55 protein-coding genes and 1 tRNA gene (1 of these 56 running past the window's edge) are annotated in these 57,671 nt (G+C 53.5%); 23 read left to right on the top strand and 33 right to left on the bottom strand.

The annotated features are described in order from the left end of the window. Positions 1–162 precede the first annotated feature (162 nt). The 3 genes from P9L94_05915 to P9L94_05925 all read right to left on the bottom strand — a co-directional run bounded on the left by P9L94_05915 (position 163) and on the right by P9L94_05925 (position 6,880). Entirely contained in the window at positions 163–2,700 is a 2,538-nt protein-coding gene (locus P9L94_05915) for a flagellin (GenBank protein MDP8243597.1), read from the bottom strand. 76 nt (positions 2,701–2,776) lie between these two features. Continuing rightward, positions 2,777–2,953: a hypothetical protein gene (locus tag P9L94_05920; GenBank protein ID MDP8243598.1), complete on the bottom strand. Its 177-nt coding sequence runs from the start codon at positions 2,951–2,953 to the stop codon at positions 2,777–2,779. A gap of 1,368 nt (positions 2,954–4,321) precedes the next feature. Further along, positions 4,322–6,880 (bottom strand): flagellin, encoded by a 2,559-nt coding sequence (locus tag P9L94_05925; GenBank protein ID MDP8243599.1) that lies wholly within the window; start codon positions 6,878–6,880, stop codon positions 4,322–4,324. Positions 6,881–7,289: 409 nt separating this feature from the next. Here P9L94_05925 and P9L94_05930 point away from each other — a divergent pair, with 409 nt between their 5' ends. Then, positions 7,290–8,555, top strand: coding sequence for a polysaccharide pyruvyl transferase family protein (locus P9L94_05930; protein ID MDP8243600.1), 1,266 nt, complete (start codon positions 7,290–7,292; stop codon positions 8,553–8,555). Here P9L94_05930 and P9L94_05935 read toward each other — a convergent pair. From P9L94_05935 to rplI, 5 genes are all read right to left on the bottom strand, one after another. Further along, positions 8,550–9,194 carry a hemolysin III family protein gene (locus P9L94_05935; protein ID MDP8243601.1) on the bottom strand — a complete coding sequence of 215 codons (645 nt, stop codon included), beginning with the start codon at positions 9,192–9,194 and terminating at the stop codon, positions 8,550–8,552. The two genes, P9L94_05930 and P9L94_05935, sit on opposite strands and share 6 nt — an antisense overlap. Positions 9,195–9,432: 238 nt before the next feature. Continuing rightward, a complete protein-coding gene (locus P9L94_05940; protein ID MDP8243602.1) occupies positions 9,433–9,639 on the bottom strand; it encodes a hypothetical protein in 207 nt (68 codons plus the stop codon). A 221-nt stretch (positions 9,640–9,860) separates the two neighbouring features. Continuing rightward, positions 9,861–10,556 carry a helix-hairpin-helix domain-containing protein gene (locus tag P9L94_05945; protein ID MDP8243603.1) on the bottom strand — a complete coding sequence of 232 codons (696 nt, stop codon included), beginning with the start codon at positions 10,554–10,556 and terminating at the stop codon, positions 9,861–9,863. Between the two features lie 68 nt (positions 10,557–10,624). Continuing rightward, on the bottom strand, positions 10,625–11,377 hold the full coding sequence (locus tag P9L94_05950) for a hypothetical protein (protein MDP8243604.1): 753 nt from the start codon (positions 11,375–11,377) through the stop codon (positions 10,625–10,627). Between the two features lie 69 nt (positions 11,378–11,446). Next, entirely contained in the window at positions 11,447–11,893 is a 447-nt protein-coding gene (gene rplI, locus P9L94_05955) for a 50S ribosomal protein L9 (protein ID MDP8243605.1), read from the bottom strand. A gap of 202 nt (positions 11,894–12,095) precedes the next feature. On the opposite strand from rplI, the gene P9L94_05960 reads away from it, so the two are divergent. Further along, on the top strand, positions 12,096–13,538 hold the full coding sequence (locus P9L94_05960; protein MDP8243606.1) for a GDSL-type esterase/lipase family protein: 1,443 nt from the start codon (positions 12,096–12,098) through the stop codon (positions 13,536–13,538). 48 nt (positions 13,539–13,586) lie between these two features. Here P9L94_05960 and P9L94_05965 read toward each other — a convergent pair whose 3' ends face one another. Genes P9L94_05965 through P9L94_05995 form a run of 7 tightly spaced genes read right to left on the bottom strand, consistent with a single transcriptional unit; the run spans position 13,587 to position 18,405 of the window. Next, positions 13,587–14,084: a hypothetical protein gene (locus P9L94_05965; protein ID MDP8243607.1), complete on the bottom strand. Its 498-nt coding sequence runs from the start codon at positions 14,082–14,084 to the stop codon at positions 13,587–13,589. Continuing rightward, positions 14,081–14,557 carry a type II secretion system protein gene (locus P9L94_05970; GenBank protein MDP8243608.1) on the bottom strand — a complete coding sequence of 159 codons (477 nt, stop codon included), beginning with the start codon at positions 14,555–14,557 and terminating at the stop codon, positions 14,081–14,083. Before P9L94_05970 ends, P9L94_05965 begins: the two co-directional genes overlap by 4 nt. Next, entirely contained in the window at positions 14,554–15,627 is a 1,074-nt protein-coding gene (locus P9L94_05975; protein MDP8243609.1) for a prepilin-type N-terminal cleavage/methylation domain-containing protein, read from the bottom strand. The genes P9L94_05970 and P9L94_05975 overlap by 4 nt, the downstream gene beginning before the upstream one ends. Positions 15,628–15,640: 13 nt before the next feature. Continuing rightward, complete coding sequence (locus P9L94_05980; GenBank protein MDP8243610.1) at positions 15,641–16,708, bottom strand: type II secretion system F family protein; 1,068 nt, start codon at positions 16,706–16,708, stop codon at positions 15,641–15,643. Between the two features lie 10 nt (positions 16,709–16,718). Next, entirely contained in the window at positions 16,719–17,282 is a 564-nt protein-coding gene (locus P9L94_05985) for a prepilin-type N-terminal cleavage/methylation domain-containing protein (protein ID MDP8243611.1), read from the bottom strand. Between the two features lie 19 nt (positions 17,283–17,301). Then, positions 17,302–17,814, bottom strand: coding sequence for a zf-HC2 domain-containing protein (locus P9L94_05990; GenBank protein ID MDP8243612.1), 513 nt, complete (start codon positions 17,812–17,814; stop codon positions 17,302–17,304). A 12-nt stretch (positions 17,815–17,826) separates the two neighbouring features. After that, on the bottom strand, positions 17,827–18,405 hold the full coding sequence (locus P9L94_05995; protein MDP8243613.1) for a sigma-70 family RNA polymerase sigma factor: 579 nt from the start codon (positions 18,403–18,405) through the stop codon (positions 17,827–17,829). 260 nt (positions 18,406–18,665) lie between these two features. On the opposite strand from P9L94_05995, the gene P9L94_06000 reads away from it, so the two are divergent. Next, positions 18,666–19,409 (top strand): class I SAM-dependent methyltransferase, encoded by a 744-nt coding sequence (locus tag P9L94_06000; GenBank protein ID MDP8243614.1) that lies wholly within the window; start codon positions 18,666–18,668, stop codon positions 19,407–19,409. Positions 19,410–19,482: 73 nt separating this feature from the next. After that, positions 19,483–19,571: transfer RNA gene (locus P9L94_06005), tRNA-Ser, on the top strand. 77 nt (positions 19,572–19,648) lie between these two features. On the opposite strand, the gene arsM is transcribed toward P9L94_06005, so the two are convergent. From arsM to P9L94_06030, 5 genes are all read right to left on the bottom strand, one after another. Beyond that, positions 19,649–20,530: an arsenite methyltransferase gene (gene arsM, locus P9L94_06010; protein ID MDP8243615.1), complete on the bottom strand. Its 882-nt coding sequence runs from the start codon at positions 20,528–20,530 to the stop codon at positions 19,649–19,651. 44 nt (positions 20,531–20,574) lie between these two features. Further along, positions 20,575–21,015: an arsenate reductase ArsC gene (locus P9L94_06015; protein MDP8243616.1), complete on the bottom strand. Its 441-nt coding sequence runs from the start codon at positions 21,013–21,015 to the stop codon at positions 20,575–20,577. A gap of 99 nt (positions 21,016–21,114) precedes the next feature. Next, positions 21,115–21,480, bottom strand: a complete 366-nt coding sequence (locus P9L94_06020) for a putative zinc-binding protein (protein ID MDP8243617.1) — start codon at positions 21,478–21,480, stop codon at positions 21,115–21,117. A 233-nt stretch (positions 21,481–21,713) separates the two neighbouring features. Further along, positions 21,714–22,139 (bottom strand): metalloregulator ArsR/SmtB family transcription factor, encoded by a 426-nt coding sequence (locus P9L94_06025; GenBank protein MDP8243618.1) that lies wholly within the window; start codon positions 22,137–22,139, stop codon positions 21,714–21,716. Positions 22,140–22,456: 317 nt separating this feature from the next. Further along, positions 22,457–23,404 carry a hypothetical protein gene (locus P9L94_06030; protein MDP8243619.1) on the bottom strand — a complete coding sequence of 316 codons (948 nt, stop codon included), beginning with the start codon at positions 23,402–23,404 and terminating at the stop codon, positions 22,457–22,459. A 179-nt stretch (positions 23,405–23,583) separates the two neighbouring features. On the opposite strand from P9L94_06030, the gene uvrA reads away from it, so the two are divergent. The 3 genes from uvrA (at position 23,584) to P9L94_06045 (ending at position 28,048) form a co-directional block, all read left to right on the top strand. Continuing rightward, entirely contained in the window at positions 23,584–26,415 is a 2,832-nt protein-coding gene (gene uvrA, locus P9L94_06035) for an excinuclease ABC subunit UvrA (GenBank protein ID MDP8243620.1), read from the top strand. Between the two features lie 330 nt (positions 26,416–26,745). After that, a complete protein-coding gene (gene rph / locus P9L94_06040) occupies positions 26,746–27,474 on the top strand; it encodes a ribonuclease PH (GenBank protein ID MDP8243621.1) in 729 nt (242 codons plus the stop codon). Between the two features lie 85 nt (positions 27,475–27,559). After that, positions 27,560–28,048, top strand: a complete 489-nt coding sequence (locus P9L94_06045) for a hypothetical protein (protein ID MDP8243622.1) — start codon at positions 27,560–27,562, stop codon at positions 28,046–28,048. Position 28,049: 1 nt separating this feature from the next. Here P9L94_06045 and P9L94_06050 read toward each other — a convergent pair whose 3' ends face one another. The 3 genes from P9L94_06050 to P9L94_06060 form a co-directional block, all read right to left on the bottom strand. Beyond that, positions 28,050–29,024: a GNAT family N-acetyltransferase gene (locus tag P9L94_06050; protein ID MDP8243623.1), complete on the bottom strand. Its 975-nt coding sequence runs from the start codon at positions 29,022–29,024 to the stop codon at positions 28,050–28,052. A gap of 8 nt (positions 29,025–29,032) precedes the next feature. Next, on the bottom strand, positions 29,033–30,682 hold the full coding sequence (locus tag P9L94_06055) for a WecB/TagA/CpsF family glycosyltransferase (protein MDP8243624.1): 1,650 nt from the start codon (positions 30,680–30,682) through the stop codon (positions 29,033–29,035). Between the two features lie 126 nt (positions 30,683–30,808). Then, entirely contained in the window at positions 30,809–31,552 is a 744-nt protein-coding gene (locus P9L94_06060) for a hypothetical protein (protein ID MDP8243625.1), read from the bottom strand. Between the two features lie 188 nt (positions 31,553–31,740). Here P9L94_06060 and P9L94_06065 point away from each other — a divergent pair, with 188 nt between their 5' ends. From P9L94_06065 to P9L94_06120, 12 genes are all read left to right on the top strand, one after another. Next, positions 31,741–32,865: an enolase C-terminal domain-like protein gene (locus P9L94_06065; GenBank protein ID MDP8243626.1), complete on the top strand. Its 1,125-nt coding sequence runs from the start codon at positions 31,741–31,743 to the stop codon at positions 32,863–32,865. Positions 32,866–32,971: 106 nt separating this feature from the next. Beyond that, positions 32,972–34,225, top strand: a complete 1,254-nt coding sequence (locus P9L94_06070; GenBank protein ID MDP8243627.1) for a DNA methyltransferase — start codon at positions 32,972–32,974, stop codon at positions 34,223–34,225. 22 nt (positions 34,226–34,247) lie between these two features. Then, positions 34,248–34,922: a uracil-DNA glycosylase gene (locus P9L94_06075; GenBank protein MDP8243628.1), complete on the top strand. Its 675-nt coding sequence runs from the start codon at positions 34,248–34,250 to the stop codon at positions 34,920–34,922. A 349-nt stretch (positions 34,923–35,271) separates the two neighbouring features. Beyond that, entirely contained in the window at positions 35,272–35,592 is a 321-nt protein-coding gene (locus P9L94_06080) for a HigA family addiction module antitoxin (protein MDP8243629.1), read from the top strand. An 18-nt stretch (positions 35,593–35,610) separates the two neighbouring features. Further along, the gene (locus tag P9L94_06085; GenBank protein ID MDP8243630.1) at positions 35,611–36,018 is read left to right on the top strand and encodes a very short patch repair endonuclease; all 408 of its coding nucleotides are present in this window, start codon (positions 35,611–35,613) and stop codon (positions 36,016–36,018) included. A 244-nt stretch (positions 36,019–36,262) separates the two neighbouring features. Further along, complete coding sequence (locus tag P9L94_06090; protein MDP8243631.1) at positions 36,263–37,420, top strand: DNA cytosine methyltransferase; 1,158 nt, start codon at positions 36,263–36,265, stop codon at positions 37,418–37,420. Beyond that, the gene (locus P9L94_06095; protein ID MDP8243632.1) at positions 37,417–38,292 is read left to right on the top strand and encodes a hypothetical protein; all 876 of its coding nucleotides are present in this window, start codon (positions 37,417–37,419) and stop codon (positions 38,290–38,292) included. The genes P9L94_06090 and P9L94_06095 overlap by 4 nt, the downstream gene beginning before the upstream one ends. After that, a complete protein-coding gene (locus P9L94_06100; GenBank protein MDP8243633.1) occupies positions 38,292–39,152 on the top strand; it encodes a glycosyltransferase family 2 protein in 861 nt (286 codons plus the stop codon). Before P9L94_06095 ends, P9L94_06100 begins: the two co-directional genes overlap by 1 nt. Before the next feature lie 128 nt (positions 39,153–39,280). Next, the gene (htpG, locus tag P9L94_06105; GenBank protein MDP8243634.1) at positions 39,281–41,164 is read left to right on the top strand and encodes a molecular chaperone HtpG; all 1,884 of its coding nucleotides are present in this window, start codon (positions 39,281–39,283) and stop codon (positions 41,162–41,164) included. A gap of 161 nt (positions 41,165–41,325) precedes the next feature. Further along, positions 41,326–42,324, top strand: a complete 999-nt coding sequence (locus P9L94_06110) for a DUF1573 domain-containing protein (protein ID MDP8243635.1) — start codon at positions 41,326–41,328, stop codon at positions 42,322–42,324. Between the two features lie 24 nt (positions 42,325–42,348). Then, positions 42,349–42,816: a rhodanese-like domain-containing protein gene (locus P9L94_06115; protein ID MDP8243636.1), complete on the top strand. Its 468-nt coding sequence runs from the start codon at positions 42,349–42,351 to the stop codon at positions 42,814–42,816. Then, a complete protein-coding gene (locus tag P9L94_06120) occupies positions 42,813–43,331 on the top strand; it encodes a MauE/DoxX family redox-associated membrane protein (GenBank protein MDP8243637.1) in 519 nt (172 codons plus the stop codon). Before P9L94_06115 ends, P9L94_06120 begins: the two co-directional genes overlap by 4 nt. On the opposite strand, the gene P9L94_06125 is transcribed toward P9L94_06120, so the two are convergent. From P9L94_06125 to P9L94_06155, 7 genes are all read right to left on the bottom strand, one after another. Next, the gene (locus P9L94_06125; protein MDP8243638.1) at positions 43,314–43,805 is read right to left on the bottom strand and encodes a flagellar protein FlgN; all 492 of its coding nucleotides are present in this window, start codon (positions 43,803–43,805) and stop codon (positions 43,314–43,316) included. The two genes, P9L94_06120 and P9L94_06125, sit on opposite strands and share 18 nt — an antisense overlap. 37 nt (positions 43,806–43,842) lie before the next feature. After that, complete coding sequence (locus P9L94_06130; GenBank protein MDP8243639.1) at positions 43,843–44,403, bottom strand: rod-binding protein; 561 nt, start codon at positions 44,401–44,403, stop codon at positions 43,843–43,845. 10 nt (positions 44,404–44,413) lie between these two features. Beyond that, positions 44,414–45,652: a flagellar basal body P-ring protein FlgI gene (locus P9L94_06135; protein ID MDP8243640.1), complete on the bottom strand. Its 1,239-nt coding sequence runs from the start codon at positions 45,650–45,652 to the stop codon at positions 44,414–44,416. Between the two features lie 29 nt (positions 45,653–45,681). After that, the gene (locus P9L94_06140) at positions 45,682–46,290 is read right to left on the bottom strand and encodes a flagellar basal body L-ring protein FlgH (GenBank protein ID MDP8243641.1); all 609 of its coding nucleotides are present in this window, start codon (positions 46,288–46,290) and stop codon (positions 45,682–45,684) included. A gap of 19 nt (positions 46,291–46,309) precedes the next feature. After that, a complete protein-coding gene (gene flgA, locus P9L94_06145) occupies positions 46,310–47,323 on the bottom strand; it encodes a flagellar basal body P-ring formation chaperone FlgA (protein MDP8243642.1) in 1,014 nt (337 codons plus the stop codon). 30 nt (positions 47,324–47,353) lie between these two features. Beyond that, positions 47,354–48,145 (bottom strand): flagellar basal-body rod protein FlgG, encoded by a 792-nt coding sequence (gene flgG / locus P9L94_06150; GenBank protein MDP8243643.1) that lies wholly within the window; start codon positions 48,143–48,145, stop codon positions 47,354–47,356. 72 nt (positions 48,146–48,217) lie between these two features. Further along, entirely contained in the window at positions 48,218–49,045 is an 828-nt protein-coding gene (locus tag P9L94_06155; protein MDP8243644.1) for a flagellar hook-basal body protein, read from the bottom strand. Between the two features lie 207 nt (positions 49,046–49,252). Between P9L94_06155 and P9L94_06160 the strand changes: the two genes are divergently transcribed. Then, positions 49,253–49,669, top strand: a complete 417-nt coding sequence (locus P9L94_06160) for a hypothetical protein (GenBank protein ID MDP8243645.1) — start codon at positions 49,253–49,255, stop codon at positions 49,667–49,669. A 141-nt stretch (positions 49,670–49,810) separates the two neighbouring features. After that, on the top strand, positions 49,811–51,088 hold the full coding sequence (locus P9L94_06165; protein ID MDP8243646.1) for a hypothetical protein: 1,278 nt from the start codon (positions 49,811–49,813) through the stop codon (positions 51,086–51,088). 75 nt (positions 51,089–51,163) lie between these two features. Here P9L94_06165 and P9L94_06170 read toward each other — a convergent pair whose 3' ends face one another. Continuing rightward, entirely contained in the window at positions 51,164–52,102 is a 939-nt protein-coding gene (locus P9L94_06170) for a hypothetical protein (protein ID MDP8243647.1), read from the bottom strand. A 227-nt stretch (positions 52,103–52,329) separates the two neighbouring features. Between P9L94_06170 and trxA the strand changes: the two genes are divergently transcribed. Then, a complete protein-coding gene (gene trxA, locus P9L94_06175) occupies positions 52,330–52,656 on the top strand; it encodes a thioredoxin (protein ID MDP8243648.1) in 327 nt (108 codons plus the stop codon). Positions 52,657–52,787: 131 nt separating this feature from the next. After that, positions 52,788–54,506 carry an ABC transporter permease subunit gene (locus P9L94_06180; protein MDP8243649.1) on the top strand — a complete coding sequence of 573 codons (1,719 nt, stop codon included), beginning with the start codon at positions 52,788–52,790 and terminating at the stop codon, positions 54,504–54,506. Between the two features lie 97 nt (positions 54,507–54,603). Here P9L94_06180 and P9L94_06185 read toward each other — a convergent pair whose 3' ends face one another. Further along, on the bottom strand, positions 54,604–56,337 hold the full coding sequence (locus P9L94_06185; GenBank protein ID MDP8243650.1) for a M14 family metallopeptidase: 1,734 nt from the start codon (positions 56,335–56,337) through the stop codon (positions 54,604–54,606). 2 nt (positions 56,338–56,339) lie between these two features. Continuing rightward, positions 56,340–57,671 carry the 3' portion of a M14 family metallopeptidase gene (locus tag P9L94_06190; protein MDP8243651.1) on the bottom strand. Its footprint extends 423 nt past the window's final position, so only the last 1,332 of its 1,755 coding nucleotides appear in the window; the start codon falls outside the window, past its right edge; the stop codon is at positions 56,340–56,342.

Consider the following 57,671-nt stretch of genomic DNA (forward strand, 5'->3'; position numbering starts at 1 on the left):
GGGCAGGAAACGGTTTCCATTGTGCGTCCTTTCTAATTCGGAGGGTCGAACATTGAGGCCAGCGGCGGTAAACCAAACGGGGGCCGGGACGACCAAGCGGCCCAGCCCCCATCTATCATAAAGTAATCGGGTGCGTCTGACTATAGTTGATTCGGTCGCGCGCTATCCAAGCAGCGACAAGAACGACTGCGGCAAGAAGTTTGCCTGCGCGAGAATCGAAACGCCTGCCTGTAGCAACACCTGGTTTTGCGCAAATTCGCTTGATTCAAGCGCGATATCTGCATCGCGCAGTCGCGATTCGGCTGCGGTCAGGTTTTCTGATGCGACGCTCAAACTGGCGATGGTACCTTCTAAGCGGTTGGTCGCGGCGCCAAGCAACGAGCGCGTACGATTGACCTGGTCAAGCGCTTCGTCAACGATGCGTAATGCCTCGTCAACGCCTTCGACGGTTCGGATGTCGATATTTTCTATGGTCCGTCCGCTGCCGCGTCCGAAGCCAAGGTTTTGAGAACTTAAATCGCCGATCGCTGTGCGGAAGCGTTGTTCTGCAAATGCGCCGATCTGGAAGTTCACCGCATTGTTCACAACGGAAATCAAGATGGTTGTTCCAGGATCGGGTATCGTTGCGGCCGTTGAGGTGATATCCATGATGCCGTCAAAATCAACTTGCAGCACCTTGGCAACGCCCGTGTTGAAACTGCCGTCGTCTACGAACACCACATCCTGGGCGCCGTTTTGGAACGTGACGGCAGGCCCGCCGTTGAGACGCCCAACGTATTCTTGTCCTTCAACGATGATGGTGTCTGTGCCGACGGTCAGCCCTGTCCCGACGCGGAAGGTCAATTGCGGTTGCACTTTGCCCTCACGGGTCGACTCGGCGCCATACGCAGTCACCATGTCGCCTGCATTTGCACGGAACGCATCGCCGCCGTTGAGCCTGAAGGTTGCGCTTTCGGCGAAGCCTTCATTGATCAATTCGGCGTCATCGGAGATGGTATACGGCGTGGTGGTTGACGTATCGGAATCATTGAACGTCAACGTAAAGTCGAGTTGAGAGTTGTCACGTCCGACATCATCAATGAGTTGCAGCACGCCGCTGGGCGAGAAGGTAAAAATCGCCGATTCAAAGCGCGTCAAATCACCATTTTGGGTATTGCCTGCGCCATAAAAGCGCGTGCGGTAATTCAATTCTGAAATGAGGCCGGAGACCGAAGCAAAAGTAAAATCGGCTAACGCGGCGTCTGTTGTAGCGACATTGCTAAAGGTATAGGTAGACTGGAAGGTCGTACCATCGGCTTCGATCCCGCGCAATGTTACGGTATCGCCGGAACTCACCGAAACGCCGCCCGTGTAAACGCCTGCGACAAATGAACCGTTGAGTTGCAACCCGGCAGTGTTGTGGGTCATCGAAGTGTTGCGGTTGATGATGTTTCCATTGTGATCGCGGAAACTAATTGTGCTTTCGAGTTTGCGGTTTTGGGCGCTTTGCACGTCTTCGACGCTGATTTCAAAGTCGCCGCCGCCAAATGTTGAACCCGTAATGGCCGTAACGGCGTTGCCGATCTGGCCTTGGCCCGACAAGACGGACGCACCACCAATGGCGCCGGAACGCGTAACGCCCACCGCTTGTGTAACCATCTCGCCATTTTTAACCACACGGACCGACAGATCAGACAAATTGACGCTCTCACCAGTGCTGCGAAGCAAGATACGCCCTGCATTGGCGCCTGTCGTTTGTGCGACCGCCGTCGTTTTGAATGTTGTCGGAACATTGGCTGATCCGCCAAAGATGGAAGATTCCGCATTGGCAATGGCTACGCCAATCGCGGAGGTAAAGCCTTGAAAGGTAACGCCAGCAGCCTGGTGAAACGCACTAATCGCGCCGTAGAACTTAGTCGTACCGTCTGAAAGAACACCTTCAAATGAGATGACGTCCGTTCGGGCAACCGAAACGCCGTTGAAAAAACCAGCAGCGATGGTATCGCCGGTTGCGTTTAATCCGGTGCCGTTGGTCAGGCCAGCGTTGCCTTCAGAGAAATAAGCGAGGCTGACGGCGAAGTCAGTGGCATTTTGGATGCCAGCGTTAATCGTGCTGGTGATGCCATTATCATCGAGTCCGCCGACAAATTGTTGGAACCCGTTGCTGGTTTTGACAATATTTAGAAAATGGACGCCGTTTTCAAGCGTGTTGGATGCAGGGCCGCCGTCAATATTGATTCCAAAATTCTGGGGCCCGTCTTGCCCAGGCTTGACCTGGGCGTCCACAGCAAAGTCGCCGTTTAACAACCGGTTTTTGCTGAATTGAGTGGTATCAGCAATGCGGCTGATTTCGTCAATACTTTGAAACACTTCGTCTTGAAGCGCTTGGCGCGCTTGCATATCGTTGACGCCCGTGTTTCCAGCCTGGACGGCCAGAACACGGATGCGGTCGAGGCGGCTGGTCATTTCTTCCATCGCGCCTTCGGCCACGTTAATCATATTGATGCCGTCTTGCGCGTTCATCACGGCGCGGTTTAATCCTCGCACCTGTGAACGGATACGCGTTGCGACGGTCATACCGGCAGCGTCATCGCCGGCGCGGTTGATGCGAAGACCTGAAGACAGGCGTTCGATCGATTTTTCGAGCTGTTGGCTGGTGCGCGACAAATTAAAGTTCGCATTCAGCGCAGCAACATTGTTGTTAATACGCGAGATACTCATGAGCATCCTCCGTGAATGGGGTTCATCCGGCATCCGTGCCGAATGGGTTTTCAGCCGTTTGGGCTGCACCTGCCCGCTATCTGCAGTGGGTGCTGCACTGGTTGACCATTGCCGCCGGGGCGTCGAGTGAGGCGCCTCGGCGATCGTCATCCAGTCGCGGGTCAGGCGTTAGGGCGCTTATTTCCGGCGCAGCGTTGAAGGGCGGTTCCGACGAGTGATCGGACGCGTCTTCGGCTTTGCTGGAATGATTCATGCGCTTGGCGGATGCCCGGCGGCTGTCAAAACGGAGTTTGATCGCTGCCAGGGGGGGCTGTAAACGACGAGCGCATGAAGGGTGCTTTGCGTTTGAGATTGGCCATAGCCAATGTCATGAGAATATTCGCCATTGCCGTCGACGCCAGGAAGTCAACCTGGCCCACTCCGAACTTCACGAAGTGGAGACGGGGCTATGTTGTGTTGCGTGACGTCGCCTACCTCCTTGGGAATCTTTTTTTGGTTTTCTTTAAGCGCAGTTGCGCATAGTTCTATATTTGTTCATCCACTCGCATCCGGTGGGCCAGACTTGGCCCTGGCCGGGGAGGTGGTTTTTTCCTGATAAAAATGTATCGGGTCTTGCGGTGTTTCATTGTTCGTCCCTCTTCGCTTCTTTTGACGGCGCCAGCGCTTGCGTAGAGCTTCGCTGTGATGACCGCCTACACACTGCTTTGAATCTTCGCGTACAGGATTCGAACCCGTCCCGCCTATCTCGAACGCCGCCTCAGGCCGCCCAATCGCGAGTCAGGCGATTGCAGCGCGTTGCGTTCCCTGCCGGGACTTCTGTCGCCCAGGCAAGAAGGAAAGGCCCCTGAAAGCACCGCGACCAAGGCTCCCGCCCCTGCGGGAATGACCAGTTCCTCGGAAACGCAATGGGCGCATTGAGCCGCAGAACCACTGTGTTTCAAGGACCTTCCTTTGCGTTCGTTCTAAGAAACCTGCGCCGTTGGCTGACGCATCACTTCGGGAGCCCTCATTCCCATCCCGTGGATGGAGGAAGAAAAGCTGTATCCGCCGGATGGCATGAGAGGGTAAATTCCGCACCGTCTCGTTCTCCCTACTGGCCCGCCGAATCGCCGTTTGTCGCACCGCACAGCAAAAAGGCGGAGGATGTCGCCGGCAAGCGTCGCCGGTATCCGTTTCTTCGTTATTCGTTCACTGTTTCAACTGCATCCCTGGCGCCGAAGCGCTTTAGGAATACGCCAACCGGCAAGCCGGCGACTGCCGAAATGCTTTGCGTAGTTGTCTACGAAGCCCGTCGGCGAAGTCCATCACTGAGTGAATCAATACCATCGTCGTTCTCCTCGCTGTCAGGTTGCAAGCGTCGTTCAGCAGTAGAAACCATCTCTGTAAGCATCGCTGGACTACACTCCTGAAGAGTCCCCGTCCGGGGGATCGTCTCTTCAACGCCAGGGCCAATGAAACCTTTTCGTTGACACTGGGGTTGAGGCGGCGATCCTTTGTCTGGTTTGTCGTTTTCTCCTTATTTTTAGGCGCAATCCGGGCGGGGTGGAGCTGCGGAGCGTCGTGCTCCACCCCGCTCCGGTTGCAATTACCGAGCGTTTCCAACAACCAAGGGGAAGACCCCTTATCCGAGTAGCGAGAGTAAGTTTTGCGGCAAGAAGTTTGCCTGCGCGAGGACTGACGTCCCCGACTGGAATATGATCTGGTTAGACGTAAAGTTAGAGACTTCTTGAGCGAAGTCCACATCGCTGATGCGTGATTCCGATGCAGACAAGTTTTCTGAAGCCACTGACAGGCTTTGAATGGTCGTTTCTAAGCGATTGGTGAATGCGCCTAGCGCTGCCCGCGTCCGGCTGATTTGGTCAAGAGCCTTGTCGATGATCTCAAGCGACTCATTGGCGCCTTCAACGGTGGTCACGTTGATGTTACTGATGGTGCGTCCACTGTCTAAACCAAAGCCTAAACTTGTTCCATGTAGGCTTGGAATATTGACTTGTAAGTCTTGTCCTTTGAACGGCCCCACCTGAAAATTCAACGCATTGTTGGTGGTGGTCAGCTGTATCGCCATGCCGTTATTGCGCGAGCCATCGGTTGGAGGCCCGGTGATATCGAGGATGGCGTCAAAGTCAAGCATGATGGTTTCGGCTACGCCGTCGCTGAATCCACTTTCAAAGAAGACATTGCTGTCGCCGTTTTGAAAGGTCACTGTGGCGCCGCCGTTGAGGCTGCCGATAAATTCTTTTTCAATAACCGCCGCTGTATCTGTGCCGCGATTGAAGATCGCATCGTCGATAGCCGTGCGGAAACCAGAGCCAAGACGCATCACCAGGCGTTCTTGCGCTTCACCGAATTTTGTCGGCGTCTGCCCCAGCAGTTCAAGCGTATCGCCAATGACGACGCGCTGACGCGGGCCTCCGTCGATGCGAATCGTGGCGGTTTCAGGCGTTCCGTCGAAGATCAATTCGCCGCGGTCGGGTACTGTCCGAGTGGTATTTTGGTCTTTCACTGTGAAGAAGATGCCCGATTTCGAGAAATTGGCCTCATCATCAACCAGACGCAACGTACCGTTGCCCGACACCGTAAGCATGGAGTCTTGGAAGCCGCTTTGCAGGTTCGGGCCGTTGACGCCGCGTGAACGGTCGCGGTAATTCAGTTCATCCACCAAACCGCCTAAGGTCGCGATGGTTCCGTCGCCCAAGTTGGTATCGGTCAATGGGTCTTGGGAAATGGTGAAGATGGTTTCAAAGGTCGTACCATCGACGTTGATTCCCTGCATGGTCAGCGTATCGCCAGTTGCCAGGGCAATACCGGTGTCGTTCGTCGTGAAGGTTCCGTTGACGAAGGTGCCGTTAAGAATGACCTGGTCGTTGGTTCGCGCCAATGAGATACTGCGGTCAATGACCGTGCCGGAGCGCAGACGGAAACCAAGCGTGGTTTCGGTCTCGCGGCGGCGCGGCGGTACGATATCGGTCACTTCGATGCCGAAATCGCCCGAACTAAAGGTCGAGCCAGTGATGGCTTGCGACAAGTTGCCGATTTGAGCGCCCACTTGCTGGCCCTGGACGTAGTCGCGGGTAATGCCCATCGAGTTACGCTGGACGCCAGCCGTAGTAATGACGGTAAAGTTAATATTAAATTGCGACGGCGCATCCGTCGTGCTGGCATTGGTGGTTGTTGTCGTACCCGCCGCTTGTGCGCTCAAGAAGCGCATGCGTCCCAAACCTTGGGCGGTGGTGAAACCGTTTGCCGCCAAAGAAACGTGGGTTTGAACAAACGAACCGGGGATATTCGTCGCAACGCCGCCGAATAATGCGGTTTCGGCGTTATCCACTGCGGTTTGAATTTGCGTTTCGAGGTTGGCCATGGTCTGCGTACCAACGCTGATCGAACCCGCAAACGGGGTCACGCCGTCTGATAACACGCCCTGGAAGGCGATCACGTCGCCGGTAACGGTTGAAACGCCGTCAAACGTGATGGCGTTTAATGCGGTTGTACGCGCGGCGGCTGTCGTCGTGGCGGCTTGTAGGTTGAATTGACCGACGGAAACCGCGACGTCTGTCGCATCGCCGATTCCAGTCGCAAAAAAGGCTTGCCCGTCTTCTTCTTTAAAGGGAAGAAGTTTTTCGGAACCCGCCTCAGTCTGAACGATATTAAGGATTGAAATGCCTGACTTTAGGTTACTGGCATTGGGGTCTTTAGAAACATTAACGCCCAAATCGTCTTGCCCTTTTTTCACTTCCGTCTTGTTGGCGTTGTCGCCAGAGAACAAGAGACGGTTGCTAAAGCGGGCGGTGGACGCAATGCGGTTGACTTCGTCGATTTGTTGGAAGACTTCTTCTTGGATCGCCTGGATGGCTTCGCTGTCGAGTGTGCCTGTGTTTCCGGCTTGAATCGACAGTTCACGAATCCGCTGTAGGCTTTGAACGAGCGCATCAAGCGAGGCTTCAGTGGTATTGACCATACTGATGCCGTTTTGCCCGTTTTGGATGGCTTGGTTAGTGCCGCGGATTTGGGTACGGAGGCGTTCACGAATCGTCAAACCGGCTGCATCGTCGCCAGCGCGATTGATGCGTAAGCCCGAAGACAATCGTTCGATATTTTTGGCGAGCGCGTCGCCATTGGTGTTGAGGTTTCGTGTTGCCCGAATGGCGGCAACATTGTTATTAATGCGGGTAATACTCATGATCGTATCCTCCGTGATACTGAACCCTGACCATCCTGGTCGGGTGTTTGCTTTCCTGGAGTCCGTCTCCAGGGCCGCGAGAGGCTGCCGCCGTTTCCTGAGCGCATCCTGCGCTCTTGGGCTCATCCTTGAGCCGGGCGAATGCCCTTTATTCTAAACTCGCGCCTCAACCAAATTCAATAAAAAGTAAGTATGTTAGTTAGTATCGGCTTTTCACAAAATCCTTTAGACTTTTTTTTATTTTTCTCTGCTGAAGTCTATTCGCCAATACACGTTAAATGATCGACGAATCCCTGCGCGACTTTATACTTTTTTTTGCGTATTTCTTTTTCACTCTTCTCACGCATATATATATTGTCGCCATTATTTGGCAGACTACGGGAGAATTCATTTTCCAGGAGAGACTACAATGGAGTATCATTCATCACGCAGGCAATTTTTGTCCACCGCCGCGCTTGCTGCAATCAGCGCACCCACCGCCCTTTCACAAGCAACGCCTAAAACGATTCTGCTGCGGTCGAGTTGGCAAGACGTCAACATCGGAGACATTGCTCATACGCCTGGCATGATTGAGTTCATCAAACAACGCCTGCCCGGCGTTCGGGTCATTTTGTGGCCCAACCAGATGAACGGCCCGGTTGCGTCGATGCTCTACAAGAAATACCCGAAATTAAAGATCGTGAAAGGCGACCTCAAAAATGGCGAGCCATACGAGCGCGATTTGAAGCAGGCCTTCGAAGACGCCGACTTGTTTCTGCACGGTTCCGGGGCGGGATTTTATACGTTGCCCCACATGCAGGCCTGGAAAAAACGGACGGGCAAACCCTACGGCGTGTTCGGCGTGACATTCTCTTCTGTCAAGGAAACACAAAAAGAGATTCTAAATAGCGCGGCGTTTCTGTTTTGCCGTGAAACCCATTCCATCAAAAATCTGCGCGAGGCGGGAATTCATTCTCCCGTGATTGATTTTGCGCCGGACGCGACCTTCAACTTGAATCTAAGCGATGACGCCAAAGCAACCGCCTACATGAAGAAACGCGGACTGGTTGAGAACGAGTTTATCTGCTGTGTACCGCGTTTGCGCTACACCCCTTACCACCTGATGAGGATGGTCGGATGGAGCGAGGACGAAATCCTACAAAAAACCAGCGTCAATGAACTGCACAAAGAAGCCGATCACGCCAAAATGCGGGCGGCGATTGTCCGTTGGGTGCGCGAAACCGGCAAGAAGGCGCTGCTCTGCCCTGAAATGACCTACCAGATCGCCCTATTAAAACCCATGTTGTTCGACCCGCTGCCGGATGATGTAAAGAAAAACGTGGTCATACGACAGGTCTATTGGCGGCCTGATGAAGCGGCGTCTGTCTATCGGCGGGCTTTTGCCGTCATCAGCATGGAATGCCACTCGCCGATTATCGCCGCCGTGAATGGAACGCCATTCATGTATCTGCGCCAGCCGCAAGACACCATCAAAGGGCAAATGTATTACGACATTGGCGCTGACGATTGGGTCTTTGAGATTGAAGAATCCACGGGCGTACAAATCTCAGACAGGCTGATGGAAATGGCTTCATCGCCGGAGCAGACGAAAAACGATCTGGCGAATGCAATGGAAAAGGTAAATGAACGCTATAAAGCAGCGGCAAAGATCATGCAGGATTTTTTGCCACTATAAAACATAAAAATACACAGCATAAAAATGACAGGCGCTGCCCGCCAAGACGAAGCAATGCCAGATGGCATGATGATACGGAAGATTTTTTTTGATATAAAAAATCACGCCGAAGGTATAAAATAACCCGCCCGCCAGCAGCCACAAGAACCCATCATAAGCAATCGCATCGACCAAAGGCTTGAATGCAATCACTGCCACCCAGCCCATGCCGATATACACCAGCGACGAGATGACCCGCCAACGTCCGGTTGTGAATATTTTGAGGCCGATACCGACCAACGCCAGCCCCCAGATCACGCCGAAGAGCGACCATCCCCACGCGCCGCGTAAGGTCACCAGGGTAAACGGCGTGTAACTGCCAGCTATCAATAAATAAATAGATATATGGTCGAAGATACGAAACGTCCGTTTCAAGTCCGGCGCCTGGACAGCGTGATACAGCGTCGAAGTAGAATAGAGGATGACCAGGGTGGCGCCGTAGATACTGACGCTGACGATGCGCCAGGCGTCGCCGTTGGACGAAGCCTCGACCACCATGCCAATCAGCGCGATGACCCCTAAGATGACGCCCGCGAGATGGGTGAGAATATTCGCCCGTTCTTCAGCAGGCGTGTAGACATGCGGAATGTTGTGCGACACCTTCGCTTCCAATCTAAATCAACAATATATATGAATGATCATTTAAGAGACTTCAAGCAAGTATAGGGTACAACAATCCAGATAAAATTCACGGTTGGAGCGCTGCGGCCTGAATGGTTATTATTGTAAGTTGTAGGGTGGGATGAATGGAATGAATCCCACCATTTGTTATTAGTAAGTTTATATTGGTGGGATTCGCTTCGCTCATCGCCACCCTACTTGAAAAAGTTTAATTCGATTAACCATCAATCAAGGGCTGTCCGCTTCGCGGCCTTGCCCTTGCCACCCATTCATCCTCGGCAATTCTTTTACAATCAGTGAAATGATCAGATATGTTGTCAGGGAGACCAGAATTATAGAAATATCCATTATTGGGGTTTCTAATTAAAAAGGTGTATAGATATTGAGATGATTTGATAATAATATCTAATTCTGGAGATTGCATAAATTCAACCTCATCAAGATGAGCAATAAATTTGTCTCTATATATTTTCGCCTTTTTGATTTCGAGTTCACAGAGCATTGCATTGATAAAATTAGTTTCATTAGCAACTAGTTTTGAATAGTAATGCTTTCCCTTTTTGTCACAAAAAAGTTTACACCACTCTAAAATGCAAATATCTAAATTGTTATTCTTAACTGTTATCCTCAGAGATATTAAATTATTTACGGCAAGACAAAAAAATCTTGCAACGCTTTCAATCGCGAGGGGCCAACATTCGAGACGCCGTCAACTTCGTCCCAGGACTTGAAACCGCCCAGCCGTTGGCGTTCCAGCAAAATCGCCTTGGCCAGCTGCGGGCCGATGCCGGAGACTTGCTGCAATTGCTGCATCGTCACCCGGTTGAGCGACGGCTTGGCGTTTCGCTGGGCGCGATTGAAAAGTGGATATTCATACGGAACGCGGCGAGCGACCGTCGGCGAGAACACCGGGATTGGTCGGGGCGTGGGTTGAAGCGCCTGTTGTCGCAAGAAGGCCTCGATCTCTTCCATCTTGGCGGCGCCGATGCCGGAGACTTCCATTAATTGTTCAAGCCGAACAAACCCGCCATTGGTCGCGCGAAAATCAAGAACCCGTTGCGCGAGCACCTCGCCCACGCCGGGCAGTTGCTCGATTTCTTTTTTGGAAGCACGGTTAAGATAGGCCAGCGCGGCGTCTGGTTGAGGCTGCGCGGCGGGAATGACGGGCGCCGTCTCGCTCAGGGTGGGGACGGGCTGCGCGGCGGCGTCGAAAGGGGTCCCGCCCTGGCGGGCGATAATCACCTCGGCGGTTTTGGGCGCGCCGCGATAGTTCTGCCACGCCACGCCGCACAACAACACGGTAACCAATAACAACGCCAATAGGGTTTCGCTCTTGTTCATAGCGCCTATTGCAACACGAGAAATATGGTTTGTTCAAGGACAAGCCAACGTGTGGATAAAAATTTCTGCTAGAAACGAACGGTTTGGATTTCGCCCCACACCATCGGCCCAAGCGGCATAAACGGAACATAAATACGAACAGAGGCGGATTGATTGGGCAGCAGTTTTCGCGACAACCGCATGTAACCGGTCAGGCTGTCTTGGGTCAACGGTGCATACGCCCTCTGCGGCGGACGCACCCACGCCGAACGCGCCCAACCATCAATGCCTCTCACAAAATACAACACCTGGCTTTCACGCTGGTACGCGTCGCCGTTGAAGAACCACGTCCAGTTGTCTTGCCAGGGCAGCGGCGCGTCGATGGTTTCGCCGAGCGCTCCTTTTTGTGAAAGAAACATGCCGCGCCCGCCGGTTTCTTGCGGGCTGTGCCGCCACGCGCACCAGAACACCGCATCAGACTGCGCCCCCGGCTTCGCGACAGCGGTCGCATCAATCACGCCCACGCGTACGGTCGCGCTGGTGGTTTGCACCACCACTTCAGCGGCGTGAAATTGATAGACGTGATCGCCAAAGTCTACGGAGAAATCCATCCCCCCCTGAGCGTTAGGGCGAAATAGTTTTGGAGCCACGTCAGCGCGGTCGCCGACGAACAATTGCAACTCGCCCTGCGCCGCTTGCAGCGTTCCACTAGCGGTCAGAACAATTCCATTGGGGATAGAACGGACAATTTCTTCTTGGCTATAGACAAAATGAGAAGCAAGAGCGAAAAGGCTCAATGCGCTGAGGCAGGCCGTCATGCAGCGGAAGAATCGCGTCAACATAAGACTATCGTAAAACAAAATTGGGCCGGGAGAACCCCGGCCCAATAGAAATTGTCTACGAAATAGCGCTTAGGCTTCTTTTTCGACCAAGACTTTGAGTTCGGCGATGGTCTCGCTGGAAAAACGCACCGGGACGGTATAAACGCCCAAGGCTTTGATGGGTTCGTCGAGTTGAATCTTGCGGCGATCCACAACAACGCCTTTTTCCGCCAACGCGTCGGCGATGTTCTGGGCGGTGACGCTACCGAACAGGCGATCTTCGTCGCCCGCCTTCACGTGAATTTTGACCATGGTGCTCGCCAAGCGGTTGGCGACGTCTTGTTCGGTTTTCAACACGCGTTTGCGCTTGTCAAGCAACATCTTTTTGGTGTGCTCAAGCGCTGCCGCATTAGCGCTGGTCGCGATGAACGCCAGCCCTTTGGGGATCAAAAAGTTGCGGGCGTATCCGCCTTTGACTTTAACAACGTCGCCTTCGACGCCTAAGTTTTTGATGCTTTCAGCCAAGATTACTTCCATGATTCTGTTCCTTCCTATCAATCAAGACGGACGCTTTGTCCGCAATTCGTCCAAGTTTAAATTTGCAAACGAGAATTATGCTCGCAGAAGTGAGTTTTTCCAAGGGTAACAGCCCGTTGAGGCGATAAATCGCGCAGGCCCGTCATGACAGCCGTTGAAGTCCTATTATAATGTCACATCTTCGTTTCGAGATATGAGGCTTATGTACAGACGACTTCCTTTTGTTTTATTTTTGCTTGCGCTGGTCATTTCTGTTGATTTTTGCTTGCGAATTTTTCTATTCGACGCCGCGCCGCCGGTCCATCCTCCCACGTTGGAGCAATATGTGGACTTCCTGGCTCCACAGCAGGTCGGCGCGTTGAACCCCAACTTGCCCCTTCTAACAACATCAGAATCGACGCTCAACCACTTTGGCATGAGAGCGGGCGAGGTTCAAATCAAAAAGTCCCCAGACATCGTGCGCATTGCTTTGATGGGCGACTCGACCACGTATGGATGGGGCGTTTCGCAAGACAAAACCTTCGCCGCTCAGTTAGGCGCGCTTCTCAACCAAGACGATGGGCCGAAAGTCGAAACGCTCAACTTCGGCGCACCGGGGTTCACGTCTTATCAAACCTTGAAGCAATACGAATGGCTGGTGCATAACTTTGACCCCGACGTTCTGGTGCTCGCCTTCGGCCTCTACGACGGCTTCGAAGCCCGCGTCTCGGACGCCGAATGGTACGCCCCGCTCGAACAAGCCGGGACCGGCAAACAGCCCGGCCTACTCGACCGTTTCAGCGCGTTGGTACACTGGCGAAATACGCGCAAGCAAAACGCCGCGCTCCAACAAGTTCAATCGCTCTACACCACCCGATTGCAATCCGACGAATGGGTGGAGCGCGTTTCCAATGATGAGATGACCGCCAACCTCTCCGCGATCATCCAACACCACAAGCAAGACGGCGGTTCGGTCATTTTGGCGAACCTCAATTTATTGAATTACCGCACGGAAAAACCCTTACAAACATTGGCGCAAGACATGGGCGCCGCCTATATGGACGCCCGCTCTATGTTTGACAACGTGGGAGGCCGCAGCGAACGTGAACGCGCCGCCAACCTAAACGTCGCGCCAGCCAAACGCACCGAAACCGCTTTTAATGAAACGCCTCGCGTCACCTTTCGGCTCTATGCGCCGCCGGGCAAATTTAAGGTTAAGGGATTCTCGATTGTCGGTCCAAACGATTGGCTGGGCGGCGGCGTTCCAGGCCGCGTGCAGTTATATGATGATGGAACTCATGGCGACGAACGCCCTCTCGATTCGGTCTGGACGCTAACCACCGACTCGCCACCCGCCCGACCGATTGATTACGCCTTTACGCCGACGCTCAAAGAAGGAGCATGGAGCGACCAGAAAAACGACGCGCTGAACGATGAGAAGAACCACGCCTTTTACTATCGCCTGCCCGAAATCCACTGGGCGAACGCCGTCAATGAGAGGACGGTGATCCATGAATTCGGCGCCGCGCCGTTTGAGGAATTTCTACTGCCGGATACAGAAGCGCTGCCCAATGCGCAAGGACACGCCGCCATCGCGCGACGACTGGCGAGCGTAATTCAACAACACGCCCTGCCCGCGCAAAACGTGATTACACGAAAAGAATAAATTGACCGGGTAAATTCAACACACACATCATGCACAGGCAGGATGCGATTATTTCACGATGGGCAGGGCCGTCCAGCGGCCATTGTTTTGGACGCAGAGCATTTTTACTTTGCTTTGAATAAATGAGTTGCGATAGGGCGCTTTGACGCGCGCGCTGACTAAAATGGTTTCCCCGGTCGTTTTTAGATTCAACTCATCCAAAGGCGCATCGACTGCTTCAACCGTATACAGACACTGCGCCGTAAATGCGCGCGGGTCAGGGCCTTTGCTGCGGGTGGGGTCGCTGGCGATATACGACGGCGACAACGCAACCTCATATTGGCTGGATACTGGCAGCGCTTCGTCTGGGTTGAACGAAGCCAACGCCTGCTCAACCGTGGACGCCGCCAGCCAGTCGGTTTGCAATTTCACCAAACCACGATGGGCGCCGTTCGCCTTTTGTTGAATGCGCATCGAAAGCCCGATGTGCATTATCAGAAATACGCTGATAATCACCAAGACGGTCGTAAGAAACGCAAAGCCGCGCTGATTGTGTTTTGCCTTCATGGCCGCGCTCCCTTCACCGACGCCAACAGCAACAACCGCTGCCCTTTGCGCTGCCCGGGCCGCTCCACGCCGGGGCGGGCCCATTCAAGGCGCACCATCCCGCCGGTGATGCTGACCGCAAGATGGGCGCCGTTTAGCGACGTCACCGTCTCAGGCAAAGCGTTCGATACGTCGCGGACGAGATCGCCGTCTTCAATAACGTAGCGCACCGTTCGCTGTTGGAAGCCGTCTTCGATCTGCGTCAGCGCCAGCAAGGCGTCGTCCGGCGTTTGCGCCTGGATGGAGGATTCGATATCAGAACGCAGCCGCTCCAACACCAGTTCGCCTTGGTTCGCCTGGTGCAAATTGGTGCTCGCCATGCGGTTGACCTTTTCCATACCGATCCACAAGCGCCCCACCACGCCGCTCATCACCGTCAATATCAGCACCACGATCACAAGCTCTAGCAATGTGAATCCACGAGTCGGTTTCATGGCGTCGCCTCCGCCGCCTGGCGCCGCGCAATCAGGCGAAAATGGGTTTCTGATGGAAGACCGGGGTGTTGCAGCAGATGGACTTGCATCTCAACCAAACCCGCGACGCCGGTTTGCGCCACAGTGTAATAGCCGTTCATGCGCTGTGCGCCGAATTCCTCCAACGCAATCGGCAGCGGCTGCTGCGCATCAGACGGCGGCGGCAATTCGTCCATTCCGTTGAGCGCCGTCATTTCCGATTGGAGGATGGCGTGAATTTGGGTGCGGTCGATCAGTTGTTTATGAACTACGATGTTCTGCGTCCAGACCGAGAAGGTACCCCCGAACAAGATGCCTATAATCGCGATGACAATCAGCAGTTCGATTAAGGTGAATCCTTGTTCGGCGGTTTTGTGTTTGATGGGTTTGCGGATCCGATACGCGGGCCAAATCCAATCGCTCCAAGTCACCATGCGGGGAATATACGCGCAGGCGATGACCAGAGGCGCAATCACTAGCAGCATGACTGGATTCATAGTAAATGTAATAAACCGCAGCATCGTCTGTAAGAAATTATGATGAGACATAAAAGAACTTGAATTAAAAATCCATTGCGCACTTAAACTAGTCAGCAAGTGATAGAGAACACTCAAAACGAACATCCCCATCATTACGATAAAGGCGAATTTCGGTAAGCATTGAAATACCAGAAACACCGTGACCGTAACCGCCAATATCGCTGTCGCCGTGAGTTGAATTTCTTGAAAATCATTCGCCAGGGCGCTGATCAAGATTAACGCGACCAACGAAAGCGAAATGGTCATACGCGCCAGGCGGTCGTTTTTGATGGAATACGCCATCAATATAATGCTCAAGAGGCTGAATATCTCCGTCGCAATCACTGCGATAAATGCAGATTCTGAAGATTTCACCACTTCTTTGCTCACCGCGAACACACAATAAGCAATGAATAATCCGGCAATCACAAATACAACCGTTTGGAAGATCCACCAGATCGAAAGCAGCAATCGTATCTCGAAGCGGGGCGGTTCCGTGTTTTGCGGTTCCGTTTTTTGTAGAGCGAGATTCATCAGAAGCGCTCCCTTAGCTGGTGATGGTGAACGTCGTCGTGATTAACGGGATAATGAAATTCACCAGCGGCAAATAAAACACCAACAACATCAGCGTCACCATGACGGCGACCGCCAACAACAAGACTGGCTCCATAAATTCCCGGACGAAACTCGCGGTCAGATCCATTTGGCGGTGATGGTGTTGCGCCAGGCGTTCGAGCGTTTCGGCGAGTTCTTCGCCGCCGCCGGTTTGCGCCAACATCCACAAGGTCGCGGGCGGGACTAACGTGTGAGGGTCTTGCGGCTCGAAATCCTGCCCCGACGCAATCGCGGCGTCAACCTCATCCAGCGCCTGATGAAGCGCAGGGTTTTCGACCGCCTGCTTGGTGATCGCAACCGCTTCGCGTCCGCTGCGCCCCGCTCCCGTCAACACGCCGAGCATTTCACAGACTTCGCCCGCTTTGGCGTGGCGCTGAACCGCGCTGAGAAACGGCAAGCGCATCGCCAGCGTCTCACCAAACGAAGAGCCGCCGGAACGATGTTCCGCCAACGACCCCAGGCTGCCGACCACCAGCCACGCCAGATAAAACAACATCCCCATTACCACGGTCGCCATCACGGGACCGTATTGAATTATAGTTTGGCCGACATACGACGCCTGTTGCCCGCTCATTGCGGTGATTTTTTCGTAATTGGGCGCGACCAATAACATCACCACCGCCATATCGACCAACAACACCGTCCAGATCAAAAACGGATAGATCATGCACTTTTGCAGGCGGTGTTGCATCTCGCGGGCGAAGGTCAAATAGCGCCCTGAGTTGCGCAACATAGCGGGCAACGCCTGGCCTTGTTCGGCGGCCTTCACCATGCGCTGCAACGGCGCCGGAAAGAAACGCGGATAATTGCCCAGCGCCTCCGACAACGGCGAACCCAGCCGCACCAACTCCGCGATTTTTTCTTGCGCCGAGCGCCAGTTTTTGTCGGAGGTCTCCTGGCTCATGACCCTGATCGCCTTATCGAGCGGAAGGTTCAAACGCGCAGCGGCGGACAGTTGTTCGACAAATAATATGAGATGTTCCCATTGATAGCGGGCCATTTTGCGCTCCTTAAGGACCAAATGTTACGATGAACCCAGCCGACATCACGCCGTTGCTGGGGCCATAAACCGTGATGGGTTGACCGACCGGCCAAACTTGCGACTCTTCAATCAGCGGGCTTACGCTATACAGCGAATAATTGGCGTTGCCGCCATAACCGTAGGGCGAAAGAGGCATGCGCTGGCCATCATTCATCTGGAGAAAATTGATGTACGAATACCCCAGATATTTCGAGCGTTTTCGGATGAGGTCTTGCGCCTTCACGCTATTGCTCATCAGAAAAGCATCGGACGGGATGTAGGACAAATAGGCGAACGGCGTGGTCAGCAGCGTCAAATCCGGCGGCGACGCGGCGCCTGCCACCCGATTTTGGGGATAGGCGTCGTTGTCTAGGTGATAGGTTTCCAGCGCCCACATAATGAGTTCCTGGTCGCTGATTGCGCGCGCCATTTGCGCCCGTGAGACGGCGTTGAGAAAATTAGGCATGGAGATCGACGCCAGGATGGTCAAAATCACCATCACCGTCATCAATTCAATCAAAGTAAACCCGCTCGACCGAGTTCGATCTTTCATAGCGAAGGTCCTTTCCGGCTTAGGATGCCGATTCTAAATGCGTTTGCGGGGGGTCGGGTTCTTTCGACTCAGCGGCGATTTCCGGCTTGAATTCATGAAGAACGCCCTGTTCGCGAAAGACATCGACCGCTTCTTTGGAGTACATCTTCTCGAAGAACGCGCCGCGTGAATCCCATTCGGACGCGCTGCGGTCAATCTGACTGACCAACCCCCAAGCGCCGCCCAGGGCGAGCGCACACACCGCCGCCGCGCCCACCGCCCAGTTGCGCACCGACTGCCAGTTTTGCCGCGACCAGTCTTCATACAGCCGTACCTGGCGCTTCACGCGCGGGACCAATTCTTGGGGCGCGTCGCTGACCTCCGCCGCCCAACCGTCGAAGCGCCCCAACAGGCCGCGCCATTGCGCTTCTTCGGCGCGGCACGACTCGCATTGGTTGAGGTGCTGCACAAATGCGGTTTGCTCCGGCTCGCTCAACTCGCGGTAGAGGTGTTCGGGCCAGCGCGATTGAATTTCGTCACAGGTAAAGCGCATGGTTCGCCCTTTCTATTGGTCTTCCGAGCCGTTGGCTTGATGGTTGATATTCACGGCGCATAACAGTCCGCGAAGTTTTTTCAGGGTTTGATGCAACGTCGCCTTGACCGTCCCGACTGACAGCCCCATTGCTTCGGCGATTTCGTTCATTTTGAGGTTTTGAAAATGGCGTAAGACAAACACCGCCCGTTGTTTTTCCGTCAGCGATTCCATCGCGAGCTGTAGTTCGTTCCAGTCTTCGCTTTGCGCGGCGCGTTCGGCGGGGCCGGCGCTGCGGTCGATGCGGGCGAGGTCAATGATTTTTTCATCGACTTTGATTTCCGCGCGGGGCAGCGTACGCAGCCGGTCGATGCACGCGTTAATGGCGATGCGATACGTCCAGCGTTCCAAATTAAACTGAACATTGAGTTTCGGCGCGAACCGCCATACTTTGAGAAATACTTCCTGCGAAGCGTCGAGCGCTTCTTCGCGGTCGCCCAACATGCGCAGCGCGGTAAAATACACCCGCCGTTGAAAGCGCCGCACATAAATCTCAAAGGAACCCGGGTCGCGGGCTTTGATTCCCCGGATGAGGTCGTCATCGCTGTGCATTGAGTTCTCCCCAAAATCAATTGGCACGTTCGATCATTAAAGACGGTAATCTATAGGATAAGGTTTAGTCCAGTAGAATAAGAAATTATTCAATGGTTATGTTTGGCGGGTTCCGGCGTCAATGTCATTGCGACCGAAGGGGCTTTCGGCCCTGTTGCACAGGCGCTCATAGAGTTGCACCCACGCCGAAGCCTGTTATGACTGAATTATAATGTTTACATTGGCTTGATTACTCAGAATAAAACGTGAATTGAATCTATATGCAGCCGGAAGCCTATCAACTCAATTTTGAATATGAAGAAAGCCATTGGTGGTTTCTGGCGCGTCGCGAGATCATCCTTTCACGCATTCAGGCGATGATCGACAGAGGCGCGGCCCCGTCGCAGCCGTGGCAAATACTCGATTTTGGCTGCGGCACCGGCGGTCTCACCCAGGCGCTGGGGCAATTCGGCTCCGTCGAAGGCGTCGATTTCTCTGATGGTGCGCTGGATTATTGCCGAAAACGTGGGTTAGAAACCGTCCGGCGCATCAGTTCCGCCAGCGACCTCAACAGCGAATCATATAACCTCATCGCAACCTTCGACGTGTTGGAGCATATCGAAGACGACGCCAGCGTCTTGGGCGAACTACATCGCGCACTCAAACCCGGCGGCCTGCTAATCGCGACCGTCCCCGCGCTCCGTATTCTTTGGGGAGGCGAGGACGAGGTCTCGCTGCACGTCAGGCGCTATACGCGCCGAGAATTGACCCAAAAAGCGCAACAGGCAGGCTTTGAGATCGTCCAAGCGACCTATTTTAATACGTTGTTGTTCCCGCTGATTTTTGGAACCCGCGTATTCAATCGCCTGTTTCGCCCGGGAACCCTGGCCCAATCGGACGTCAAGCCGGTTTCGCCCTTGCTCAATGCCTTGTTATTCCGTATTTTCACTGCTGAGCGGCTTCTTTTGCGTCAAGTTTCGTTGCCTATCGGCGCATCGGTTCTTTTGATTGCAAAACGCAATTGAGAGTAAGCGCTCATTGCCGTTCGGGCAGGGTTCCGCTACAATCCAAGGCTGTTATTGCGATCACAAAAAAACTGGAGAGGTGTCCGAGCTGGCCGAAGGAGCACGACTGGAAATCGTGTAAACCTCTAAAGGGTTTCGTGGGTTCGAATCCCACCCTCTCCGTTCTATTTACAAAGCAAATCCCCCGCGCGGTTTCCGTTCGGGGGATTTTTCATTCTCTCTTAATCCATGAATGAAAACTAACAGCAGCAGCCTTTGGCGTTTGGGTCGGGTTTTGAGGCTGAGAAATTCATGCTGACCACATAATCGCTAATCGACTCGCCTTCACTGAAATGTTGCTTGATGCCCTGGTAGAGCGGGTCTTTCATATCCACCATTTTTTCGATGTAGTCGGCTTTTTCTTCGATGCGAATACACCCCAGCCCGGCGGTCTCAGCCATCTGTTGGGTTTCGTTGACCAACACCGCGCCAGCGATGCAGCCAATCAGCGCTTCGGCCTTTTCGCGCACCGGTTCCGGCAACGCTTTTTTCAATGCTAAGTCCGAAACCGCCACGCGTCCGCCCGGTTTCAAGACGCGGGCAATCTCGCGCCAGACCTGCGCTTTGTCGGGCGAGAGGTTAATCACACAGTTGGAAATCATTACATCGACGCTGTTGTCAGCCAGCGGCAGGTGTTCGATCTCGCCCAAACGAAACTCGACGTTATCGAGTCCAGTGGATTGATGATACTGGGCCGCATTTTTACGCGCTTTGGCTAGCATCTGCGGGGTCATATCGACGCCGATGGCGCGGCCTTGCTCACCGACTTTGCGCCCAGCGATGAAAATATCAAAACCGCCGCCGCTACCGAGATCAACCACGACTTCGCCCGGTTTGAGCGACGCCAGCGCGACCGGGTTTCCGCATGACAGCCCCATGTTGGCGCCGTCTGGCAGCGCTTGCAGATCGTCGAGATCGTACCCCACGGTTTGCGCGAGTTCGGTCGCCGCTTCGCCCGCATCCGAACCGCAGCAGGATGACGGCCCACAGCACGAACCCTCCTGCGCGGCGATTTCGCCATAACCATCGCGCACTTTTTGACGCACTTGATCTTGTTTGATTGTTTGTTCAATCGAGCTCATGTAATTCTCCTTGCTTCTTTTTCATCGACTCAAACTGTTATTTCTTACAGTGCTTTATTGTGGAGGCGCTCCGGCAGGGTGTTCACAAAGTCGCGAATCTCGTCGCGCACCCGGCGATAATGCCCCAGCGCCTCGTCTTCATTCGCCGCGTCTTTGGCGAGTTTGGGCGGGTCGTCAAAACCGACGTGAACCACCTTTGTTTTCGCCTGAAACATCGGGCAATTTTCGTCTGCATGTCCACAGACGGTAATCACATACTCGAACTCAACATCTTGATATTCGCTGACGTTGGTTGACTGTTGGCGGCTGATATCGACGCCCGCCTCGGCCATCACTTTGACCGCGTTTGGGTTCAGTTCGTGCGTTTCAATGCCTGCCGAATACGCTTCGAATGCGTCCGCCTTCAGATGGCGCGCCCAACCCTCCGCCATTTGGCTACGGCATGAGTTGCCCGTGCAAAGAAACAGTATTTTCAATTTATCCATTTTTATATTGCCTGATCCCCCCGGCGCTTGCAGCGCCACCCCCCTTAATAAGGGGGGCAAAAATCAAGCCCTTTTGAGAAGAATGTAAAACCTGATCGTCTAAGCCAATGACCTTCGGGCGAGATCAACCACTTCATTAATGCGCTCTTCGGTGGCGGGCGACTCGCCTTTTTTCATGCCCATGTCTTCGAGTTGAATATGAGTGAATGAATTGAACCCCGCCTGCGCTAAAATATGTTTGGCGCAGTCTTTGGTGCAACCGTCAATCACGATGATCTGGCTGCTTTGCTTGGCCTTCTCTTCGATTTCAGGGATGCCCGCCGCAATGGCGGCCACGCAACACATGGGCGCGTCTTTTTCTTTTGCTAGCCGCCTCGCCGCCTGATCGCTGATCGCCCCCACGTCCGCCGCCCCCGAACACGCGAATACCATCGGCTTGTCCGTATGTTGTACTGTTATGTTCATGGTCTTCCCCCCCGGAAAATGATTTTGTTTGCTCGTGTTCATCTAAAAAAATGCCTGTTACGTCATTGCGATGGAGTAAATAGACCGAAGCCTGGGGAACCTCCCAACGCCATGAATTTACGGAAAAAGCGCTACTGTTATCCCCCCGGCGCTTGCAGCGCCACCCCCCTTATTAAGGGGGGCAGGGGGGATTTCAAAAGTAAGACCTGCCTTCGTTTGCATCAAAGGCTCTCTTAATTTCGAGATTGCAGCGTCGGCCTATCGCTTGAGCAGCACGCCTCGCCCGATTCACGCGACTCCGACTGGCGGCGGCACAGCGTTTCCGGTTCGATATTCAGAATCGCCTTGAGACGCTTCTGGTCGAATTTGACTTGCTCGTCGCGTTCGATGTTGCTCGCAATATATTGAATCGCTCCGGCGGCGGGCGCGTTCTCATCGGACGCTAATTCGAAATACATCCAGCGGCCGTCTTTGCGCGAATCGACCAAGCCCGCGTTCTTCAAAATCGACAGGTGCTTTGACACCGTCGACGGCGCCAGCCCCAGCAGTTCAATGATCTGGCAGGCGCACAGTTCGCCGCCGCGCAGCGCCAAGAGAATGCGCACCCGGTTTTCATCCGCCAGCGCTTTTAAAATAGGCATCAACAGTTTTAAGTTCATCTTTTCTCATTTCTATAATTCGCCATGTAACGAAATAATAACACACAAGAGATTCAACGCAAGGGGAATCTTTCTGGTCGAGAAATACAAAATTTAGTGCGGGTGCATCTCTGTGAGCGCCTGTGCGAAAGGGCTTGAAAGCCCGCACTGAAGCAAAGAGAGATGTACCCGCACTAAATGCAACGCCGCAAGGGATTGGGTGGAGCGGCTTTCGTGGTCAGCGGTAATAAGCCGCGACGGGGGCAAGTGCAACTCCGAGCGATTTTATCATACGGCAATCAAATCCGTCTATCTTTTTCATAGAACCGTTGAAAATATCATTCGCCAATCGGGATATAATAATTGACCGCGAGTTGCACCAATGGAATCGACAAGAAACTGAGCAAAACGCCCAGCGATACGCATAAAATCGTAAAGCGCTTCTCAGCCGCCCGCCCATAAAACGCCGCCAACATCACGGCGTACACGCCCGTCGGCGCCGCCGATGAGAGCACCAGGGCGCGTTTCAGGTAGAGGTCTTCGATGCCCATCAGGCTAACAATCAGCAGGGCAATCAAAGGCGAAATCAATAATTTCAAGACCAGACACAAGCCAATGCCGGGCAGCAAACCAAAGCATTCGTCAATCTGAACAAAATACACCATCCGTCCAAACACGATGCCGCTGATAATCAGCGCAGCGGGAATCGCCATGGTATACAGGTCGTCAATCGCAGCCAGAAGTTCATACTGCAATTCAACATGAGCGATGCTCAACCCCAGCCCGACCACAATCACATACAAAAACGGCGTCTTAAATATATCTAAAAAACGCTCAAGCAGCCGTTCACGCCCGGCGCACAAATAAATGCCCAAGGTCGCCAGGGTGACGAGATGAAAGAAAATCAGCGTATTGACCACCGGGACGCCCTGGTTCGCATCCGGCCATAACAGTTTGAGTTGGTTGAGACCGGAGAAGCCAATCAACATCACATTGACAATATAAAAATGCCTCATCGGCAAGGCGGAGCCGATCCAGGTAAAGAACTGGCTGGTCAGGCCGAACAGCAACGCCGTATGAAACAAGATAAAAAAGAGGATAAAACTAAACTGGTGTTCACCGGGCGACTGCCCCATCGACAGCCGAAACATCACAGCAGGCGTAAAAATAAACAAACAGACAGCCGCCAGCGACCGTTCATCCAAGCGGGGAACGATACGCGCGATGAGAAAACCAATGATGGGAAACGCAATGTCTGTATAAATCGAAAAGCCCAAAGGGCCCATAAAACCGGCTCCATCCCCACGCCCACAGGCTGAGGCCCTGTGATGCGCACCGCCGAATTCAAACAATCCTCGCCGAATCGTCCGTTCGCGCCTTAATTGATTGCTTGAGGATACTATAATACGCAAGCCGTTCGCAAGAGTCCGCCAGCGGCCAACCCTCAGAGAGGCTGATACCCCCAATGGAAAAAATATTAGTACGCGGCGCGAAAGAGCACAATTTAAAGTCGATTGATCTTGATATCCCCCGCGACAAACTGGTGGTATTCACCGGCGTGAGCGGATCGGGCAAGTCATCGCTCGCTTTCGATACGATCTACGCCGAAGGCCAGCGGCGCTACGTCGAGTCGCTGTCGGCTTATGCGCGCCAGTTTCTCGGGCAGATGGAAAAACCCAAGGTCGATTATATCGAAGGCCTGTCGCCGGCGATCTCCATCGAACAAAAAAGCACCAGCAAAAATCCGCGCTCGACCGTCGGCACCGTCACCGAAGTCTATGATTACCTGCGCGTGTTGTTCGCCCGCTGCGCGACGCCCTATTGCCCGGTCAGCAGCAAACCGATCACCTCGCAAACCATCGACCAGATCGTCGACCAGATCATGACGTTCAAACAGGGAACCCGCTTTATGATCCTGGCGCCGAAGGTACGCGAGCGCAAAGGCGAATATAAAGATTTATTTGATCTGGCAAAAAAAGAGGGCTTTGTCCGGGTGCGGGTTGATGGACGCATCATGGAACTCGACGATAAAATCAAACTCGATAAAAAACTGGCGCATAATATTGAAATCGTCATCGACCGCCTGGTGATGAAACCCGATATTGCGTCACGATTGACTGACTCCGTCGAACTCGCATTGGAGCACGGCGACGGCGTGTTGAACGTCAGCATCCCCGATGAAGAAGAGCGCCTCTACAGCATCAAAAACGTCTGCCTGGAAAGCGGCATCTCTTACGATGAATTGACGCCGCAGCATTTTTCGTTCAACCACCCCATTGGTATGTGCCCGGCGTGTAGCGGACTGGGGCGCACCCTCGAACTCGACCCGGATTTAATCGTTCCCGACCATGAACGCTCCGTCGTTGACGGCGCGATTACCCCCTGGAAAAACGTCTTTCAGGATGACAACGACTCCTACTCTGCGAAGGCGGTTCGCAAGCGCATCATCCCCTTTGCGGAAAAGCACAACATCTCTCTTACCAAACCCTGGGGCGATCTTACCAAGCGCCAACAAGAATTGATGCTGCGCGGCGAGGGCAAACGCACCAAAGGCTACAAAGGCATTATCCCTGAACTCGAACGCTGGTATCAACGCACCTCGTCCGAAGGCTTTCGCAGTTATTTGCTGGAGAACTTCATGACGCGAAAACCCTGCGAAGCCTGCGACGGCGGGCGGCTGGCGCCGTATCCATCGGTCGCGCAATTTGAAAACAAAACCATTCAAGCCGTCACGGAAATGGGCATCGCCGAATCGCGCGCCTTTTTTGAAAACGTGAAACTCGTCGGTCAAAAAGAACAAATCGCGGGCGCGGTGCTCAAAGAAATAATCAACCGTCTCAAGTTTTTAGACGACGTCGGCTTGGGGTATCTCACCATGAGCCGCTCGGCGCCAACGCTGTCAGGCGGCGAAGCTCAGCGCATCCGTCTCGCCAGCCAGATCGGCAGCGCCCTGGTGGGCGTGTTGTATGTGTTGGATGAGCCAAGCATCGGCCTGCATCAGCGCGACAACCAGAAGCTAATCGACACCCTGCTGCACCTGCGCGACTTGGGCAACACCGTGTTAGTGGTCGAACACGATCAGGAAATGATGGACTTCGCTGACCGCATCGTTGACTTCGGTCCCGGCGCGGGGTTAGACGGCGGGCACATCGTCGCCGAAGGGACGCCCAAAGAACTACGCAAAAACCCAAAATCATTAACGGGCGCCTATCTCTCCGGCAAAGAAAAAATTGAACTGCCAACGCAACGGCGCAACGGCGCCGGTAAAGCGATCGCGGTCAGAGGCGCGTCTGAGAACAACCTCAAAAGCGTTGACGTTGAGTTTCCTTTAGGCAAATTCGTCTGCGTGACGGGCGTTTCCGGCTCCGGCAAGAGTACGCTGGTTACCGAAATCTTGTTCAAAGCGCTGTGTCGCAAACTGCATAACTCTCACGCGATCCCCGGCGCCCACAAAGACATCCAAGGCGTTGACTTGATCGACAAGGTCATTGAAATTGACCAGAAGCCGATTAGCCGCACTCCGCGCTCAAATCCGGCGACCTACGTCAAAGTGTTTGATCCAATTCGACAGATGTTCACCCAATTGCCCGAATCGAAAATGCGCGGCTACAAAGCGGGGCGCTTTTCATTCAACGTCAAAGGCGGGCGCTGCGAGGCCTGCGACGGCGACGGCTACAAAAAAATCGAGATGCACTTTCTGCCCGACGTGTTCGTCGAGTGTGAAGTCTGCCGGGGCAAGCGCTTCAACCGCGAAACCCTGCAAGTGAAATACAACCATAAATCCATCGCCGACGTGCTCGACATGACCGTGCAGGAAGCATACGAATTGTTCGAGAACATCCCGCGTATTGAGCGCATTTTGAGCACGCTCAAACAAGTCGGCTTAAACTATCTCCACCTGGGCCAGCCCGCGCCAACGCTATCGGGCGGCGAAGCGCAACGCGTAAAACTCGCCAAAGAACTCTCGCGCCGCGACACTGGCTCTACGTTTTATATTCTCGATGAACCCACCACCGGACTGCATTTTCACGACATCAAAAAATTATTGCATGTGCTTGACGAACTGGTCGAACGCGGCAATACCGTGGTCGTGATTGAGCACAACCTCGATGTCATCAAATGCGCGGATTGGATCATCGACCTGGGGCCGGACGGCGGAGGCGGCGGCGGCGAAATCATCGCCGAAGGCACGCCCGAAGACGTGGCGAAGAACAAAAAATCTTACACGGGCATGTTCTTAGACAAAATGCTAAAACCCAAAAAGGCAAGACGCAAGAAAACAACGAAGAAATCATAAATCAAATCCTCACCCCAAGATGGGGCGAGATTTAAGGGCAATATCATTGACTTAAGGCTTGTAGCCCTCCTTTTTAAGGGGGGACGGCGCTAAAAGCGCCAGGGGGGATTTCAAAACAGCACAAATAAAACGATACATTCAAACAATATTTCAAGGGCTGGCTTCATTTTATTCAGCCTTGCCCATGCCACCCCTTAAGTTAATGACATTGAATTAAGGGATGGTGAAGGCCCAACGAACAATATGAGCATCATCCAACAACCCTCACCCCAACCCTCTCCCAGGGGGAGAGGGAGTAAGCCGCGCAAATATAATAAGGAAATAGAACAAATGAATGACATGAAATTTGAACGCGCCAAAGGGCGCCTAGCCAATCAACTACGCGAATTATCGTTTGAGCGCAACTTTTTAGAATACGCCGAAGGCTCTTGTTTGGTCTCATTCGGCAAAACCCGCGTGCTCTGCACCGCCAGCATCGACGACCGCGTCCCGCCGTTTATTCACGGCTCCGGCCAAGGCTGGCTGACCGCCGAGTACGCCATGCTGCCCAAATCGACCCGCGACCGCATCCCCCGCGACCGCAACCGGGGCGGACGCTCGCAAGAAATTCAACGCCTCATCGGGCGCTCGTTGCGCTGCGTGATGGACTTACAAAAACTGGGCGAACGTACCCTCTACATTGATTGCGACGTGCTTCAGGCCGATGGTGGAACCCGAACTGCATCAATCACTGGCGCCGCCGTCGCGCTGCACGACGCGCTCACTTTTCTCAAAGCCAACAACCTCATCAAAGAATGGCCCTTAAAAGAAATGCTTGCCGCTGTAAGCGTGGGCATCGTCGATGGGGTTCCCCTTCTCGACCTCGATTATCGCGAAGATTCAGGCGCCGATGTGGATTTAAATATTGTAAAAACAGCGTCTGGAAAATTTGTAGAACTACAAGGCACCGCAGAACAAGAACCATTTGATTCTGACCAACTTCAGTCATTGTTGCAGTTGGCTGATGACGGCATCCAGACAATCCTTGCCAGCCAAAAACAGGTTTTATGCTTGGAATAACATTAATTTTCCTTGTCGAAACCGATAAAACTTTGTATAATTATTGGTATCCGGTAACAAAATACGTTTAAGACACCCTACAACTATGAATGATTGGGCATTATCTTCTACACTTGACTTAATACAGCGGTTCCCCGTGTTGGCCCAGACTCAAGACGGCAAGTTGCCGTTTAATACATGGACGCCCACCGAAACGGACCCGGTTACCCTTCTCTCAGTCGTAGGCGGCATCGTCACCGTTATCATGTTGATTGTCTTTGGCACCTATCAATTTAAAAAATGGAAGCAATTTAGAACCTTTGAAGATGAAATGCGCAGCCTCGACCTCGACCCGAAACAAGAAGGCACTTTCGCCGACATGGTGAAACGCTATTCGATGGACGAGCCCGTCAATATCCTCTACTCGCCGAGGCTGTTTGATGAGATGGCGGCTTCTGAAATGTTAAGAGTATTGGGAAGCCAGGGGTCAGTGAAAGCCAAACAAGAATTTATCGACACCGTCTACAAAATTCGCATCAAAACCTACAACCCCGATTGGGAACAAGTCGCCGACGCTGACGAAAGCGCGGCTTGATTCACCCCAGCAACCATTTCCGGTGGTAACAAAAATAGTCTTTCTCTTCCGCCCCAAAAAGGCCTTTAAATTGCCCAACGCCTGATTGTCCGGCGCTGCCGCCAAAATTGAAATGCGAAATTTTTCGTTCACACGCGTCTTCTAAAATCGACGCCATCAACGCGCGCGGCGCATTCAATTTTGAGTGTTCCCGGTTTGACGCTCCAACAAAATATTGCGCTTCCTGTTTTCCATAGAGCACTAAATCGGCAGCGATGACTTCGCCGTTATATTCAGCCAGCCAAACCTGAACACGCTCATCAGGATGATGAACTAGCGCGTCAAAAAATTGCGTAGGGACGGTTTCGACGCCGCTCCAATACTCGTTCTGCGCGACCTGATACAAACGCTGCAAGGCGCGAACCGCGCTTTCATCACTCCCCGCGCGGACCGTAACGCCTTCCTCACGCGCCCGCCGGATGGTTGACCGGTTGCGCGATTGAAACTTCGACCAGAGCGCATCCACGTTATCAGGAACCGCTAAGATATGCGTCGTTTGTTTGGTATATTTTGTTACGTCAAATGTAGCGTCGTTATCTGTAGGGTGGGTTCTTAACGCACCGGATACGCCCACATCCAACGGATTGAATCTGCATTCAAAAATCGGCGCACGAAACGAAAGCAACTTTTTCGCAGCGGCTTCGCGGTGATCGTGAGTGATTGGCGACGCGCTTAGCAAATCGCCGTACACGCCCCACGGCAGCGACTCCAATTTATGAAATCCAAAGCGCTTTCGGCTGGAAAACAACGGCAGCACGGCTTCGACGCCATCGCTAAATGTGAACCATGCGGGCTGCATAGTGGATTCAGGCAACGAAGCACTCAGAATTTTCGACCAGTGCGGCGTTTGAAAATATGAATAACACGATTTTGCCTTGAGAACCGACTGCCACGCCGAATGGAGGCTCTCACTGGGGCCGAATTCACATCGATCCACCCGCAGCCTCATTCGACTGGCCCTTCTTTGCGTTCAATCATAGCTTCGAGCGAACCGTCGAGCGATACGGTAATCACCCGCGCGCCGCCGAGCCGCTTCACTTCTGACGAGACGCCCAACAGTTCATGCAGCGAAGGGATGATGCTCAGTTGGACCCGATGTTGGCGGCAGAGTCGGACAACTTCGGCGAGTTCGAGCAGCGGTAAATCCTGGTCGGCGACCAACACCTCATCAATTTTTCGCGCAGGCAGCAAGCGCTTCAAATCGCTAACGCGCCCCAACGTCGGCACAGGCCCGGCTTCATCCATTTCGACCGTTTCATTCACGACGAACCCTAGCGGGCGGTTGCCCCACTCCGGGCGTTGCAGCATGTCCTTCGCGAGTTGTTGCGCGAAAGGGGTGCGCCCCACGATCAGGATACGGTCCAGGCTCAGGCCGCGGCAATGCAGCCCATGTTCTAACCAACGAAACCCAAACCGCCACAGCGCCAGCGACGCGAAATTGAACGCGCCGAAAAATGCAAAGGTCGCGCGTGAATACCCCAAAAATCCATACTCGCTATAGATTTCGCGGTAGATGTCTTTAAACACGAACTGTACGCCAATGAGCAGAAACACGTTCAACATTGCGGCTTTTGCGGTTTGCAACGCCACATCGCGCGGCTCCATATATTTGTCGCGGGCGTAGAGACGACACAACGCAGGCCCGGCGATTCCAATCAGGGCGACGAAGGCAAGCAGATCGCTATAGGCCGGCATCTGCAACAGCGCCGCGTTGGGAAACGGATCAGTATCGCTGAAGAAGCCGCTGCGAAAATACGCCCAGTAGGAAAGCACAAACGAACACGCAGCGAGCAAAGCATCCACAACGCCTAACAGCATAGGACGCACCCATTGGGTGATGCGCTTCTGGATGCGATAGGTTAACAGATCAAAATACAACAAGCAGAACGACGGCGCGTTGCGTAAGATGCGCTTCCAGATTTCGCCGGGGCGCTGTCCGAAGCGGTACACGCTTTCGAGGCCGAGTTTTTGCAGCCATTGTGGAGCGCGCTTTTCGCGGCCAATGATAAAATTAAACGCACCGCCGATGCCAATCATCACTGGAGCGCCAAGTTCGTCCTTAAATTTTGTGATCCATTTCTCTTGTTTGGGGCAGCCCAACGCAACAAATAAAACTGAAGGCTTCGCGGCTTTTACAACGTCAATGGTCTTACGTAATTCTTCGGGGTCCTCTTCAAAACCAAATGGGGGGAAATAGGTCCCGGCGATTTTTAAACCATCAATTTCATTCGACAGTTTTTGCGCAACTGCTTCGGCCACGCCTTCTTCGCCGCCTAACAAAAACACCGAACCGCCTTCTTCGACCGCCAAACGGCATAAGTCAGGAACCAGATCGACTCCGGTGATACGCTCTTTGAGCGGAGCGCGCATCCATCGCGAGGCAAACACCACCGGCATTCCGTCGGGCACAACCAGGTCGGCGTTACGCACCACCTCGCGAAATTCTGCATCGCGGCGGGTGAGAATAATCTGTTCAACGGCGGGAGTCACGATCTGGTGAGGCGCGCCCGAACGCAGCATTTCACGGACGCGCTCCAGCGCCTCCGCCTTGCTGCAATTGTCGATCTCAACTCCGAGAATTTCTACACGTTCCATAACAGCCCCATTCTAAAGGCGCTTCAGGCAAGTACAAAGGAAGGGAATCACTCTAACGTCGTTTAAAGAAATTGGCGGGCGGCAAAAACGGCTTCCGATGAATTCAGAACCCATCCTACGGCGCTATTAATCAATATTCACATACGTAATTGGATTTTGAGAATGATTAGAGAAATATTTTGAAACAGATTTGTATTGGTATTTATTTCGGATTTTCTTTGGCGCAATATTGCCAATAAACTCGTATCTTTCATCGTACAGTTCCCAAGGTTTGCCTTCATCTCTACATGAAAAAAATGTCCCACCAGGATGCCAAGAATGAATTGCATATACTTCACGGACAATTCCATGATATACAGCAAGGGCATACTTTGCTTTTTCTCGGCGTTCACCAACAACCCAATACTGCCGCGTTGCGTCATAGAGTTCGTTATGCGGCATGCCATGATAAAACATTTGGTTAATTCGAATGAGGATTACAGGATCATCAATTACAACATCCTCTTGCAGATATTTTGCGTTTAACAATTCGGCGCTAATGCGTCCATGAGTTATGCTTTTGTGTCCTCTAACTTGATTTGTAAGATTAACTGGCTCGAGTAAATCAATTATCGCTGCCTCAATCCTTAACGCTGTTTCTTCATCATCAAACCCATGGACTAGAATCTCTATTTCAGGCTCAGCATTACGATTTCTTATTTCTTCGATATATTGCGCTTTCTCTGATTCCTTTTTGTCTTCAAGATGAGAAAAAGCACGATTCCCTTTTCCTTTTCCTACATAAAAAATTTCTTTTGTATCAGGATTAATGTAAAGATAAACATAGTATTTCATCTGCTCAATCGCTTCAGGAGAGAATTTTTTAAGCATAATGAATCATCCTTTTGAATCACTTATGATACGCACAAATATTTAACTAATTCATCATATCACATAAGAGTGGATCGAGGCGGCAAGCCCGCACCGAAGCGAAGAGAGTTGCGCCCCAGCCCGGGTTTATAACACGCCGCTTAGATGCAAGACGCTTCGGCGATAAACTATCCGGCGAGGTGAATGTAATGAAAATCGAGCGCATTCAGGCGTTTCCTGTACGTTATCCAACCCGTGGACGATTCAAATTTTTTGAAAGCCCCGACGGCAAACCGCTGGGCCGTCCAGCGGTGTTAGTTAAGATCACCGCTGATGACGGAACCGTCGGCTGGGGCGAGAGTGTGCCCGTGCAAGCCTGGAGCGACGAAACCCTCGAAGGCGCAACCTTTGCCATCCGCAATTACCTCGCGCCGGTTCTCATCGGGCTGGACGCCTTCGACCTCAACGGCATCCATCTGATTATGAACAAAGCGCTGGCGCCGGGCTTCACCACGGGAGCGCCAATCACAAAATCCGGCGTTGATATGGCGCTGCACGACCTCATCTGCAAATCAAAAGGCCTTTCGCTCGCTCAATATTGGGGACGCGCCAGCGGCGGAACGATGACTCTCAGTTGGACATTGAACCCTGTCTCATTAGACGATCTCGACGCATTAATCGACGAAGGTTGGAACCTCGGCTATCGCAACTTCAACGTCAAAGTCGCGCCAGACCCCGCGTACGATCTCGAACTCTGCCGCCGCGTGAAAAAACGCGTGCCCGACGGTTTCTTATGGGCGGACGCCAACGGCGGTTACGAACTCGCGACGGCGCTGCGCATCGCCCCTAAATTAGCGGACATCGGCGTGGACGTGCTCGAACAACCGTTGCGCCCCAACCAAATCGCTGGATATCAACGCATGCGGCGCCAAAGCGCGTTGCCGATTATTTTAGATGAAGGCGTCATCGCGCCGCGCGACCTGATCGAATGGATCCGGCTCGATCTGCTCGACGGCGTCGCCATGAAACCCGCCCGCTGCGGCGGACTGCGCTCCGCCCGCCGCCAGGTCGAGATTCTCGAAGACGCCGGGCTGCTATTTTTAGGCAGCGGCCTGACCGATCCTGACGTGTCGCTCTCTGCGACGCTGGCGTTATACGCTGCCTTTGGACTGCGTTTTCCTGCGGCATTAAACGGCCCGCAATTTTTAGCGCATAGCGTTCTCAAAACGCCGCTCATTCAAACTGACGGCGCCATGCCCGTCCCTGCCGGACCAGGACTCGGCGTCGATGTAGACGAAACAAAAATTACTGAAATTATTTCGGAGCCTCGCTAATCTTTTTTATAGTGACTTTTAGAAATAGGTTCACATTTAACTTTCCCCCTGCCTGCGGCAGGCAGGCTGCGGGCGCGCTAAACGCACAGAATTCGAGAACCACTCTATGCCGAATTATCTGATTCAACTTGGACGCAACACCGACCTTTCCGCCGCCGAAATCACGGCGGTCAACCTGCGTATGGGGTCGCCCCTGCGCATTCAAGAACGCCGGGGCGAAGCGGTGTTCGCCGAAGCCGAAGGTGATGGCGTCGTGCGTACATTGTGCGAGCAATTGGGCGGTTCGATCCGTTTTGCCGAATGCCTCTCTCACTTGGCTAACGACGCGCTCACGCCCGATACCATCGCCGCCGAATTAATTCAGACTCCGTTATTTCAGTCGGATGAACCGTTGGAAAAAGTGGTGTTGGGATTTTCCCTGATTGGCGACGCATCGCATTGGGGCGGCAAACGTAAGGTATATGGACTGCTGCATGACGCGGCGGGCGCATTAAAACGTATTCTCGGCGAGCGCGACGTTTCCTCGCGATTCGTCTTGCCTGATCCGCAAGGCGATAACCTGACTTTGTCAGGCGCACAGGTCGACCGCAACCATTTATTCAAACGCGGCGGCGAGTGGTTTTTTCACGCCGACCCCGAACGCGGCGTGACCATTGCGCAAACCAAGTGGCTGCAAGATTACGAAGCGTTTTCCAACCGCGACTATGGCCGACCGCAACGCGACGCCAAATCGGGCATGTTGCCGCCCAAACTGGCGCGTATGATGCTCAATCTGGCGCGTACACCCGAAACAGAGATGGTGCTTGACCCGTTCTGCGGTTCCGGCGGCGTTCTCATGGAAGCCGCGCTGATGGGGCTTCATTCGATCGGCGTTGATAAAAGCCCGAAGGCGATTAAAGACGCTTCCATCAACGGCGTGTGGCTGCAAACCCGCTTTGGCCTGGGCGAGCCGCCCCACGTCATCGAAGGCGACGCACACAAATTGCGCGAACTGTTTGAGCCTCTCTTTTTCGACGCCTGCGTCAGCGAGCCTGACCTCGGCCCGCCCCTACGAAAACCTCTCGCAGAAGATAAATTCGGCGAAGTGATCGCCCAACTCAGCGGATTTTACACCCGCGCACTGGCTGAAATCCGCACCGTCGTACGCCCCGGCGCGCGGGTGGTGTTTATTCTGCCGCGCTTCGCCGTACAGGGGCGCAAAGAGCATATCAAAATCAACATGCTGGGCGATATTCGCCTGATGGGCTACACCATTCTTGATCCCGGCAACGGCTTTCAACCCGCGACGGGCCGCGCCACACTGCTTTATGCGCGCCCGAACCAATTCGTCCAACGCGAAATCTTCGTCTTGCAAGCCTGAGGCGTTTCTTCATAATAGAACCATGAGCGAACCAACACTTTCATACCCAGACGGCCTGCGTCTCTTTCTCGAACAACTCAAAGCGCTGGGTTTGGACTCCGTCTACGCAGATGCCAGCGTTCTGAGTTCGATGCAGGGCAAGGCCGACATGCTCAATCAGATGGACGAGGCTTTGCGCGGCTGCACCCGCTGCAAGTTGTGCGAACAGGGCCGTACGCAGGTGGTATTCGGCGCGGGCAGCGCCGAGGCGCAACTGGTGTTCGTTGGCGAGGGGCCGGGCTTTGAAGAAGATAAACAGGGCGTCCCATTCATCGGCAAGGCGGGGCAGCTGTTGACCAAGATGATCAGCGCGATGGGGCTGTCACGCGACGACGTCTATATCTGCAACGTGATCAAATGCCGCCCGCCCAATAACCGCAACCCGGAGCCGGATGAAATCGCGACTTGCGAGCCGTTCATGGTCAAGCAGTTGCAGATCATTCAGCCAAAGGTGATCGTTGCGCTCGGCAAGTTCGCCGCACAGACGCTGCTGCGCGTCCAAACGCCCATCTCGCGTATGCGAGGTCAGTGGCATGAATACAACGGCGTCAAACTGATGCCGACCTTCCACCCCGCCTATCTCTTACGCAGCGAAGCCGACAAACACAAAGCCTGGTCTGACCTGCAACTGGTGATGAAAGAACTCGGGCTGAAGTAGCAGTTATACAAAACACCCAGTTGCCCCGTTCCGCATTACGGAATATAATAAATCATGATTTTAAGTTTCTCTTGCAAAGACACAGAACGCTTATTTCATAATGAGAGCGTATATAAATGGCGGGCATTTGAATCAACTGCAAGACGTAAATTGAAAATGTTAAATGCGGCGCACGACATTATCGACCTTAAAATCCCACCAGGAAACCGTTTAGAAAAACTCCATTTAAAAAAACAAGAATGGTGGTCGATTCGAATTAATGCTCAAATGCGCATTTGTTTTCGGTGGAAAAATGATGCAGCACAAGACGTTCACATAACGGACTATCATTCTTAAAGGAGTATCCACAATGGCGAAAAAACTGGAACCAATCACACCCGGTCAAATTCTTAAAGAAGAATTTCTCAAGCCGTTAGATATTTCACAAAGGCAATTCGCCGTAAGCATTGGCGTTAGTCCAGGCCGTATTAGCGAGATTATCTCAGGCAAACAAGGCATTACGGCGCCTATGGCGCTGCGTCTTCACAAATTCTTTGGAACCACCCCGGAATTCTGGTTGAATTTGCAACAACATTATGATCTTGAAATCGCAAGGGCGAAAAAAGGAAAAGAAATTGAAAAACGAGTAATCCCGTTTCGATATGAAGAACCGATGGCGACGACGCCGTAAAGTATTCTCTTTTAACTCATGGACAATCTCACTCCAACCCAGCGGCGCAAGACCATGCAGCGGGTGCGCAGCAAAGACACCAAGCCGGAGATGATCGTGCGGCGGCTGGCGCACTCACTGGGCTTCCGCTTTCGCCTGCATCGCGCCGACCTGCCCGGCAAGCCCGACCTGGCGTTTCCCCGGCTGCGTAAAGTGATCTTCGTCCACGGCTGCTTCTGGCACAGCCACCGCTGCAAACACGGGCGCCGCCGCCCCCAGTCCAATCAAGAGTACTGGACCGCCAAACTCGACCGCAACAAACAACGCGACCAAAAACACCGCCGCGCCCTCAAACGGCTCGGTTGGAGTGTGCTGGTCGTTTGGGAATGTCAGTTAAGCGATTACGATACGCTACAATCGAGAATTAGCGATTTTTTGGCGGACTGATTTTACGTTCCCTTAACCGGGCGTCCAACAAAACGGGAGAAGTTTATGTTCTCCCCCTGAAGTTCGGGGGGGAGTTAGAGGGGGGTTGGTTTGGTCAAAATTACTTAACCACACCTATTCATTATCAACCCCCTCCTAACCTCCCCCAATCTTTGGGGGAGGAACCCAAAAGCGCTACATCGTTAGCGATCAGTTCTGTAAAAAAGCAGAATTTTTGGGATTCAAACTAAATATCAAACAAAAAATGGCGCGAAAGCGATTTGACTATTACGAGTTTTTTGCGGGAGGCGGCATGGCGCGCCTGGGCCTGGAGCCGCGCTGGCGCTGCCGGTTCGCCAACGACAACAGCCCCAAAAAAGCGCGCGCCTACGCCGAAAATTTCAACGGCAACCACCTGCTCTGCAAAGACGTCGCCGAGGTGACGCTCGACGAACTCCCAGGCCGCGCCTCGATGGCGTGGGGGTCGTTCCCTTGCCAAGACCTCTCACTCGCAGGGCAACGCGGCGGGCTGCGCTCCAAACGCAGCGGCGCGTTCTGGCCCTTTTGGGATTTAATGTTGCAACTCATCGGCGATGGGCGCCCCACGCCGATCATCGTGCTTGAAAACGTCGCGGGCGCACTCACCTCGCACAGCGGCAAGGATTTTCAATCATTGCTGCAAGTTCTGACCGAAGCAGGCTATCAGGTCGGGCCGTTGCTGGTCGACGGCGTCCATTTCACGCCGCAGTCGCGCCCGCGCTTGTTTCTCATCGCCGTTCGCGACGAAATGCAGGTTCCTAAAAAATTGCTTACTGGCGCCCCGACAGATTTATGGCGGCCCGCGTCAATTCAAACCGCCTATGAACGCGCCGACGTTTCTATTCAAACCAATTGGTTGTGGTGGAACCTGCCCACGCCACCGCCTCGTACGCAAACCTTGATGGATTGCCTCGAAGACAATCCGCCGGACGTGCCCTGGCATACGCGGGAAGAGACGAAAATCTTGCTCGACAAAATGAGCCCCGTGAACCGCGAAAAACTCAAACAGGCGCAGGCGTCTGGCAAGCGCGTCGTCGGCGCGGTTTACAAACGCACCCGCCGAAATGAAGACGGCGTCAGCGTGCAACGCGCCGAGGTGCGCTTCGACGGCGTCAGCGGATGCCTACGCACCCCGGCAGGCGGTTCCAGCCGCCAGACGCTGCTCATCGTCGAGGGCAAGAAAATCCGTTCGCGCCTGTTGTCGTCTCGTGAAGCCGCGCGGCTGATGGGCGCCCCTGACGATTACCAATTGCCCAAGGCGTATAACGAAGCGTATCATCTGATGGGCGACGGGTTGATCGTGCCCGCTGTGTCCTGGCTGGATACGCACATTCTCACGCCGCTGGCTAAAGCAGCGCAGCCTATGTTGAAAGGCGCATCATGAGCGACGAGCAGCCGATTGTCTTTTGTGAACTCAACGCGACGCGCCGCAAGGCCGTTCAGGCGTACGCTCAAGCCCTTAAAGACATCGCCCCGCAAGTTGGCGACCACGGCTTACCCATTAAAGAATTTTGGGAATCGGGCATCTTCAACAGCGCCATCGAAAGCCTGCGCGGGACCAACGCCGCCTCGATGGTGAATAAACGCGAGTTTGTCGAAGCCGTTTTTAATCAATTACAAACAGCAGGTGAAATTCAATCCTGGGCGTCCACCGGCGCGGGCGAACGCTTTGATTATGAAGTCGTCATGCCGGACGGCTGGCGCAGCGTCGTCGAAACCAAGGGCTGCCTCGACGGCAATAATACAAACATCTTCGAACGCCCTCCGCAGGCGGACGAATTTATCATCTGGTCGCTATGCCAAAACCCCGGCGCCGATCCGCGTAAAAATGTAAAGTCCGGCATCCACACCCGCCTGGGCGCGGAGATCATCAAAAACAAACAACGCGTCGACGGCTTGATCGTGTGGGATATGGTGTGCGGTTCCGCCGGGCGGCCTTGTCTTAAATTGTCCGGCGAGAAACCGCGCGTCGCGCTTCGTTTCAAAGACCGCAACGCGCCCCCGCCGTGTTTTTACCTGTTTCCGCGCAGCGTTCCCGATCCACGCAATAATCCCGAACCGCAATCGTGGCGGCTCCATGAAGTGCGCCTGATTGCCGCGATGCACCGCGCGTTTCAATGCGATGCGAATGATGTGGTCGATGTGCGCATCGAGGCGCGTATGCAAGACAACGACATTCAACGCCGCAGCCGCTTGACCCGCGACGGCGATGAATTCATGGTTACCAAATGGACGACCTTGAAACGGGCGCGCTAATGAACGCTGAACCACTGACCCTTGTCATTCCCGCTTGGAACGAAGCCGACGCAATCGCCCCCGTTGTCGAGAACGTACGCGAGGCCTTATCGGGGCGAGAGATCGAAATTCTCGTCATTGACGATGGAAGCAATGACGATACCGCTGCGCGAGCGCAAGCGGCGGGCGCAACCGTGATCCGCCAATGGAAGCAAAAAGGCTACGGCGCCTCGCTCAAGACGGGGGTTCGGCAAGCGAAGCACGAACGGATCGCCATCATGGACGCCGACGGGCAACACGACCCGACCGACATCGTTCGATTGTTAGATGAATTGGCGAAAGGGTACGATTCCGTCATCGGCGCGCGCGACCGTAAATCCTTTCAATACGCCTCGCGGATGCCGGGCAAAGCCTTTCTGCAATGGTTCGCCGGGTTCCTGGTCGGCGAGACCCCCGACGATGTCAACTCCGGCCTACGCGTATTCAAAAAACAAGACGCGCTGCAATACATCAGCATCTTGCCCAACGCCTTTTCATTCACCACAACGCTGACTCTCGCCATGATGAAAGACGCCTACCGCGTCGGCTTTGTCTCCATCCAGACGCGCCCGCGCCAGGGGCGGCGCAGCTCGGTGTCGTTGCGCGACGGCCTGCGTACCGTACTGCTCATCATCCGCATCGCGGCGTTGTTTAACCCGCTCAAAGTGTTTCTGCCCATCAGCGCCGTCTTGTTTCTGACGGGCCTGGGCTATGGCGCCTGGAACCTGATGCGCGAGTTCAATATCCCCAGCGGCGCGGTGTTGTGCCTGACCTCAAGCGTCATCGTTTTCTTCTTCGGCGTGTTGGCCGACCAGCTCGCGTCCATCCGCAGAGGGCGATAGAGACCGTTAAAAAAACTCAATCCGCCATTTTCTAGAAACGACGACAAAATCCGCTCTCATTCACTCTAGCTCAGATCAAAGTACAATATTCGGCTGCTAGATCATTTTGTTGTTGGAGGAACACGATCATGAACCAGGACGCACAAACGCCCAATTTAGAAACCCGTGAGTTTCAAGCCGACGTCAAGCAGGTGCTCGACATCGTCATTCATTCTCTATATACCCATCGCGAAATTTTCATCCGCGAGCTGATCTCAAACGCCGCCGATGCGCTTGAGAAACTGCGTTACGAACAATTGCAAAACCAGGACATCGCCGACGCGGAACTGCCGCTCGAAATTCGCATTAATGTCGATGAAGAGAAAAAGACTTTCACGATTTCCGACGCGGGCATCGGCCTCAGCGAAGAAGAAGCCGTGAAAAACCTCGGCTCCATCGCCCATTCCGGCTCGCGTGAATTTATTGAAAAACTCAAAGAAAGCGGCGGCGACGCCCAACTGATCGGTCAATTCGGCGTCGGGTTTTATTCAGTCTTCATGGCGGCGGACCGCGTCACCGTACAAAGCCGTTCCGCCCAACCCGACGCAGGCGGCATCGAATGGCGCTCCGAAGGGACCGGCTCCTACCAGATCGGCCCCGCTCCCGCCTTGTCGCGCGGCACCCGCATCACCGCCCATTTGCGTGAAGACGCGTACGAGTTCGCCTCCAAAGACCGCGTCAAAAACGTGATCGAACAATACTCAAACTTCGTCCCGTTTGACATTTATCTCAACGACGAAAAGGTCAATACCGTTCAAGCAGTCTGGACGCGCAACAAAAACGAAATCAGCGACGATGAATACAACGAGTTTTTCAAATTCATCGGCAATGAGCACACCGAACCCAGTTTCCGCCTGCATTTCTCCGCCGACGCGCCCTTGCAGATCAACGCCCTGCTCTTCGTTCCTCAGCAGAATTTCGAGAAAATGGGCTTCGGCAAACTCGACCCCGGCGTCAATCTCTATTGCAAAAAAGTGCTCATCCAGGAGCAATCAAAAACCATCCTGCCCGATTGGCTGCGCTTTGTGAAAGGCGTGGTCGACAGCGAAGACCTGCCGCTCAATATCTCGCGCGAGTCCATGCAAAACAACGCGCTGGTAACAAAACTGAAAACCGTCGTCACCAAACGCTTTATCAAATTTTTGAATGAAGAAGCCAACAAAGACGCCGAAGCCTACGCCAAGTTCTGGGAACAGTTCGGCGGCTTCATCAAAGAAGGCGTCGCCGTCGATCTTGAACACCGCGACGCGCTGGCGCCGTTGCTGCGCTTTGAATCGTCTAACGAAGAAGCCGGCAAGCGCATCTCGCTGATAGACTACGCCGCCCGCATGAAAACCGACCAGAACAAAATCTATTACGCATTCGGCGTCAACCGCAAATCCATCGAAGCAGGCCCCTACATGGAAGCATTCCGCGCCAGCAAAACTGAAGTGCTGTTCCTGCACGACCCCGCCGATGAGTTCGTCCTCAATGGGCTGCGTGAATTCGACGGCAAGGCGTTTGTCTCCGCCGACCAGGCCGACCTCGATTTGCCAGAACCAAAAGAAGACGACAACAAAGACGGCGCAAAGGGCTTAGACAAAGAACAAACCGAAACCCTGGCGGGTTGGTTCAAGAGCGTCTTGGGCGAACGCGTCGGCGCCGTGCGTGAATCAAAGCGGTTGGTCGATAGCCCGGCGATCCTGGTGAATTCCGACTCGTATTTCACCACCAGTATGCAGCGCATCATGAAAAGCATGAACCAGGAGATGCCCGCCGCCGGGACGCACAACTTAGAGATCAACCCCAAGCATCCGCTGATGATTCGACTTTCAGAGTTAAAGAAGGAAAACGCAGAGGAAGCGTTTCTCACGACGGCCGCCGAGCAAATTTTTGATGCAGCGCGCCTCGCAGCCGGGCTAGAAACCGAGCCGCAGACGCTGATTCAACGCAGCCACGCCATTTTAGAAAAAGCGCTGGGCGCAAAAAAATAATCAGCCGAACCAATTCTGTTTCGCCATTCGGTAAATGTTTACATAAACACAAGCATCCGCCAATTCGCTTGGAACAAAACCCTATTGATGTTACGATTAACAAGTGCGCCCATACAAACCATGCGGGCGCGCGACAATGATCGATGTAGGAGAAAATCAAAATGGTCCGTTTGGGATCCGTTTTTTTCAGTGGATTGGCGTTACTCATCTTCGCAGCGGCAATACAAGCGCAACCGAGCCTTAAACTGAACCTGGATACGCGCGATTTTGGCAAAGTCGCGCCGTTTGAAAAATTGCGCCATGATATCGTCGTCACAAACATCGGCGACCAATTGCTTGAAATTATCAACGTCGGCACCACCTGCGGCTGCACCGCCGCCGTCCCCTCAGCAACGGGGATCCCCGCTGGCGCCACCAGCATCGTCTCCGTCACCATGACAGCGTCGAGCAGCACCACCCGCATGAACAAACAAGTGAAAATCATCACCAATGATCCCAAACAAAAAGAAGTGCGGGTCACATTGATCGCCGACGTACGCAATCTATGGACGTTCTCCCCTGCGTCAATGATGAAATTTGACGATGTTCCTTACAAGGCGGAACGCTCAGAGACGCTCTACCTCAGCAATAACGAAGGCGCACCCTTTAAGGTGCTGGAAGTACAAACAGACCGGCCCGAATTTCGCGCGGAAGCGGGCGAGCCGACTGATAATGGAACCCCGATTACGGTCTATTTCAATTCAGGCAAAAAACGCGAACTCATCACCGCGAGCATCGAAATCATCACCGACCACCCACAACAGCCTCGCGCTCACGCGCGAATTACAGCGTCAATCACCGGCTATATAAAATTTACGCCGTCCTCGCTCTATTTTGGACGTTCTCCCGCAGGCAAAACGGTTGACCGTGAACTACGCCTGGCTCTGACTGACAAATCAAAAGCCGACATCTTTGAAATTACGAACATCAAAAGTGGAGACGAAGTAAAAGCGGAAGTGATCGGCAAGAATGCGTTGGGGCAACTGCGGGTCAAAGTGAGTTACCAGGTTCCTCAATCTCCTGGCTACCATCGCGGCGAGATCACGCTGGAAACCAACCTCGAAGATGAACCGACAGTGACCGTGCCTTATTCCGTCCTGGTACCCCGGTCAGGTTCTTAAGACACCGCAAACGGCATTGATAAAATGAAAAATAAATTCTTACGCATTCTGTTTCAAGCGGCGTTGTTGGCCGCCGTTTCTGTCGCGATTGGGCTGGCGGTCAATGCGATGTCGTCCGGGCCGCTGCCGCTGCTTCGCCAGCCTGTGCTTGATGAAGATGAACCATGGCCGGTAGTCGACGGCGACGCCGTATTCGAACACTTTAACAACGGCACGGCGATTATGATTGATGCGCGTCCGGTTGAAGACTACGAACGCGGCCATATCCCCGGCGCGATTAATCTACCCTACAATGATTTCGAAAACTATTTCGCTGAGTTGAGCGCGACGTTGCCGTTAGAAGAGTTATACATTGTCTATTGCAGCGGCGGCAATTGCGACGACAGCCATGAGGTATTAACTCAAATGGAAGCCTTTGGCTTCGAGCAATTAATGCTGTACAAACCCGGCTGGGAAGAGTGGTTCAAAAATGATTTCCCGAGAGAACAATGAACGATTCATTGCCAACTCATCAATCTAACCGGAGTTCGTTGTCCCTCTGGATCGAACTATTGCTGCGCGTTGTGTTGGGCTGCGTTTTATTGATTGCGGGCGGATTGAAACTCTTTCACATGCCATTGATGGCTGACTCGATCATCAACTATCAAATCATGCCGGACGCCTACGTAAACATCGTCGCGATTGTGTTGCCGCCGATGGAAATATTGGTGGGGATTGGGTTAATCGCAGGATTGTTTTATGACGGCGCACTGCTCATCGCGACATCATTGTTCGCGGTGTTTTGGATATCGGTTGCCTATGCCATGTCGCAAGGGTACGACATCGACTGCGGCTGTTTTGGCACCGCCAACGTGACCCGTGTTGGGTTGTTGGCGCTGGGGCGCAATTCATTATTGCTGTCAGGCGCCGTGTTGTTGTGGGTAATGAATAGCGGACGCTGCCGATTTGACAACCTCTGCTTTAAGCGGCCCGCCGCGCCGCCGCCCGAATCAAGCCCGCACGTTTAACCCCGCGCGAGGCGGTACGCCGCCTTTCGATTTACGTCCCGATGCGTTATAGGTTTTGTCGTCTTTGACTCGAATCAAGTCGCTTATTTCACAGTTCAACGTTTTGACTGCGCGGTTTAGCATAAGGCGGTTCGCCGTATTGATGCTCCTCACCTCGTGCGCAAAGCGCCGCAGGTCGTCGCCTACGGTTTCGAGTTCAGGCCGATTGGCGCTGGGCATCGCTTCCAGAATTTCTTTCAGGGTTGCGTTTTCCTCAAGCCCCAGAGCGCGAGCAATTTCAGCGCTGCGTTGGCGGCGTTCTGCGTCAAGCGTCATAGCGTGTTCGGCCAGGTCTTGCAGTTCTTCGGCGGTTTGCAGCAACTGCCCGGCGGCGCCGACCGCAATCCATTTGCGTTCTTCGCGTTTCGCCAGCAGAATTTTCTCGTGCACTTTTTGCTCTTCGCGCAAGGCGTCAATCAACGGTTTCAGGTTCATGTTTAGTCTCCAGTTGGAGCAGGCCGCATTCGGCGGCTTAGTCTTGCGCGATCTTCGAGGTCGAGATGCGCGTACGCCCGCCCAGCGGCATAAATTCTTCACCCTTCGGCGGCAAGTCGATCATCTTGGGGCCCTGGTTGCGGTTCAACGATAGAAATTCTTCCGTTGAGGTTTCCAATGGCATAAAACCGTCTTCGGTGCGGTTTTTGAGTTCATGAAATTTTGATTGGATATCTTGCGGGTTCGCCAAGCGGTCGTTCTTTTCTTTGAGTTCGCTATAGATGGCGTCGTCTAGCCCGAAGTTATTGTTCTCCGCGATGTTCTTGGCGAGATGATCGTCGCTCATGTCCATATACATACTCATCGCGTGCGAGTCACCGAAGAAGCCGTCTTCTTTGGGCACCGATTTGCGCATCTCTTTTAACAACTGGCGCAAGACCATCGACTCAAATTCGTTGGCGACGTCTTTCATTTCTTCGTCGCTCATTTTGCCTTTGGAACCGCCCAGCGATTTCATATTGAGCTGCGCGGCTTGAGCGTCGAAGCGCTGGTTGGTCAAAAGGTCTGGAGACAAATTTAATGCCGGGTCCATATCCATACGGGGTTCCTTATTGGATGACGATTTCAGCTTTCAGTGCGCCCGATTCAGCCATCAGTTGCAAGATGGCGATCAAGTCGCGCGGCGAGTATCCCAACGCGTTTAAGTTGGTGACCACGTCGCCGATGGTGGTGCCTTCGATGACCGCCACCTTGTCGCCGGTTTGGGCGGTAACGGCGGTCTGGTTGGTTTGTATCGGAGCGCCGCCGGGACCGAGACCCGCTGGCGTCACTTCCGGCGTATTTTGTATGGTGATGCGCAACGGGCCGTGCGCGACTACGGTGTCGTCGACGCGAATATTCAATCCCGCGACTACGGTACCGGTGCGTTCGTTGATGATGATGCGCTCAGGCTGGTCGGTTTCGATCTGAGCTTCTTCCACATAGGCGATGGCGTCAACCAGCGAGTTAAAGGCGCGGTCGCCGAGAATGATCTGTCCGTTCTGGTTGAAAATCTCCTGAGCGCCGGGAGGCCCCACTTTGACAAGAATGGCGCTGGCGTCTTCGGCGATGGCGATGCGGCGCCCGGCGATAGAATTGATCTTGCGCTGCATGTTGGAGGCCGTCTTCCAATCGGGTTTGGAGAGCAGCCAGCGCAGTGTGTTGTTGTCTTGTAAGACTTCGTGTTGTACGTATTCGCCTTCGATGATGATGCCGTTCGGGACGCGGCCTACGGTGGTGTGGTTTTCTTGAACCACTGCGCCGCCTCCACCGCCTCCGCCGCCTGATACAATAAAGCCACCGATGGATACGGGGCCTTGCGCGAGACCGTGCCACTTGCCGTCCGCGCCTTTCAACGGGGTGGATAACAAATAACCGCCCTGCAGGCTTTGCGAGCGTCCAATGCTAATGACAGTCGCGTCGATCTTCGCGCCCGGGCGAACAAACGGCGGCAAGACCGCAGTCACGATCACCGCCGCCACGTTTTCGGGGACAACTTCTGTGGTGATGGTTTCAGGATCAATCACATTGACGCCCATGCCCGCGACCAGGTTATTGAGCGATTGGGCGGTGAAACCGCGGCGTCCGTCGCCAGTGCCGTTGAGACCAGCAACCAAGCCGTAACCGATCAACTGGTTGTCTTGGATGCCGTCTAACTTGGCGATTTCTTTGATGCGCGATACGGACGGTTGCGCGTAAGCGCCGTGCGCGAAGATCATCAGCAGTAAAGCGATGAAAAACGCGAAGACGACGGCGATCAGTCGCATCGGCGGATGTTGGTTTAAAATGGCTTGTACGCGGTCGCGCATGAGGCTCTCCTGAAAGCGTTCCAAAAAAATTAAAACAAGAAATTGAACAAGCGTTGAACGATGGTCGGCTTGTTGTAGTCGTTATAGGTTCCGCTGCCGAGATAACTGATTTCGGCGTCGGCGACCTGCCACGAAAATACGGTATTGTTGATGATGTCGCGCGAGCGAATCTTGCCCGACAACACAATGGTTTTTCGCTCTTCGCCAATGCGAATGGTGCGACGCGCTTCGACCAGGTAGTTCCCAACCGGGTCAACTTTAACGATGGTGGCCGAGATGCGCGAATTGAACGTATTCGATTGATCGACGGCGGAGTCGCCATCCAGTGAGTTTTGAGAATTAAATTCAAAGCCCGGCGGATCGCCCGCGTCGCCAAAGACCTTATTCATAAAGCGGTTGTTGAACACCAAACTCAACAGACCGCTCATTTGATGCGAACGCTGACCTTCTGACTCGGCGGTGTCGTTGGCGCTATGGTCTTCCTGCACCACAATGCTGACGATATCGCCCACGCGAGAGGCGTTGGCGTCGGTCACCAAAAAATTCAGGCGCGAATCTTCCGTCCATAACGAACGCGCTCCAACGGTGGGCGCGAGAACGGTCGCGATGCAAATGAAAAGGATGAAATATCGAGTCATGGTCCGGGTCTCCATTGATTTACTGAGCGAATTCAACCAGGTCGCGGCTAATGACTTTCGCCATCACCACCTGACCGGTGATGTTGGTTTTCACGGGGATCACATCGCCCGGCGCCGCGCGTTTTTGCGCTTTGGCCAGGGTGTGCATGGTCATGCCGTTTTGGCGCACGATCATGGTGACGGGCGAACCGTGCCGCAGCACCAGGTTGCTTTCTAAGGAAAAAAGTTTAATCGGGTCGTTACGGCTGAGCGGCATCTTGCAGCGCGCGCCGATCAGTTCCTCTTTATCGCTGACGATCTGACGATCGAGGGATTCATTGTCAATGAAAACCACACGCTCAATCAAATCGCTTTCTTGAATCACGTGTCCGCGTTTGAGGTCGTCTTTGGGGACGAGAATCGTACGGCGATGTTCAGACGCGACGATGAAGATGGCTTTGTTTACTTGAAGCCGCTCGATGTAGCATTCGACTTCATAGCGAGACGCGCCTTGGATTTGCTTGCTGACCGGATTGACGAACAATGTTACGTCGCCGGGCGGCAACCATAGTATTTGAGTGGGGCTGCTGAGAACGCGCATCGACAATTCGTCTTTGCCCCATCCGGTTTCACGCAAAATCTGCTTTTGGATGGCGTCGATCATGTCGTCCATGGAGACCATTTGCCCCGCGCCGAAAATGTTAGTGCGGATGGCGCCGCGCAAATCGATGCTCATATAGTCTAATTTAGCTTTACGAATTTCATGTAAGATGTTGACGTTCGAGATGCTCTTCTGTTCGCCGGGTTTCGGCGCGACGGTAATTTGCAAGTCGCTGAGTTCTTGAATGAACGCTGGCTCGCCGCCTGCAATCGAATCGACCAAAGCGCCCAACGTAACGGAGAGGATTTCTTCGTCCGCAATCACGAACGATTCGGGCAAATGGATGGCGGTGCGTTCTTTCGCCGAAGCGGTCGAACACAGGGCCGCAGCGGCAATGAATGCGCCGAACCAAAAGCCCCACCGTACTGTTTTTCGCCGATACTCGTTCATCATCTCGTCCTTTAGTTCTCGTTACTCACTTGCTTATTGTTTCAGTTGAAGCGCGGTTTGAATCATCTGGTCGCCGGTCCGCACGGCGCGTGAGTTCACTTCGTAAGCGCGTTGGGCGGTGATTAAGTTGACCAGTTCTTCGGCGACGCTCACGTTAGAGTTCTCTAAAAACCCTTGCGCTAAAATGCCGACGCCGTTTTGTCCGGGGTTGCCCGCGATGGGCGCGCCGGACGATTCGGATTCCTGAAAGATGTTCTTCCCAATGGCGCTCAAGCCCGCCGGGTTCACAAACGTCGCCAGCTGAATTTGCCCGACTTGCTGAATGGTGTTATTGGGTTGAGTGACGGCGGAAACAATGCCCTCTTCGCTGATGTTGATCGCCACCGCATCCTGGGGGATGGTGATGGCCGGATTCACGAGAAAGCCGTCGGATGTAACCAACGCGCCGTTTTCATCAAGACTGAATGCGCCGTCGCGGGTGTAGCCAGTGCTGCCGTCAGGCAAGTCAACCTGAAAGAAGCCGCGCTTGCCAGCGATGGCGACGTCGAGCGGGTTTTCCGTCACGCGCAGGGCGCCTTCGGTGAAGACGCGACGCGTGCCCGCCACCCGGACGCCGTGACCAATTTGGATGCCGGTCGGCAAGCGGTTGGTGGCGTAAGCCGAGGTGCCCGCAGGTTTGACGGTTTGATAGAGGAGGTCTTGAAAGTCGACGCGGACTTTCTTAAACCCGAATGTGTTCGCATTGGCCAGGTTGTTGGCGATGTTGTCCACCATGAATGATGAAGCGTGCATGCCTGCCGCTGCGGTAAAGAGTCCTCTTAACATCGCTTTGTTCTCCTCTGTCTCGCTTGTTCTGCCATCATTGCCATACGCCGTGCTGGGCGTTTTATTCTTCGATTATTGCGGACGGCCCACTTCGTTGACCGTGCGTCGCAGCGTCTGGTCTTGTGCGCGCAACACCCGCGAACTCGCCTCAAAAATACGATACGAGTCGATCATCTTCACCATTTCGGTGGTGATCGACGCGTTTGATTGTTCGACATAGCCTTGGGCGATGCGATAGTTATCTGGAATGATGATGTTGTCTTGATCGCCTTCTTCAACGCGATACAAGTTACCTTGTTCGCGGAACAACTTATCTTTGTCGGCAAAGTCGGCGACCACCATCTGGTCGATCAACACATCGCGCATTACGCCGTTTTGATCGGGCTGTTGGGCGAAAATCTCGCCGAAGTGGTTGACGTGAAATTCATTCACGCCCACCTGAATCGGCCCTTTTTCATTATTGTTATTGACGCCCTGGCCCATGGCGTAATGGCCTTGGGGTGTAATTAAAAAGCCCTCTTTATCGACCATAAAATCGCCGGAGCGAGTGAAACGCGTCCCGTCGGGGGTTTGAACGGCAAAAAAGCCTTCGCCAAAAATAGAAATATCGTTTTGATTTCCCGTGTATTTCATTTGTCCGCCCGAATGGTCAACGTAAGTCCAGTCGACGCCCGCGCCTGTGCCCAAACGGCCGATGACGTGGTTATAGCGGGGTTTATCGGTTGATTTCGACAAACCGCGGTAGGATTCAGTCAACATCACGTCAGGAAACGAGCGCACAACCACTTCTTCGCGCTTGAAACCGGGCATGTGCGCCCCGGCCATGTTTTGCGAGAGCACGTCTTGTACCCGCTGTTGGATAATCATGCCGGATGCGGCTGAATAGATTCCTGTTAACATTGCCTACCTCTTCGAGTTCGATACGAGTCTGAAGAATGAATTGAGCAAGGTGTGTACCAAGCCCAATATTTAACTTGGATTTAGCCGCCGCTTGATATAAAGTATTAAAATTATGAGGGATAGAGAATAAGAGGCTAATTATTACACCAGCTGAAACTTATACCTTTTATGCCCTCGTTAGTACCAGGAAAGGCAAATTTTTCCGGCATGGATCATTCAAAAATCATTCTCATGGGGCAGGATGACGCCACCTTTTTGGGTTATGGATGGTTTGGCGTCGAGCGTTCGCCTGAGGATGTATTATTTCGAGCGGCGGGAAAGCAGGCGATCTTTCGCCTACCATTAACGGCTGATCGAGTTGAACTTGCGTTTCTCGCTGCCGCCCGTCCGCTTCACGCGGGAGAACCACTGCAATTTGGAATCAACCGCGATGGAGAACGCCTAATCACCTGGACGCTGCATACCAACGGCTGGACAGTGCGCTGTGGAGTCATTGAGCGCTATTCAGGCGAAGACCTGATGTTGGAAGCAGACAACCCCTGGTCTCCAGATAAGCTGTATCAAAATGGAGATTCCCGCCTTTTGAGTGTGCTGGTCTCATCCATTCGCGTCTCATTTGTATAGATAAACACTATGTAAAAGGATATTTCCTATTGACTTCCGATTGAATATTAGGAATAATCTCGCTTTGTATACGGAATTATTTAGGATTTATATATGCTTTGGTTAATCAAGCATAATTTTATACTCGGGGAGAATATAGTTATGATGAGAAAGTTTAGTGTATTAGGTACTGTTGCGGTTGCTTGCTTAATTGCAGCCTCAACATCGTGGAGCCAAGTCGGTATCTTTGATGCCGCAGTCGACGTTGATGGCGGAAATTTAGGCGCTGCTGGAAGCACTGAATATGACCCTGCCCTTGATCGCTATACCGTAAACGGTAGTGGTCACGACATTTGGGACGCAGCAGATGATTTCCAATTTGTTTATACCGAATGGAGCGGCGACTTTGTTCTGGAAGCGGACACTGGCGTCAGCGGCGGCCTGCCTACCCAAGGCTGGATCAAGTCGGTATTGATGGCGCGCCAAGACCTCAGCCCGGGTTCGGCGAATGCTGCCACACGACTTCGCCGCGATGGCCAGTACAGCATCCAATGGCGTGATGTTGCTGATGACACCGACTCAAAGGGCGGTACAGACGCTGCTTTGCGCGTAACGATCCCTAACCCGTCCCGTCAACGCCTGACCCGCTTGGGCGATACATTCATTTGCTCCTATCTCAGCGCAGACGGCGAATGGGTTGAAGTTGATCGCCATGACCTCGTTTTGACCGACCCGATCCTGGTCGGCTTGGGCGTTACTGCTCACGACAACGGTCAAATCGCAACCGGTACATTCACAGGCGTTGACCTTGGCGCTCCAGTTGACGGCACCTCATTTGCCGCCCGCGACATCGCGTTGCCCGACCGTTTAGGCGCTGAAGGCAGCAGCAATTTTGCAGACGGCGTTTTTACAATCACAGGCAGCGGTTGGGACGTTTGGGAAGCGGATGACGCCTTCCAATTTGCGTACACCCGCGTACGCGGCGACTTCACCTTGATTGCTGACGTTTCAATTGACGGTGGTTTGGCCTCACAGGCTTGGATCAAATCAATGCTGATGGCGCGTCAAAATCTGACCCCGGGTTCACGCAACGTGACCACCCGCGTTCGTCGCGATGGTCAATACAGCATGCAATGGCGCACAATTCAAGCCGATACCGATTCAAAGGGCAGCACCGCTGGCGATGCGCGTCCGGTTGGTTTGAACCCCAGCAAGCAACGCTTAGACCGCGTTGGCAATACCTTCATTTGCTCATACATGGATGAAGCAGGCGCATGGGTAGAAGTAGACCGTCATGATGTCGTTTTGTTTGACCCAATTATGGTCGGACTCGGCGTTTGCGCTCACGACATCGGCGAAATCGCAACGGGTACGTTTAGCAACATCGAACTGACCTCGACCGGAAAATCCGGCGCAGCAAATTGGGAACTGTTTAACTAAATCTCAATTCATCACGAATACGAAAACGGCCCGGAAGTTTCCGGGCCGTTTTTTTTGTCTATCAAAACAGTGAAATCACGGCGCGATTAATTGTGACTCTGCGGGTTCCCAGCGAAACTGCGACTGGATGCGAATTTTCATTCCCTGCTGGGTTTTAACGGGTTTGTTTGAGCCTTCCCAATTGCTTTTCATGTTGAGTTTCCAAAGCCCGTGCTGTTCTGACTGGGTCACTTTGCCTTTATCAATATTGAATTCAATCACGCCTTCGAGCTGAATGGTCAGCCCCTCTAACATCGCGGCGGGAGCGCCGCCCGCGCCGGATTGGCTGGCGGTTGTGAGATCGCCAAGGCCCAGATTGCTAAAATCAGTGGTCTTGCGATACCGGATAATCGCAGCCTTGCCCTGCGCCGTATTCTGTATCCGTTCCAGAAGGTATACCCGCTGCCCCTGCACATCGCCCTGCTTGGCGTTGCGGGGAATAATCTGCCCATTTTCTGACCATTGGTCGCCAACCTTCACGCCTTCACTGGGGAAGGTCGGAAACTCAAACCCGCCGCCGCTCGACATGTTGTCCGGCAGCGAGATGCCCAATTCTTTGAGACCGCTGTCATCCGACCCCTTCACCTTGCCTAAGGGCGAGACCTGCATCTGCATGGACGATTGATTGAACATGGTTTTTTGGAGGGCGTCGTCTTTCAGGTCTTCACTAAAGATCTCTTCGCCCATTGTTCCCTTGGTGGTCATACGCATGACGTCGACCTGGAGGTCTGCGACGCCAGCCGGGTCAACGCTTTGGGCGTTGATCTCACGCAGCATGTTGATCGACATATCGGTCGGCGCCTGTTTACCATGGATAATCGAGTCGCCCTTCATCTGCACAAGCGTCTTGACGTAGGCCTTGGCGCCCGGCTCAAACTGGTGGCGCAACATCACCCCTTGCGACATAGAAGAGGCTGAAAAAACGAGAGTTACAACGATAGAGATACTGAAAAAATAAGCACGGTGGTTCATCATGATTCCCCCTGTAAGAATCGGTTCCCTACGACTATATCACAGCGTAAAGGTTTCCTCAGCACAGATTTTCGCGAATGAGATTGAAAAATACTCGCTCAATAGTTGGCAAGCCGTCGAATAGTCTATAGTATGTATTACTGGACGCGGCTGTGGGACGTTGACTTGCCGCATCTAAGGGTACAAGTTATAATTCGTTCTTGTGAAAAATCTGTGATAGAGGTGAAACTATGTCGAATGCACCCGAAGTGGCAACCGCCACCTTTGAAAGTGAAGTGATTCAATCCAGCGTTCCGGTTTTGGTTGATTTCAGCGCCACCTGGTGTGGCCCCTGCCAAAAAATGGCCCCGTTAATTGACGAACTCGCCAGTGAATATGACGGCAAAGCGAAAGTCGTTAAGGTTGATGTTGATAACAGCCAAGACCTCGCCACCAAGTATGGCGTGATGAGCGTCCCGACCATTGTCTTGTTAAAAGGCGGCGAAATCGTCAATAAATGGATCGGTTTCACCCCCAAACAAACTCTCGCCGACGCCCTCGACGGCTCCGTCAGTTAAGAGAAGCAATACTCGACCTACAAAAGGCCGCCTGATTGGCGGCCTTTTTCATTTTCAGTTGCAAATATCGCTTACGCCTGCGCTCCAATTCCATTACAGTAATCCCAAACCAATACGAAAAGCACACTGAAATGTTAAAAGGCATCTTCCGCTGGCTCTATTCATGGGTCGATTTTTTTCGCCGCAACCTGGCGCAGAACCCCATTCTGTCGCGCGAATTAATTCGCTACTTACGCCAAACGCGTTCGTTTGTTTTGTTGGGGTGCATTCTGCTCGGTGGAGCGGTCTTGTTAATTTGGATGTGGTCGACGCCCTCGAACAACCTGTCGCCGGTCGGGCGCCGTTTGTTTTACGCCACCGTGGGCGGCGAGATTCTGGTGTTGCTCTTACTGTTGCCGGGCTATGCCGCGCAGTCGTTTATTACCGAACGCGAACGCAACACCTTGGCCTTGTTGCTCACGACGCCGCTGGGCGAAGAACGCATCGCGGCGGGCAAGCTCGCTTCGGTCTTGGGCGTGATTGCGTTGATATTGTTCGCGACCTATCCGCTCATTGCGGTATGTCTGGCGCGCGGCGGGGTGGCGCCGTGGGAGGTCTTGTTGGCAGGCGTGGGCGCCTTGACCGGCGCGTTTATCATTTCGTCGTTCGCGCTGTATTTTTCTCTGATCGCCAAGACTCTGTTTCGCGCCGTAATGTTGACTCAGATGAGTTTGTTAACGATTTACATCGGCGGAATGTTTTTCACATTCATGCTTCTCAGCGCAGTCGTTCTTGTCCTCTCGCTGATTAGCATGGCTGTCCCCGGGATACAAGCGACCTTCGCCGTAATCGCTGTCGTCGCCGCAGTCTGCATCATCATCCCCTTCACGCTGTTGATTCCCCTGGGGATGTTTAAACTCACGGCGTCTAAATTGCGCTCGATTGGGGGCGACTTGGCCAATTCCAAAGGCTACGACCAAGAAGTCGCGTTTCAGTTTGGACAAGACGTGGTCTCGGAACCCATCGGAACGCCGCGCTCAAAATGGAACGTCCCCGACAACGCCAACGCGTTTTATTGGCGCGAAAAAATGAGCAACGCGGTGTCATCGCCGTTTTTGGCGATGCCGTCGTGGTACATCGTCGCCATTTTGGTCTATCACCTCTGTCTGGTAACGCCGATTCAAAACGGCTGCTGGCTGGCAATCGCAACGCTCTGCCTGTTATCGCAAATGGGGGGCGCCTACGCCGCGCGTTCGTTCGCCGGCGAGAAAGAAAGCGAAACCTGGGACCTGCTCATCACCACCACTTGCCGCAATGGAGACCTGCTGAAAGGAAAACTGCTCGGCGCTCTTCAACCCTGCCTGACGCGCGGCGCCGCCATGTTTTGGATTCCCGCAGCGCTGTTCGCTTTCATTGACCTCTGCATTTCACTATTCAGTTATAGCAACATGCCGGGCATTGGCGTCCCGGTCAGTCATCAACTGGTTTACGCAACAGTAATCACGGTAAATGTGTGTCTGGTTTGTGCGTTGGGTTTATTTTTTTCGTCGATCAAACGAAGCGTCAACCAAGCCTTGTTATGGACGTATGGAACCATCGCGGCCTATTATTTCGGGCCGTTATTTTTTTACGCAATCATACATGGAAGCGCACAGAATCTTTTCATCACTTACATCAGCCCGTTGGCCGTATTGGGACGGGTTGGATCCACGAAAGGAATTCCACCAGAAGAAGCCTACACGCTGCCTGTCACCATCTTATTTGAGCCGATTCAGATACTCCCCTTGGTCGCAATTCATGTCGTTGTAACCGCGCTTATAGCCATTGCATTACTTAAGAAGACGCAGTGGCAGTTAAATCAAAATCGCTAGATTACAAATCCAAATACACACCCACGCAAAAGTAACCACGCAGCCAGTCTTTACCGCAACGAAGACAAGCGCAACCCAACCGCAAGGCGTTCTTGAACTATGGCAATACAATCTCCGTTTCGATGCGCCCGCCCTTGAGCGAGTCAACAACCACTTTCGCTTTGCCGCGCCCGGATACAATAAACTGCACCCGCTCAGAATCGAGCCCCGAAATGCGGTCTAACATCAGGCGTTCAGGCCGCGCTTTGACGGCTTCGACGCGATTGAAATATTGGTCGATGACCCGACCGCCGCTGATGACTTCGACGCCCTTGCCGGACAGCGTCACCAAATCGGCGCGATTGATGTTGTGTTTAATGTCCTGCTGTAATCGCGTCGGGATCATGCCCTGGTTGCGCACTTCGACCCAGACTTTCGCGAGGCCGTCGCGCAGCGGTTCCACTTTGATTTCACCGAATTCAAGCAGCGGCGTTTGTGCAGCATGGTAGAGCGCGAACGCCATATTGCGATGGCATTCTTCTTCCAGCAAAAACGAAGGCGGCACCCGGCCAAACTCTTTTTTGACGCCGCCAATTTCAATGGCGCCGTATTGCGGATGGTCGTATGGCTTCCATTCGACCACGCCGTCGTTGAGCAATAGATACCGTAAAAAATCGCCTTCGGCCTTATCGTTTGTATCATTGCTGCGAAACATATTTTTCGGCGTCCACAATTCGTTGGTGAAGGCGGTGATTCCGCGCCCGGCATAGAACCAGTCGAACTGCCCGCCCCAGACCGGGTAGAGGTCTTCCCACGAAATCACATTTCGATAGAACGGCAACATCCGCTCGCCGCGTTTGGCGATATCAAACATCACCTGTTCGTCGCCGGGTTCCAACGGCCCGCCGTCGCGGTTCGGCCCGCGCAAAATATATCCGCCGTAATTATGAAAGGTCAACATTCCAGCAATGTTCGGGTGCGCCAACACAAACTCGCCGACGGCGCGAATCGCGGGAAACGAGAAGGGGAAATCTTTCGCCCAATACTGGACGTAATGCGGCTGCCAATCGAACGCCCAGTTGCGGTTGGGGTCATAGCCGCCGGGGTTGTCTTCGTTAACGCGCCCGTCGCCGTCGTTGTCGACTCCTTCATAACCGAGCATCGTATACTCGCCGCGTTCGTCAGCCTCCACCCGCCGCATTTGAAATTCGGGGTAATCGTTATCAGGAAGATAACGCCCGTCGGGGTCGCGCTTGCGCATCATGGTGATGGAGCCGTCGCCGTCGAGATCATCGAACGGGTCTTCATCAGCGAGGCCGTCTTTGTCTTCGTCGGTCGGGATCTGCCCCGTACGCGAAGAATGCTGCGTATTGGCGTTGTGGAACCAATAGTCGCGCCCATCGGGATTCACGCTCGGCAGAATATACAACACACGCGAATCGACCAGGTCGGTAATCAAATCGACCTGGCCGTAGTTTTCACACAAATACCAAGCCGTATACGCGACCACTTCGCCTGCCTGCACCTCGTTGCCGTGAATATTGCCGTCGATGTACATGCCCGGCTTGCGGTCGGGGTCGCCGATTTCGCGGTTGGTAATCTCCAACACCCACACCGGACGCCCCTGGTATGATTCGCCGATGGAATAGAGTTTGGTGATTTTGGGGTACGCGTCATGTAAGCGCTGCAAGATCGAACCCAGCCCTTCGATATCGTGAAAGCGGTTCCAGGCGACATCGACTTTGCGTTCCGCTGGAGCGCCCAATGCTTTAAAGACGTTCTCATCCTCCGCGAATGAAAGCCCCAAAGAAGCGATAACGAAAACACTTAACAGGAAGGTTTTTCGTAACATGATTATTCTCCTTCCCATGTCATGGTCTGTTGGACGGTTCCGCCCAACGCTGAAATTAATGAGATCATCGTTTTGCTTCCCGGCGCGGCTTGTAACACGAAGCGCGCCTCTCTCACTTCACCTTTAGCAATCGGCCCGAAGTTAGTACGCGGCTTACCTGCGAGAAACGCCTCGTCGGGCAGGTCGATCATCAAGCGGGTCGGCAATACGTCCGTGGTGCGTTCGCCGTGATGAAGCACCGTCGGCAGGTAACCAGTATTGGTGACCCGCACGGTGATTTCATACACGCCGCGCCGTAAGGTTTTTACATCGACGTCTTCAATCGCAACCTGCGGCAGCGTCTGACTTAATTTCATCAAGAATTCGACTTGCGTTTGCTTCCAATTATCAAACACAACCGCAGGCGGTGTGGTGAATGAATACGGCGCCCAGCCGCCAACCTCGACCGTCTTGCCGGGGAAATCAGGATGATCGACCGGTTGCCATGGAGTGAAATAGGCTTCGGCGCGTTCGCCCAGCCAGGATAAATATTCCACTTCTTCCTTGCCGCGTTTTTCCTCTTCGACTTCTTCGCCGTCTGTTTCTTCGCTGGCGGCTTCGATGTCTTCAGACGCAGCCTCTTCTTTAGACGCGCCCTCTTCTTCGTTTTCTTCTTTCAATGCCAGCGCAATGGCGGGGCCCCAACCTGCGGCGCTAAGCCCCATGCGCCCGCGATGAAAATACACCCAATCAACCAATGACCCCGGAACGCTAGTCGACTCGACGATTTCTTTTATGCCGACGATATCTCGATACTGCTCGCCCAAGTGCTCGTAATACTTTGCATCGTCTTCTGTGATCTTCGTTTGGGGAACGCGACGCGACGTAGCGTCGTCAGACGGCGGCGTTTTTGACAGGTTATCATTCGACGCAAACGTAAACACCACGCCAATATGTGGGTGGTCAATAATAAAGCGCCCCAGCGCATAGGTGATTTTTTCTTTGAGCGGATACATGCCCGCCTGCGCATCGAACCATGGATACTCAAACGTAAATTGCTTATTAAAATTCACGCCGCCGACGCCGTCTTCGTTCAACTCTTTGTCGCCGTCGTCATCGCGGCCTTCACGCATGTACACCCACTGTCCGTCTTCGCCTTTGACCGGGTCCGCCTCGATCAAAACACGATCATCATTGGGATGCAGCATCAATGCGCCGTCGGCGTCTTCGATGCGCATCCACGAGACCAAACCGTCGCCGTTGATGTCTTGCGGCGCGTCTTCATCCGTGAAACCATCGCGGTCGTCGTCGTATGGAGTAAAGTTTGAATTGCGTTGCAATAACGGCTTCGCAAA

The organism is Candidatus Hinthialibacter antarcticus, from assembly GCA_030765645.1.
GTDB classification, from domain to species: Bacteria; Hinthialibacterota; Hinthialibacteria; order Hinthialibacterales; family Hinthialibacteraceae; genus Hinthialibacter; species Hinthialibacter antarcticus.

Excerpts from the sequence above, each read along its gene's own strand:
- P9L94_05915 (MDP8243597.1), bottom strand. The coding sequence starts at position 2,700 with ATGAGTATCTCGCGTATTAACAACAATGTTGCTGCGCTGAATGCGAAC.
- P9L94_05920 (MDP8243598.1), bottom strand. The coding sequence starts at position 2,953 with ATGAATCATTCCAGCAAAGCCGAAGACGCGTCCGATCACTCGTCGGAA.
- P9L94_05925 (MDP8243599.1), bottom strand. The coding sequence starts at position 6,880 with ATGAGTATTACCCGCATTAATAACAATGTTGCCGCCATTCGGGCAACA.
- P9L94_05930 (MDP8243600.1), top strand. The coding sequence starts at position 7,290 with ATGGAGTATCATTCATCACGCAGGCAATTTTTGTCCACCGCCGCGCTT.
- P9L94_05940 (MDP8243602.1), bottom strand. The coding sequence starts at position 9,639 with ATGCAATCTCCAGAATTAGATATTATTATCAAATCATCTCAATATCTA.
- P9L94_05945 (MDP8243603.1), bottom strand. The coding sequence starts at position 10,556 with ATGAACAAGAGCGAAACCCTATTGGCGTTGTTATTGGTTACCGTGTTG.
- P9L94_05950 (MDP8243604.1), bottom strand. The coding sequence starts at position 11,377 with ATGTTGACGCGATTCTTCCGCTGCATGACGGCCTGCCTCAGCGCATTG.
- rplI (MDP8243605.1), bottom strand. The coding sequence starts at position 11,893 with ATGGAAGTAATCTTGGCTGAAAGCATCAAAAACTTAGGCGTCGAAGGC.
- P9L94_05960 (MDP8243606.1), top strand. The coding sequence starts at position 12,096 with ATGTACAGACGACTTCCTTTTGTTTTATTTTTGCTTGCGCTGGTCATT.
- P9L94_05965 (MDP8243607.1), bottom strand. The coding sequence starts at position 14,084 with ATGAAGGCAAAACACAATCAGCGCGGCTTTGCGTTTCTTACGACCGTC.
- P9L94_05970 (MDP8243608.1), bottom strand. The coding sequence starts at position 14,557 with ATGAAACCGACTCGTGGATTCACATTGCTAGAGCTTGTGATCGTGGTG.
- P9L94_05975 (MDP8243609.1), bottom strand. The coding sequence starts at position 15,627 with ATGAATCTCGCTCTACAAAAAACGGAACCGCAAAACACGGAACCGCCC.
- P9L94_05980 (MDP8243610.1), bottom strand. The coding sequence starts at position 16,708 with ATGGCCCGCTATCAATGGGAACATCTCATATTATTTGTCGAACAACTG.
- P9L94_05985 (MDP8243611.1), bottom strand. The coding sequence starts at position 17,282 with ATGAAAGATCGAACTCGGTCGAGCGGGTTTACTTTGATTGAATTGATG.
- P9L94_05990 (MDP8243612.1), bottom strand. The coding sequence starts at position 17,814 with ATGCGCTTTACCTGTGACGAAATTCAATCGCGCTGGCCCGAACACCTC.
- P9L94_05995 (MDP8243613.1), bottom strand. The coding sequence starts at position 18,405 with ATGCACAGCGATGACGACCTCATCCGGGGAATCAAAGCCCGCGACCCG.
- P9L94_06000 (MDP8243614.1), top strand. The coding sequence starts at position 18,666 with ATGCAGCCGGAAGCCTATCAACTCAATTTTGAATATGAAGAAAGCCAT.
- arsM (MDP8243615.1), bottom strand. The coding sequence starts at position 20,530 with ATGAGCTCGATTGAACAAACAATCAAACAAGATCAAGTGCGTCAAAAA.
- P9L94_06015 (MDP8243616.1), bottom strand. The coding sequence starts at position 21,015 with ATGGATAAATTGAAAATACTGTTTCTTTGCACGGGCAACTCATGCCGT.
- P9L94_06020 (MDP8243617.1), bottom strand. The coding sequence starts at position 21,480 with ATGAACATAACAGTACAACATACGGACAAGCCGATGGTATTCGCGTGT.
- P9L94_06025 (MDP8243618.1), bottom strand. The coding sequence starts at position 22,139 with ATGAACTTAAAACTGTTGATGCCTATTTTAAAAGCGCTGGCGGATGAA.
- P9L94_06030 (MDP8243619.1), bottom strand. The coding sequence starts at position 23,404 with ATGGGCCCTTTGGGCTTTTCGATTTATACAGACATTGCGTTTCCCATC.
- uvrA (MDP8243620.1), top strand. The coding sequence starts at position 23,584 with ATGGAAAAAATATTAGTACGCGGCGCGAAAGAGCACAATTTAAAGTCG.
- rph (MDP8243621.1), top strand. The coding sequence starts at position 26,746 with ATGAATGACATGAAATTTGAACGCGCCAAAGGGCGCCTAGCCAATCAA.
- P9L94_06045 (MDP8243622.1), top strand. The coding sequence starts at position 27,560 with ATGAATGATTGGGCATTATCTTCTACACTTGACTTAATACAGCGGTTC.
- P9L94_06055 (MDP8243624.1), bottom strand. The coding sequence starts at position 30,682 with ATGGAACGTGTAGAAATTCTCGGAGTTGAGATCGACAATTGCAGCAAG.
- P9L94_06060 (MDP8243625.1), bottom strand. The coding sequence starts at position 31,552 with ATGCTTAAAAAATTCTCTCCTGAAGCGATTGAGCAGATGAAATACTAT.
- P9L94_06065 (MDP8243626.1), top strand. The coding sequence starts at position 31,741 with ATGAAAATCGAGCGCATTCAGGCGTTTCCTGTACGTTATCCAACCCGT.
- P9L94_06070 (MDP8243627.1), top strand. The coding sequence starts at position 32,972 with ATGCCGAATTATCTGATTCAACTTGGACGCAACACCGACCTTTCCGCC.
- P9L94_06075 (MDP8243628.1), top strand. The coding sequence starts at position 34,248 with ATGAGCGAACCAACACTTTCATACCCAGACGGCCTGCGTCTCTTTCTC.
- P9L94_06080 (MDP8243629.1), top strand. The coding sequence starts at position 35,272 with ATGGCGAAAAAACTGGAACCAATCACACCCGGTCAAATTCTTAAAGAA.
- P9L94_06085 (MDP8243630.1), top strand. The coding sequence starts at position 35,611 with ATGGACAATCTCACTCCAACCCAGCGGCGCAAGACCATGCAGCGGGTG.
- P9L94_06090 (MDP8243631.1), top strand. The coding sequence starts at position 36,263 with ATGGCGCGAAAGCGATTTGACTATTACGAGTTTTTTGCGGGAGGCGGC.
- P9L94_06095 (MDP8243632.1), top strand. The coding sequence starts at position 37,417 with ATGAGCGACGAGCAGCCGATTGTCTTTTGTGAACTCAACGCGACGCGC.
- P9L94_06100 (MDP8243633.1), top strand. The coding sequence starts at position 38,292 with ATGAACGCTGAACCACTGACCCTTGTCATTCCCGCTTGGAACGAAGCC.
- htpG (MDP8243634.1), top strand. The coding sequence starts at position 39,281 with ATGAACCAGGACGCACAAACGCCCAATTTAGAAACCCGTGAGTTTCAA.
- P9L94_06110 (MDP8243635.1), top strand. The coding sequence starts at position 41,326 with ATGGTCCGTTTGGGATCCGTTTTTTTCAGTGGATTGGCGTTACTCATC.
- P9L94_06115 (MDP8243636.1), top strand. The coding sequence starts at position 42,349 with ATGAAAAATAAATTCTTACGCATTCTGTTTCAAGCGGCGTTGTTGGCC.
- P9L94_06120 (MDP8243637.1), top strand. The coding sequence starts at position 42,813 with ATGAACGATTCATTGCCAACTCATCAATCTAACCGGAGTTCGTTGTCC.
- P9L94_06125 (MDP8243638.1), bottom strand. The coding sequence starts at position 43,805 with ATGAACCTGAAACCGTTGATTGACGCCTTGCGCGAAGAGCAAAAAGTG.
- P9L94_06130 (MDP8243639.1), bottom strand. The coding sequence starts at position 44,403 with ATGGATATGGACCCGGCATTAAATTTGTCTCCAGACCTTTTGACCAAC.
- P9L94_06135 (MDP8243640.1), bottom strand. The coding sequence starts at position 45,652 with ATGCGCGACCGCGTACAAGCCATTTTAAACCAACATCCGCCGATGCGA.
- P9L94_06140 (MDP8243641.1), bottom strand. The coding sequence starts at position 46,290 with ATGACTCGATATTTCATCCTTTTCATTTGCATCGCGACCGTTCTCGCG.
- flgA (MDP8243642.1), bottom strand. The coding sequence starts at position 47,323 with ATGATGAACGAGTATCGGCGAAAAACAGTACGGTGGGGCTTTTGGTTC.
- flgG (MDP8243643.1), bottom strand. The coding sequence starts at position 48,145 with ATGTTAAGAGGACTCTTTACCGCAGCGGCAGGCATGCACGCTTCATCA.
- P9L94_06155 (MDP8243644.1), bottom strand. The coding sequence starts at position 49,045 with ATGTTAACAGGAATCTATTCAGCCGCATCCGGCATGATTATCCAACAG.
- P9L94_06160 (MDP8243645.1), top strand. The coding sequence starts at position 49,253 with ATGGATCATTCAAAAATCATTCTCATGGGGCAGGATGACGCCACCTTT.
- P9L94_06165 (MDP8243646.1), top strand. The coding sequence starts at position 49,811 with ATGATGAGAAAGTTTAGTGTATTAGGTACTGTTGCGGTTGCTTGCTTA.
- P9L94_06170 (MDP8243647.1), bottom strand. The coding sequence starts at position 52,102 with ATGATGAACCACCGTGCTTATTTTTTCAGTATCTCTATCGTTGTAACT.
- trxA (MDP8243648.1), top strand. The coding sequence starts at position 52,330 with ATGTCGAATGCACCCGAAGTGGCAACCGCCACCTTTGAAAGTGAAGTG.
- P9L94_06180 (MDP8243649.1), top strand. The coding sequence starts at position 52,788 with ATGTTAAAAGGCATCTTCCGCTGGCTCTATTCATGGGTCGATTTTTTT.
- P9L94_06185 (MDP8243650.1), bottom strand. The coding sequence starts at position 56,337 with ATGTTACGAAAAACCTTCCTGTTAAGTGTTTTCGTTATCGCTTCTTTG.